Genomic DNA, 56749 nt, shown 5'->3' on the forward strand with positions numbered 1-56749 from the left:
GTTTTCGACCATGAATTGAACCGCTTGCGTCAGGCGGTTGAACGTGCCCATGAACGGGGTATAGAAGTTCATGCCGGTCACGGGATTGATTATGAGACGGTCGCCTACATCGCGCGCATTCCGCATATTCGTGAGTTGAATATCGGCCATTTCCTGATCGGGGAAGCCATCTTTATTGGATTGGAAGCCTCTCTACGTCGCATGCGTGAATTGATCGACGTGGCCCACGCCGAGGTCGTGGCGTGATTGTCGGCATTGGCGTCGATCTGTGCGATTCCCGACGGATTGAATCGTCGATGGAAAAGTTCGAAACCCGCTTTCTCAATCGGGTTTTTACGCCCGACGAACAGGCCCATGCCTTGGCGGCAGCGCGTCCGCGTCTGAGTTTTGCCAAACGCTTTGCCGCAAAGGAAGCGGTCGCCAAAGCCATGGGGACAGGGGTGCGCGGCTTCTTCTTTACCGATATTGAGGTGGTGTCAGGCCCACTCGGCAAACCGCATGTCCTAATGCATGGCGCCGCGGCGGATGTTTTGCGCGGTGTCGTTCCGGAGGGTAGGGCGGCGCATATACACCTCTCGCTCAGCGATGAGGATCCATACGCTACCGCCTATGCCGTAATAGAAGCATTGTAGAGCCCCTTGATTCTGAACAAGGTTTAATGTGGCAAGGCCCGGCGCGAGGAAAAGAGCCTTGTGCTTGCCATAATCTGTGGTTAGTTGACACTCGAAACGGGTACGTGCCCGCAGGTTACAGACGGCTTTTGGGGGCGATCCTTATGGCGAAAAGCGACGATACAGCAAACGAGGCGATTGCCGCTGCGGCCAATGCCGCCGGACGGATAGACCATCAGGCGACCACGTCTGCCGACGATGACAGCGATGACGAAGAGGTCGTCGACACGCGCGACACCAAGCAGGTCGCCATCGACGAAGCCAAGGAAATCTTCAGCGTCGTTGCCGTCGCCCTGATACTGGTCATGATTCTGCGCACCTTCCTGTTCCAGCCGTTCACCATCCCGTCGGCGTCCATGGAGCCTAATCTGTACGAAGGCGATTATATTATCGTCTCCAAGTGGGATTACGGTATTTCGAAATATTCCTTCCCGATCACCGTGCCCTTTATAAAGGGTCGGATCATGGAGCATGCGCCTAAGCGTGGCGATATCGTGGTCTTCAAGCTGCCGCGTGACAACAAGACGGACTATATCAAGCGTGTCATCGGCCTGCCGGGCGACACGGTCCAGATGCGCAAGGACCAACTCTATATCAATGGCAAGCCCGTGCCGAACACTGAGCTTGGGCCGGTTGAAGCCAAGGGCTTCTCCCCCCGATTTGCCACGGCCTATCGCGAACAATTGCCCGACGGCCGGACCCACCTGATGCAGGACATGGTCAAGGATGGCCGTGCCGACGACACAGGTGAGTTTATCGTGCCGGCCGGTCAGTATTTCATGATGGGCGATAACCGCGATAACTCGCTGGACAGCCGCTTCTCGCCGGACGATCCCTATGAGCCGGGCGTGGGCTTTGTGCCAGCTGAAAACCTCGAAGGGCGCGCGGTCCTTATTCTGATGTCATGGAAGGAAGGCTCGTCCTTGTGGAAGCCGTGGACCTGGCTGAACTTCCACTGGGATCGTTTCTTCAAATCGCTGCACTGATTCCCGATCTCATTACGGGACGCGCGTTTGCCAAAGGCCGAGGGTTGTTGTAAAGCCAGCCGATGAACGCCCGCGTGTCCCCGTCCAAAGAGTCCAATCTGCGCCTGAAGGCGATCGATGCCTTGCAACGTAATCTCGGCTATAGGTTTCAGAAGCCGGAATTGCTTGAACTGGCCCTGACACACGCCAGCGTGGCCGAAGGCGCGCGCAAGATGGCCGATAATGAGCGTCTGGAATTTCTTGGCGACCGTGTTCTCGGGCTGATGATCGCAGAAACCCTGATGGAGGTTCTACCGGAAGCGACCGAAGGTGAACTGTCGCGACGGTTTCACACCCTGGTCAGCCGCGAAACCTGCGCCGACATCGCACGTCATCTGGAACTCGGTGCGGCGATTCGCCTGGCTGCCGGCGAGACCAAGAGCGGCGGCCGTGCCAACCCCACTATTCTGGGCGACGCTTGCGAAGCGCTTATGGCGGCCGTCTATATCGATGGCGGTTACGCTGCGGTACTGACCTGTTTCAAACCCTTGTGGGCGGCCGCTATCCATGCCAGCGGCGACGTCTGGCGCTCCAATCCGAAGTCGTTTCTACAGGAGTGGGCGGTCGCCAACCGTATGGGCGCACCCGTTTACAGCCTTATTTCACGCAAGGGGCCGGACCACGCCCCTGTTTTCACCATAGAGGTCCGTATCGACGACCTTCCGCCCCAATCGGCCACCGGCAAATCCCGTCAGGAGGCCGAAAAGGCCGCCGCGCTTGGCCTTATCGAACGAGAAAAACTCAATTGACCGACACTCAAACCACCTGCGGCTTCGTTGCCATCATCGGCGCGCCCAATGCCGGCAAATCGACCCTGGTCAACCAACTGGTCGGCACCAAGGTATCCATCGTGACGCAGAAGGTGCAAACGACGCGCTTTCCGGTGCGCGGCATCGCTATCGACGATGAATGCCAGATGATTCTCGTCGACACGCCGGGCATCTTCAAGCCGCGCCGCCGTCTCGACCGCGCTATGGTCAGATCAGCCTGGTCCGGCGCTCAGGATGCGGACTGCATTGTGCTGCTGATTGATGCCGCAGCCCAACTGGCCGTCAAGCATCCGACCGGCGACATCAAGGCCACCGGTGCTGACCACAAGGCGGTCGAAGACGTCGACATGATCGTCAAGGGGCTTCAGGACAGCGGCGCCAAGGCGATCCTGGCCCTTAACAAGATCGACCTGATGAAGAGTGAAAATCTGCTGGCCATCGCCGACGAACTGTACAAGACGGGCGTCTTTGAGGACGTTATGATGATCTCGGCTGAAAAAGGCCATGGCATCAAGGATTTGCGCGTCCTGCTTAAGAAAAAGATGCCGGAAGGACCGTGGCTCTATCCGGAGGATCAAGCCGCCGACGCGCCGGTTCGCATCCTGGCTGCCGAAATCACGCGTGAGAAGCTGTTCCTGCGCGTCCACGAAGAATTGCCCTATGCGGCGGCGGTCGTGACGACGGAATTCAAAGATATGCCCGATGGGGCGGCGCGCATCGAGCAGTCGATCTTCGTCGAACGCGACGGCCAGCGCGCCATCGTCCTGGGCAAGGGTGGCCAGACGTTGAAGTGGATCGGCCAGAAGTCACGTGAGGAACTGGCGAAATTGTTGGATCGACCCGTACACCTGTTCCTGCATGTCGAGGTCAAGGAACGGTGGAGCGACGATCGCGCCCTCTATGCCCAGTTCGGACTGGAATACGATAGCTGATGCTGGAATTCGAGGATGACGCCATTGTCCTCGGTGCCCGCGCCCATGGCGAAACGGGCGCTATTGTTCATGTCCTGACCGAAAATCACGGCATATATGCCGCCCATATTGCCGGTGGTGCGTCGCGTCGCGTCAAACCGTTGCTGCAAGCTGGCGCTAAGGTCATCTTCAGCTATCGCGCGCGGCATGCCGACCAATTGGGCGCGGCGACGCTGGAAGCCGGTGGTGGATCTCCGGATCTTCTGGACGATCCGCTAGGGCTGCTTGGGCTTCAGTGCGCCTGCGTCATGACGCAGAAGGTTCTGCCTGAGCGTGATGGTCAGCCGGGGGCATATCATGCCCTGTCGGCGCTCATGGGGGTGCTGCCCTACGAAGATATATGGCCGGCGGTCTATGTGCGCTACGAAGCCGGTATGCTCGATGCCCTGGGCTACGGGCTCGATCTCAGCGCCTGCGCCGTAAGCGGTGAACGCGACGACCTGCTGTACGTCAGTCCGAAGTCGGGGCGTGCGGTCGGCCGGGCCGCCGGTGAGCCCTATAAGGACAAGCTCTTGCGGTTGCCCGGTTTCATGCTGTCGTCACAAGGCGGTGTCGGAGAGGGCGACGTGGTCAGCGGACTTGAGCTGACCGCCTTCTTCCTGGAACGTCACGTCTTCCATCCGCATAACAAGCCCTTGCCGGATATTCGTTTGCGCTTGCAGGAAATGCTATCGCGCTGATCCTTGGCGCGACTCACTCGATTCACTACAGTGCTTGCGTAGTCAAAAGCGACCAATGGTGACGCGTCGCCAATCCTTTGGTAAGAAATGTGTTATAACTCTGTTATATAGAACGAGGTTTCAGTCGCGTATGTCGCCTTACAGTGAGCAGGAAATCTTAGCCGCCAACGTCAATCCGGCCACCGGGCTGGCGACTGACTACTTGAATTTGTTCAACGAAGCGATCATGCTCTTCGAAATGGGCCTCGACATGCCTGACATGGCCGAGGAACTGGCTGACTGGAAGAAGCGCGGCTACGTCGAACATTTTGAGAAGTCCGGCTTCGAGTTGAAGGATGTCGTTATATCGGCCTATCATCATGCGCCGGCGGACCTAAGATGCGATTTTGATGACGTTTGCGAACGCGCATTGGCGAGCTTCGATTCCTCTATAAGCATTTTGATGAGCTCCAACCTGGACGATCCGGCGGCGCGGGCCGATCTGACGGATCGTTTGCGCGATATGAAGGCGCTGGTGATAGAGATGGATTCGCATATTCACGGTCGTGCGGCCATGGCCAAGAGTCTGCAAAGCGCGGTCGACGCGCTTTTCTGACGCGTCCAGGCGGGCAATCAACAGGATAAAGCGTGAACAAATGCGCGCTGAGGGCCGCCCAGGTCTTGTCTTGACTCCTTACAGGCCTTAGCTTGCGGGTATGAGTGATTTAGTGATTCCCCCGGGAAATCCCGACGACGCCGGCGGGCGTATTCTTGACGAGCCGATGGGGGATGCCCTGTCGAAACGTTACCTGGCCTATGCCTTGTCGACAATCATGCACCGGGCGCTGCCTGACGTGCGCGACGGGATGAAGCCGGTTCACCGCCGCATCATGTACGCCATGAGCAATATGCGCCTGACGCCCGAAGCGGCGGCGCGCAAGTGCGCCAAGGTTGTCGGCGAGGTCATGGGTAATTTCCACCCGCACGGTGACCAGTCGATCTATGACGCCCTGGTGCGTCTGGCCCAGGATTTTGCCCAGCGCTACCAATTGGTCGAAGGCCAGGGCAATTTCGGTAATATCGACGGCGATAACGCCGCGGCGATGCGGTATACGGAATGCCGCCTGACCATAGCGGCCATGTTGTTGATGGATGGCATCAACGAGGATGCCGTCGATTTCCGCCCGACATACGACGATCAGGATGAGGAGCCCATCGTCCTGCCTGCGGGCTTCCCGAATCTTCTGGCCAATGGCGCAACCGGTATCGCTGTCGGCATGGCGACGTCGATCCCGCCCCACAACGTTTCGGAACTGATCGATGCCTGCCGCAAGTTGCTGAGCAAGCCCGACACCACGACCGAGGAGTTGATGGAATTCATCCCCGGTCCGGACTTCCCGACCGGTGGCATCTGCGTCGAAAGCAAGGCGTCAATTCTCGAGTCCTACAAAACCGGCCGGGGCTCTATTCGGACACGGGCGCGATACGAGGTCGAAGATCTCGGGCGTGGCAATTGGCGCATCGTCGTTCGCGAAATACCCTATTACGTCCAGAAGTCGCGCCTGATTGAACAACTGGCCGATCTTATCGAGGCCAAGAAGGCGCCGTTGCTGGGCGATGTGCGCGACGAATCGGATGAACAAATCCGCCTCGTGCTTGAGCCGAAGTCGCGCAATATCGAGCCAGAAGTCCTGATGGAAAGCCTGTTCAAGGTCTCCGATCTGGAAACGCGCTTCGCCGTTAATATGAACGTCCTGGACGCGACGGGAACACCGCGGGTCATGGGGCTGAAGGAATGCCTGGTAGCCTTCCTGGATCACCGCCGCGTCGTTCTTATTCGCATGTCGAACTGGCGGCTTGATCGCATCGAGCGCCGTTTGCACCTGCTTGATGGCCTGATGATCGCCTTCCTCAATCTGGACGAAGTCATCCGGATTATCCGTGAGGAAGAAAAGCCCCGCGATGTCCTGATGGCGCGCTTCAGCCTGAGTGAACTCCAGGCCGATTATATCCTCGATACCCGTCTGCGCCAATTGGCGCGGCTCGAGGAAATGACCATCAGCGAAGAGCACAAGAAGCTGTCGGAAGAACGCGATGGCATCCGTGCCCTTCTGGACAGTGAAAAGCTGCAATGGAAGCGTATCGATCAGCAATTGGCCGAGGTGCGCAAAAAATTGCTGTCGCCGCGTCGTACGACCTACGCGGACGCGCCGGTTGGCATCGAGGTTGCGTCCATTGAATCCTACCTGCCTAAGGAACCGATTACGGTCATTCTGTCGCAACGCGGCTGGATACGTGCCGCAAAAGGCAAGGTCGAGGATCCGTCGGAACTGAAGTTCAAGGAAGGCGATGAACTAGGATATCTGGTGCCGGGCTTCACAACCGACAAGCTGCTTATCCTGACGTCCGATGGTCGCTTCCTGACTCTAGGGTGCGATAAGCTGCCGTCTGGACGGGGCAATGGTGAGCCTTTGCGCTTGATGCTCGATATCGAGGAAAGCGCCAAGATTGTCACTGTCTTCATGATGAAGGCGGGGCAAAAGCGCGTGATGGTCTCGAAAAACGGATATGGCTTCGTGATGAACGAAGAGGACGCCGTGGCCAACAAGCGTGCCGGCAAGCAGGTTCTCAACGCCGATGGGACAGAGGCCTTCGCCGCCCTGGCGGTAACCGGCGATCACGTCATGGTATTGGGCGAAAACAACAAGGTGCTGGTATATCCCGTGTCCGAACTGCCCGAAATGGCGCGTGGCAAGGGTGTGAAGCTCCAGGCTTACAAAGATGGCGGCGTGAAGGATATTGCCGTGTTTGACATGGCAACGGGTGCGCAGTGGTTTGATGGCCAGGGCAAGGCCCGCGACTTCAAGGATGTGAAAGACTATATCGGCCGTCGCGCCAGCGTGGGGCGTATAGCGCCGCGCGGCCTGCGCAAGCTGCGTCCTTAGCGCCTATTCCGGCATGATGGTTTAAGGGCTTTCCGAAGGGGGCGGATGGCCCTTTCGGAAAGTCATCTATCTGGTGATTTCAGGGGTAATGGGCTGCCAGCCCAAATCGGTCAGGGCCTCCAGCGGCTGGTAGCGCGCCTTGTAGTCCATCTTGGGGCTGTCCTTGACCCAATAGCCGAGATAAACGTAGTCATAGCCGGCGCGATGCGCCTGGTCGATGTGATCGAGTATGATAAAGCGGCCCAGGGATCGTGACATCATGTCGGGATCGTAGAAGCTGTAGACCAGCGATAATCCGTCATTCAGTGCATCGACCAGAACGCAGGCGACGAGCTGATCGCCCAACCGGTATTCGATCATGTGCGTACGCACCAATGTGTCTTCGACCATGGCGACCAGATCTGGCCAGCTCATGTCCATCATGCCGCCATCGGGATGGCGTGCCTTCAGGTATTTTTGCAGCAGATCGAACTGTTCGCGACTGGCTTCCGCCTCGACAAAAGCCTTGGTCAGGTCCGAATTGGCCCGTACGACCCGGCGGTCGGATTTCGACAGGTCGTAACGCTTTACGGGAATGCGGACACTCTGGCAGGCGCGGCAGGTCTGGCAGGCAGGGCGATAGGCGATATTCTGGGAGCGGCGGAACCCTATGGCTGACAACTGGTCGTTCACGCTGATCGCTTCGAGCGGTGGCAGATGTACGAACACCTTGCGCTCTTCCTGACCGGGCAGGTAAGGGCAGGGACCGGGGATCGTCAGATAGTATCTGAGCTTTCGACCTGGGAAATGTTCACTCATTTTACGCCAACGGAGCTTTCGGACCGTTTCCTGGAGTCACGCGCGGACGATACCGCTGCGATCAGTTGAACCCAAATTTCAACGTACCGCAAGAACCAAATCCAGACCTTGCCAAGGTTTTATTGTGGCAGGACAGGCGCTTCGCGCAACAGGACTATGGCGATCCGGCGGTTACCGGCCAGGGATGGGTCGTCGGGATAAAGGGGCTCCTTGGCCGCTTTGCCGGCGACCTGGGCGATTCTGTCCTGATCCACGCCCGCCGCCTGTAAGATAGCGCGCGATGCGTCGGCGCGCGCCGAGGACAATGACCAGTCCTTTGGGTTCTGACCGCTCTGGACGACCGTGCCTGACGTATGGCCGGTGATTGAAATCCGGTTGGGCAGTTTGTTGATGATCTTAGCCACAGCGTTGAGCAATAGGCGGGCACGGGCATTGGGCTGAGTCGAATTCTGATCGAACATTGAACGGCCTTCCTGGTCGATCAATTGAATGCGCAACCCTTCCGGCGTCTGATCCACCAGTATGTTTTTCGATAATTCAGCCAATTCCGGCATGTCCTGCAATGCCTGACGCAGGGACTCAGCCGCACTTTGGAAGGCCTGCTGTTCCCGCTGCTGGGCATCGGTCTCTTCTTGGGAGTCCGCTGTTGAGGCCTTGCCGCCTGCTTGGCTGGTGCCGTCTTTATCGGCGTTTTTGGGCGCTTCGGGGGCCATCTGTTCAATAAAGGACATGGTGCCGGCGTTCTTGTCGCCGTCGGCCCCCAGCGCCTGACCGCCCAATATGCCGCCGGAGCCGGAGGTCGACTGGGAGACGTTGGCAGGGGCGAAATAGTCAGCGACGCCTCTTTTTTGTTCGGGAGAGGTCGTGTTGATCAGCCACATCAGGAGAAAAAACGCCATCATCGCGGTCACGAAGTCGGCATAGGCGACCTTCCAGGCGCCGCCATGGTGACCGCCACCGACGACTTTCTTGACTTTCTTGATGACGACAGGGGCGTCGCGACTGGCCATGGGACACGCTCTTATTATACTCAGGCTGAACCCTAAACGCATTAACGTTAATAGCGTCTTGATAGGTCGCGTTTTTTGCCTATTTGGTTGCCATTATGGACTGGCTGAACTAGGAACGGGGCATGGATACGAAAGCCTTGCGGCACACTCTGGGTGGATTTGCCACCGGCGTCTGCGTGATCACCGCGCCTGACATGGACCATGTGGACGGCCACATCGTCGGCATGACTGCCAATTCGTTCAGTTCTGTGTCTCTAGCGCCTGCATTGGTGCAATGGTGTCTGGACCTGAAGGCGCACCGCTATGCTATATACGCCCAGGCGCCAAAGTTCGGCATCAATATACTGAGCGGTGGACAGGAAACCCTGTCGCGGCGGTTCGCCCGTGAAAACGCGCATATCATACCGGAGGAGGGGCTTATCAGCCCCTTGCACCCTTTGCGCCTCAACAATGTGGCTGCGTTTTTGGCCTGTGACCTTTATGAGTCGCGGATGCTGGGCGACCATCTCGTCATTGTCGGCGAAATCACGCAATTTGAAACCGATCCGGCTCAGGGCGGACTGACCTTTTTCCGCGGCAAGTACGGACAGATAGGAGCCTCCGCATGAAATTATGTTTCGCAGGCCTGGGTGTCATGGGCGCGCCCATGGCAGGGCATCTGGTCAAGGCGGGTCACACCGTCACAGGTTTCAATCGTACGCATCAAAAGGCAGTGGACTGGGCCAAGGCGAACGGTATGCATGCCGAAATGGCACTAGGCACCGCCTTGATCGGAGCGGAGGCACTTATCCTGTGCGTGGGACGTGATGAGGATGTTCGCGAAACGGTTTTGACGGCGCTTGCCAACCTGAAGCCGGGAGCGTCAATCATTGACCATACAACAACCTCAGCTAAGCTGGCGCGTGAACTTCATGCCGTTTGCGCTGAAAAACACATACGTTTCTATGATGCACCGGTGTCCGGTGGCCAGGCGGGGGCGGTCAATGGGCAACTGGCCATCATGGTTGGCGGCGATGAAGAGGGGTATGCGGATGTCGTTGCGCTGACCGCGCCATATACGAAGTCGATAACACGGCTTGGCGACGCCGGCGCTGGCCAGACAGCCAAGATGGCCAATCAGATCGCGATTGCCGGGGTGGTTCAGGGCGTTGCCGAAGCCCTGCATTTCAGCAAGTGTTCAGGCCTCGATCCCGAATTGGTGTTCAATGCCATTTCGGGCGGCGCGGCAGGATCGTGGCAGATGACAAATCGTTGGCCTACCATGTCGGACGGCCAGTATGAATTCGGCTTTGCTGTCGACTGGATGCGCAAGGATCTGGGAATTGCCCTCGAAGAGGCGCGCCACAACGGTGCCCATCTCGCTGTCGCCGCGCTCGTCGATCAGTTCTATAGCGAAGTTCAGGCTATGGGCGGCAACCGCTGGGATACGTCAAGCCTTCACGCCCGCCTCGAGGCCCGCCGCAAAGGTCCGAATAGCCGTAAGACCTGATCGGTTGATCTGGCCTAATGCGGCATTGACGGGTTGAGGATGGCATTCGCCTTGGCGCGGTCGTCCGGCGTCAATTCCGGCTCGATTTTGGTAGCCGCCTGCGTGGCTTTTTCCAGCCCTGACATCGACGCCAGGCGGAACCACACATAGGCCAGCATCACATCCTTTTCGCCGCCTTCGCCGCGTGACAACATGACCGCCAGATTGAACATGCCGTCCGGCTCTCCTGACTTGGCGGCCTCGATAAACCATTTGCGGGCAACCACCCAGTCCTTCCCGACGGCTTCGCCCGTATAGAAATAGGTGCCGAGCGCGGTCTGCGCCGCCGCCTGACCTTTTAGGGCTGCATCTCGGTAATAGGCCAGGGCCTTGGTGGTGTCCTGGGGCAGGGTGTCGCCCTGATCGTACATGCGCGCGACGGCGAACAGCGCGTCCGGATGTCCACCGCTGGCGGCGGCCATCAACCATTGCGCCGCAACCTTTCTATCTTCGGTCACCCCGTCTTCGCCATTGTAATAGATCAGGCCGAGTTCGTATTGCGCCGGCGTAAACCCGAGGTGCCCGGCTTTCTGGAAAAGGCTTATCGCCTTGGCGCCGTTTTTATCTCCGGCATAACCCTTCTGGTAAATTTGCCCCAGGACGTATCCGGCCGGTACGTAGCCGATCGTGTCGGCCTTGACGTACCACTTTCTGGCCTCCTTCGGATCGCGGGCCACATCCCATCCCACCATATAAATCTTGGCCAGGGTCATCGTCGCGTCCGACCGCGTGCTCATATAGTACGGATCAGCAGGATCGAAGGTTTGTTCGTCGCCAGGTGTGAACTTCGCTTCCGCGACCTGTTTCAACCAATAGATCGCTTTAGCCGTGTTCCGCGGCGCACCCAGGCCGGAGAGATACATCTTGCCTGCCATGAATGCCGCTTGTTCATAGCCAATTTTCTTGTAGGCCGTTTCAAACAGGCCAAGCGCCTTTTCATATTCACCCGCATCGAACGCCGTATAGGCATCTTTCAGCGAATGGTCCTTACGCAGGATAAAATTGCGTCCTGCGGCGAAGGCTATGTCTGCGGAGGTGCAGCCGCCAGGTTGTTCGGCGGTAAAGCGGCCGTTCGCGGTCGTGGTCGGCGTACCTTCGCTGTCCGTTGTGAGATTGCTTTGGTCCTGAGAGGCATTACCGAAGGGGCTGGTGTCGCGGATTTGCGAATTGGGAGAGGTTGGGTCGGTTTCGTCGGCGCCGGGTTCGCGGTTGCTGCTATTGTCGCCGTCGTGGAAGCTGTCCATATAGTCCTGAACGATCTGGTCGTCATAGGCGCTATAACCGCGGGCGAAACCGCATGAACTGCTGCTTTGGGTTGTGATGCGCACGGCGGCCCGATCGCGTCGCGTTTTCTGCCCCATAACGACCACGGTCGTCGCATCTGGCACCGGCGATGCCTGTGAGGCGATGCCCGGCGGTGTCGCTGGTTGTGTCTGAGCATTTACCGGAAAGCACAGCACAGCGGCGCAAAAGACGACGCGTGTTCCAAACCTGATCATTATCCACCCCCGCGTGTAATTTTTCACGGTATAATGATCTTAGGTCACAAATCGTCAAGCGAAATTGTTTGAATTTGCGCGAATTTGACTCGAAGGCGCGGTTAGTTTGTGGCGTTTTTTTCGACGTATCGCTGGAGGACGCGGCTGTAGCTATCGTCGAACTGGATCAGCGTAATGTCCTCGTACGGCCATTCCACTTCATCTTCCTGCCAGGCGCCGCCGGGATCGACACTCTTGAGCACCACGCAGTCGTCTTCGACCACATCGACCAGACCGACGTCGGCGCTGTCGGCAGCCGAAGCCACGACGAATTTTTCCTTGAACTTAAGCGACCGGAATAATTCCGGGAAGCTGCCGAGACGCACCCAGCTGTACCGTTTCGTGCGCTTCACGCTGTTGAAATCGAGAATTTTCAACTGCGCGTCAGCATAGTCTGAGACTTCGCAATTTTCGATCAGGTCAACCGGCACGACCAAGGCGCCGACATCTTGCCATTCATGGACGGCCTGTATCAGGACCAGATCTGGCCCCACGGCCAGGACAAAGCCATCGTGCCCGCCGCTGTCGAGTGTCAGGTGCACGAACGTGCCGAGATTTTGCGCCGCTTCGAGGGTTTTGCGGATATCCATAATCAGGCTTTCAACTGCTCAGCGACATATTTGGCGAAATAGGTAAGGATGCCTGAGGCGCCGGCGCGTTTGAAGGCGAGCAGGGTTTCCATGACGCCACGGTCATGGTCCATGTATCCCTTTTCCACGGCGGCCTTGATCATGGCGTATTCGCCACTGACCTGATAGACGAACGTCGGCACCTTGAAGGTGTCCGATACCCGCTGAACGATGTCGAGATAGGGCAGGCCGGGCTTTACCATCACCATGTCGGCGCCTTCCGATATGTCGATGGCCACTTCGCGCAGAGCTTCTTCCGTATTGGCCGAATCCATCTGGTATGTCTTCTTGTCGCCCTTCAGCGCCTTGACACCGATGGCGTCACGATAGGGCCCATAAAAGGCGGAAGCATATTTTGCGGCGTAGGACATGATCATCGCGTCCTGATGGCCCGCCGCCTCCAGCGCCCTGCGAATGGCGCCAATTCGTCCATCCATCATATCTGAAGGCGCCAGTATATCGGCGCCGCCAGCGGTCAGCGCCAGGGATTGCTGGACCAGCATGTCAATTGTCGCGTCATTGGCAATCTTGCCGTTGACCAGGAGGCCGTCGTGACCGTGATCCGTATAGGGGTCGAGCGCGATATCCACGAGCAGCCCGATGTCTGGAACAGCGGCCTTGATGGCGCGGCACGCCTGGACGATCAGGCCTTCGGGATCTATCGCGGCCTTGGCGTCGGGGGTGCGGATCTTTTCGTTCAGATGCGGAAAGAGCGCGATGACGCGTATCCCGAGGGCATGCGCCTCACGCGCTTCCTTAACCGCTTCTGCGATGCTCAGCCGGTCAACGCCTTGCAGGGAGGCGATCGGGTCACGTGCCTTGTCCTGATCGTGAACAAAGATGGGCCAGATCAGGTCGGACACATGCAGGCGATTTTCCGCGACCAAATCGCGTATCCAACCGTGCTGACGCAGGCGGCGGGGACGGCCAAGGGGGTAGGGAGCGAGTATCGGATTGAAGGTCATGGCGCACTCTCGATTCGTGGACAGAGCTTTAGGCGCATCAATTGATCGCATCAACCCTTTACGCCGTTACGATTTGACGCAGCCGCCTCAGGCGGACAACTCGGCCGCCATGTCGCGCAAGGTTTCGACCGTGTTGAGATTGCGCGCCGTCATGTCGGCCTTTATCGCTTTGGCGATTTTTTCCACCAGCTTCGATCGCCCGATACCGTCGGGTGCATAGAGGTACATCAATTCATCTGTAATTTCATAGGCTTCACTGTCGGCCTTGAGACTGTCCATAAGCTCGCGGTCGACATGCGACGGCGGTGCCTTGAAAAAGAAGACGTGCTGGGCCTTGCCCGTATGTTCGCGGTCCCGATACGGATTGTCCTTCAAAACCGTCTCCAGGTGCGACAAGGTCAGGAGGTGCAGATTGGAATGGTATCCGAAGGTTTTTTCCACCACGCCGTCGATCAGGCGTTCCAAGTCCTTTTCGGACAAGGCAGAGCGGAACAGGAAATTCCCGCTTTGAATATAGGTCCGGACGTCTTGTAGTCCCGCCGCCTCCAGGGCGGCAATGAGGTGTTTCATGGCCATTTTTCGTCCACCGACATTGACGCCGCGAAAAAGCCCGATCCATACTTTCGACATCCGTGCTCTCCTTGAGCCAAAAAAGGTGCGACAATCCGTCCGAAAATGTTTTGGCAAAATGGCTGGAAATTAGAACCGATTTGTCACATTGTCAGTATCAATGCAGCCGGTAGGGTTATTTTAACCGGCTGCGGACTTGTTTATAAAGCGGCGAAGCGTTATTTCGCCGGTCATGAATGTGACCTTTTGCCGGTCGCTGGAGTTTGTCATGGACTATAATGCCGCTTTCGAGGCCGCTGTTGATGCTGTTCGCGCCGAAGGGCGCTATCGAGTGTTCGCCAATCTGAAGCGTCATGCGGGCCATTTTCCGCGCGCCACCTGGGTTCGTGACGACGGATCTGAGCAGGACGTAACCGTCTGGTGTTCCAATGATTATCTCGGCCAGGGGCAAAACCCGGTTGTCATGAAGGCCATGCATGACGCCATAGACGCGGTTGGGTCTGGCTCGGGCGGCACGCGCAATATATCCGGTACGACTTGGTATCACAATGCGCTGGAAGCCGAACTGGCGGACCTGCACCATAAAGAGGCGGCGCTGGTGTTCACCTCCGGCTATGTGGCCAACGAAGCGACCCTGACGACCTTGTACAAGATTCTGCCAGGCCTGATCATCTTCTCGGATGAACTGAACCATGCGTCCATGATTCAGGGGATTCGCAACGGCCGTGGCGAACGTCATGTCTTCCGTCACAACGATCTGGACCATCTGGAAGCCTTGCTTAAGGCCGCACCGGCGAATGCACCCAAACTGGTCGCGTTTGAATCGGTCTATTCGATGGATGGGGATATTGCCGATATCCGTGGTACGGTGGCGCTGGCTAAGCAATACGGCGCCCTGACTTATATCGATGAAGTTCATGCTGTAGGCCTGTACGGCGAACGCGGGGCGGGTGTCGCCGAACGTGACGGTATCATGGGCGAAATTGACATTATCGAAGGCACGCTTGGCAAGGCATTCGGCATGATGGGCGGCTATATCGCCGGCACGTCGGCCATGGTCGACGCCATTCGCCTCTGGGCATCCGGTTTCATTTTCACGACCTCCTTGCCGCCCGCGGTCATGGCCGGAGCGGCCGCAAGCGTTCGTTACCTTAAGGAACACAACGAAAGGCGCGTCGCGCACCAGGAGCGCGCTCAAACCCTGCTGAAGCGTTTGCGCGAAAAGGGCATAGCGACCTTCCCGACGCAATCGCACATCGTGCCGGTTCTCGTTGGCAACGCCAAGCATTGCAAGATGGTGTCGGACATGCTGCTCAACGATTTCGGCATCTATGTCCAGCCGATCAATTACCCGACCGTCCCCAAGGGAACCGAGCGTTTGCGTTTCACGCCGTCGCCCGACCATACCGACGAGATGATCGACCATCTGGTCGAGTCGATGGATAAGCTGTGGACCATGTGCAACGTGGCGCGTTTGCCGGCAGTGGCGTAAGGCTTGCCGAAGTGCGCGTCGCGCGGCACACTCCGTAACGGCTGTGAGTCACGCAGCGAAACGGTGGGACGGCGAACATGTCCGAAGTCTTTATCGAAATGCAACGCAACGGCGCCTATCTAAAGGTGACCGCGATAGATTCGGCCACTGGCGAAGAAGCGTCGGCCATGGGGCCCGTGAGCGATCCGCAGGGCGTGAAACGTCTCGCCATTCTTAAGTTGCAAAACAAGTTGTCCGCAATGGCAAAGCCGTCTTCGGCGGGTCGCGGCACACTGATTTAACCTGGACATATGGCTGTACACGGAGCGAAGCCTGAATTGCCTTTCCGCTCAAGATGACGCCGCAGGCGGCGTTAAAAACCTTGCCTCACGCGGGTTGAGGGCGTAAACGCTGCCCTATCCCATTCCCTACTCCAGCACAGGATCGATCACGTGAACGCACCCGCGAACGCCGGCTCATTCATCCCTCAGGGCTATTTTCATAATGACCTGGCCACTGCCGACGCCGAAGTGATGTCGGCCATCAAGGGCGAACTGCATCGCCAGCAGGATCAGATCGAGCTGATCGCGTCCGAAAACATCGTCTCCAAGGCGGTGCTGGAAGCGCAGGGCTCCGTCCTGACCAATAAGTATGCAGAAGGCTATCCCGGTCGCCGTTACTATGGCGGCTGCGAGTACGTCGATGATGTCGAGCGTCTGGCCATCGAGCGCGCGAAGAAATTGTTCAACTGCGCTTTTGCCAATGTTCAGCCCCATTCGGGCGCCCAGGCCAACCAGGCGGTGTTCTTCTCCCTGCTTCAGCCCGGCGATACCTATATGGGCATGGATTTGGCCTGCGGTGGTCACCTGACCCACGGGTCGCCTGCCAACCAGTCGGGTAAATGGTTCAATGTTGTGCCTTACGGCGTGACGCGCGACGAAAACATCATCGACATGGAACAGGTCGCCGATCTGGCCAAGCAGCACAAGCCGAAGCTGATCATTGCCGGTGCATCCAACTACAGCCGCAAGATCGATTTCGCCCGCTTCCGTGAAATTGCCGATTCGATCGGTGCCTATCTGTTCGTCGACATGGCCCACTATGCCGGTCTGGTCGCCGGCGGCGTCTATCCCGACCCGTTGCCGCACGCGCATGTCGTCACCACCACGACCCACAAAACCCTGCGCGGCCCGCGTGGCGGCATGATCCTGTCGAATGACGAAGCGCTCGGCAAAAAGATCAATTCGGCGGTTTTCCCTGGCTTGCAGGGCGGGCCGTTGATGCACGTCATCGCCGGCAAGGCCGTAGCGTTTGGCGAAGCGTTGCAGCCGGAGTTCAAGGCCTATGCCCGTCAGGTCGTGGCCAATGCCCAGGTTTTGGCCAGCACCTTGGTTGAGCGTGGCCTGGCGATCGTTACCGGCGGTACCGACAGCCATGTCATGTCGGTTGACCTGCGGCCTAAGGGCCAGACCGGCAAGGCAACGGAACACGCGCTCGAAGCCGCCTTCATTACCTGCAACAAGAACGGCATTCCCTTCGATCCGCAACCCTTCACCATTACGTCCGGCGTTCGCCTCGGTACGCCTGCGGGCACGACGCGTGGCTTCAAGGAAGCTGAGTTCGCCAAGATCGGCAACCTGATCGCCGACGTGGTTGAAGGCATGGCGGCGAACGGTGGTGAGGCCGATCTGGCTGTACAAGAAAAGGTTCGTGCCGAAGTTCTCACGCTGACAAAGCAGTTTCCTATATATAGCTGATTTATCGAGCTAAATATTTGAGTGATGGATTAGGTTCCCGGTTGCGGCCGGGAACCTTTTTCTTTTGTCGGAGTGGCGGCGCGCTTGCAATCGCTTCAGGACCTTGGCTGGCATGGCTTTACCTTGGCGCGATTTATGCTACTGATCCTCGTGCGGAGTTGTGCGCGAGTCTTTTAATTCGCTCGCGCGTAATTATATAAAGACATTATCCCTCAAGCGGTTATCTGAAACTCATCATGCGCTGCCCATTCTGCGGAAACCTCGAGACACAGGTCAAGGATTCCCGCCCGTCGGAAGACGGCGCGGCGATCCGGCGGCGGCGGTCGTGCTCGGAATGCGGTGGCCGTTTCACAACCTTTGAACGGGTGCAGTTGCGCGATCTGATGGTGGTCAAACGGTCGGGACGGCGCACGCCTTTTGACCGGGAAAAATTGGAGCGATCCATTGCCATCGCCATGCGTAAGCGCCCGGTCGATCAGGACCGTATTGACCGCATGGTGTCCGGCATCGTGCGTCAGCTCGAAAGCATGGGTGAGACTGATATTCCGTCCGATACCGTCGGCGGTCTGGTCATGGAAGCCTTGAAGTCGCTCGATGTTGTGGCCTATGTCCGTTATGCGTCGGTGTACCGCGACTTCCGTGAAACCTCTGATTTCGCCAAGTTCCTCGGTGACGAAGGGCTTAGTAATGCGGTCCTTGAGGATCCTAAGGATATAAAGCGTGGGTTGGGCGAACAGGACATTTCCCCCTCGGACGATGCTTGACGGGCGATGAAAAGCCGGTCGTTGACCCTGTTATGTATGCGAGGCGCCATTGGCCAGGCCTGAAATTACCTTGAAGCTGGCGACGACGCTGGACGGCCGCATAGCGACGGCCGGGGGACAAAGCAAATGGATCACGGGCGAGGAGGCGCGTCGCGTCGTGCACGAATTGCGCGGTGGTCATGACGCCGTCTTGGTCGGTATCGAAACCGCACTCCAGGACGATCCGGAATTGACGGTTCGCCTGCCAAATTACGAAGGATACCAACCCGCCCGCATCGTTCTGGATTCGCGCTCACGCTTGCCGCTGACCTCAAAGCTGGTACAGACGGCACGCGTCATCCCGACCTATGTCGTGACTACTCAGGACATCAGCGGCGAAATGCAGTCCTTGGGCGTCAAGGCGCTAAAAGTGCCGTCGAAGCACCAGCGCGTCGATCTTGAAAAAGCGTTGGAAGCAATCAGCGCCACCGGGATAGAGCGGCTCTTTGTCGAAGGCGGCGGCGTGATCGCCACCGCCTTTCTGCGGGCCGGCTTTGTGGATCGACTTGAATGGTTTCGCTCGGCCACCATCTTGGGCGGAGATGCACGGCCGGTGATCGGTCATCTGAACATTGACGATTTATCGCGCATTGTACGCTTCACGCGGCTGGGCGTACAGGCGGTCGGCGACGACCTTTGGGAGACCTACGAATTGTCGTGACCGCCAAGGTGCGACAATCGTAAATGGAAAGAGATACAGGTGTTTACGGGTATTATTTCAAGCATGGGCACAGTGGGTGCCATGATCCGTTCCAATGGAGGCTTGCGCCTGACCATGGAGGTCGATTTCGATCTGGATGATGTCGACATTGGTGCCTCCATCAGCCATGCGGGCTGTTGCCTCACTGTCGTGTCGAAGCAAGGCGACAGCTATGACCTCGATGTGTCCAACGAAACCCTGTCCCTGACCAATCTCGGACACTGGCAACCGGGCAGCCGCGTCAATATTGAGCGAGCGCTCAAGATGGGCGACGAACTCGGCGGCCACGTCGTGTCCGGCCATGTCGACGGGCTGGCCAAGCTGATCGATGCGGTTCAGGACGGCGATAGCTGGCGCCTGGCCTTCGAAGCCCCGGCACCGCTGCATCGGTTTATCGCCCCCAAAGGATCGGTGGCACTCGACGGAATTTCTTTGACCGTCAATGAAGTCGAAGGCCAGACCTTTGGCGTCAACATCATTCCCCACACCTGGCTGCATACGACTTTATCAAAAACGGCTATTGGCGACAGCGTAAACCTTGAGGTTGACCGTCTGGCGCGCTATGCCGCTCGCTGGTTCGAAACCGAGTAACGCGCAATGACATTGAACAAGATCACCACAGACCTGCAATCGGCGAATTATGACAGCCCGATTTCCTCGATCGAGGACATCCTGGAGGATGCGCGCAACGGCCGGCCTTATATTCTCGTCGATGCCGAAGATCGGGAAAACGAAGGCGATGTCGTCATTCCCGCCCAGATGGCGACACCGGATATCATCAATTTCATGGCGCGTTTCGCGCGCGGACTGATCTGTCTGTCCATTACGGGCGAACGCGCGAAGACTCTGCGCCTGCCGCCGATGGTGCATGACAACGGCGCACGTAACGGCACGGCCTTCACGGTATCGATCGAAGCCAAGGACGGCATTTCCACGGGCATTTCACCCAAGGATCGCGCCCATACGATCGCGGTCGCCATCGATCCGACCAAGGATTCGCGGGATATCGTCTCGCCCGGTCACGTTTTTCCGCTGGTCGCCCGCGAAGGCGGCGTGCTGGTGCGCGCCGGCCATACCGAAGCGGCCGTCGATATTTCGCGTATGGCCGGGCTTTATCCGGCCGGCGTCATCTGCGAAATCATCAATGATGACGGCACCATGGCGCGTCTGCCGGACCTGATAAAGTTTGCTCAGACACACGGCATGAAGATCGGCACGATTGCCGACCTCATCGCCTATCGCCGTCGCACCGAACGCTTTGTTGAGCGCGTGCTGGACCGGCCGTTCGATAGTGAATGGGGCGGCCAGTTCCGTTTGATGGTCTATCGCAACCAACTGGATGAGTCTGAACATCTGGCCCTGGTTAAGCATCAGCCTTCGCCCAACAAGCCCACCCTGGTGCGCATGCACCAGTTGGATATTGCGTCGGACGTATTGGGCGGACAGGGCGATGGATTGCGCAGCGGTTATGTGCAAAAGGCGATGCAGGTTCTGGCCGACCATAACGGCCCAGCCGTGATGGTTTTGCTGCGCGATCCCGATCCGAAGGTGTTGTCCAGCCGCTTTGGCGCCGACGACAGTCAGGCGCAGAATCATCGTGGCCTGCGTGATTACGGTGTCGGCGCGCAGATATTGCTCGATCTGGGCGTGCGTGACATGATCGCCCTGTCGGCTACGCGCCCCAAGCCAGCGGCGCTGGAAGGGTACGGCCTGTCAATCATCGACTGGCAAACCCTATAGACGGATAAACCTGTTAGACTGGTAAACCTGTTAGACTGGCAAACCTTGTAAATTTCCCTTTTTCGCGCCTAGATAAAGGCGTATGAAGCCCGACTCTAGAATATACATCCGAGGACGACTCGCTTGACCATTGAAACTCCGCTTCGCATCCTGATCGTCGAAAGCCGCTTTTACGACGATATTGCCGATGAACTCCTGGCCGGTGCGAAAGGTGCCCTGAGCGCCCTTGGGGCTGAATTCGATGTGGTGACCGTTCCCGGCGCCTTCGAAATTCCGGCTGCCATCGCCATGGCCGAAGATGCCGCACATCGTCCGATGGGCCGTGCCTACGACGGATATGTCGCGCTTGGATGCGTTATTCGTGGCGATACGACGCACTATGACTATGTTTGCCAGGAATCGGCGCGTGGCTTGATGGACTTGAGCTATAAGCAGCGCCTGGCGATCGGCTATGGCATACTGACGGTTGAAGACGAAGATCAGGCCTGGGTACGTGCACGTCGCTCCGAAGGCGACAAGGGCGGTACGGTTGCCAAGGTGTGTCTGACCATGATTGGCCTGCGCAAGACCTTGATGGACGGCAGCCAATGAGTGATGCGCCTCAAAATCCCGGCACGCCGCAAAGCCTGCAAGCCGTGATCGATCAGTTGAATGCCAAGGGTAGCGAACCCAAAGGTTTGTCGAATAAGGAAAAGCGCGCCCGTACCGTGTCGCGGCTTATCCTGGTTCAGGCTCTGTATCAGCTTGAATTGACCGGAACCGGCGTAGAGACGGTAATCCGCGAATTTGCCGACCATCGCTTCGATGCCGATCTGGATGGCGAGCCTCTCGCGGCGGCTGATGAAGCCTTTTTCGCCGAGGGCGCCCGCGCCGTGGTCAAGGAGCAGTCCGTCATTGACGCGCTCATTGTCGATCGCCTGGCATCCGGCTGGCGGATTGAGCGCCTCGATACCACGGTCCGCGCCATTTTGCGCGCTGGCACCTGGGAATTGAAGTTCCGCCAGGATATAGGGCTGGAAGTGATCATCAACGAGTATGTCGAGATTGCCCGCGCCTTCTTTGGTGATACCGAAGCCCGTTTCGTCAACGGTGCCTTGGATGGCATTGCCCGGGATGTCCGTAAATAAGCGAAATTTCACGGAAACTTTTGTCGCAATTTCTCCGATTGCGTGCAAAATGCCGCGCGCTCACTGAGGCCGGACTATGCCCGAACACGACGAATTTTCCATTATCGATCAACTTTTCAAGCCCTTGGCGGGGCTAAGCCGTGAGGCGCGGGGGCTGATTGACGACGTCGCAGTGATCCCAGGCAATGAGGCCTGCGATCTTGTCGTCAATACCGACGCCTTGGTGGCGGGTATTCATTTCTTTGAGCACGATCCGCTGGATCTGGTGGCGCGCAAGCTGATGCGAGTCAATCTGTCGGACATTGTCGCCAAGGGGGCCAAGCCCTACGGTTATCAACTTATGACGGCGTGGCCGCGCGGCACGTCCTATGCGGAAAAGGCCGATTTTGTGCGCGGTCTCAAAACGGACCAGGATCGCTACGGTCTGTCCCTATTCGGCGGCGACACCGTATCGACTGAAGGGCCCTTGGTCATATCCATGACCATGTTCGGAAAGGTCGCAGCGGGGAAAGCCTTGTCGCGTCTGGGGGCTCGGACCGGTGATCGGGTTCTGATCAGTGGTTATATCGGACAGGGATATCTGGGTTTGAAGGCTCTGCAAGGGCAACTGCTTGGATTGTCGCATCAGGATGTCAACGAGGTGATCAGCGCCTATCACCTACCTGAAATTCGCACGGATCTGGTGCCTGCCATACGCGATCACGCCCGCAGCGCCATGGATATTTCCGATGGCTTGTTGGGGGACGCCGATCATCTGGCTCGCGCCAATAATCTGATGATCCGTATCGACTTGAACAAGGTGCCGACCTCGCTTTCAGCGCGCGCGGCCATTGCGTCCGGCATTAGCCCGGTTGAGCTGGTGACTGGCGGTGACGACTATCAAATCCTGTGTACGGCTGATGAGGCGGGGGCGAGGGCGCTGGTCATGGCCGGGTTTTACGATATCGGCATGTGCCTTGGGGTGTCCGAAGATACGCCCGCAGGGGCGGAGCTGTGGGCAGATAATCGACGGATCGACGTAGCGGCCAAAGGCTACACCCATCGTCTTTAGTCGTTTCTTACAAAGCGGAATATAAATCCGCCGTCCAGCCAGATTGTCGGGTGGTCACATTGCGGTTACCCAGACATCATACGCCGTGCATAAGAGCAGCACTTGCCGTGGAGGGTAACGAGATGAAATCGATTCACAAGATTGGCCTAGTTGGCTTGGCAATAGCCTTTGGCCTGCCTATGGCCGCTTCGGCCCAGCAATATGATGTCCGTCAATACGACGGCTATTGCTACGCCAAAAAGAAGGATGCTCAGCGCAACGGTACCGTTATCGGCGCTGTAATCGGTGGTCTGGTCGGCAGCCAGGTATCGAAGAATGAACGTGGTCTTGGGACCGTGGGCGGCGCGGTTATTGGCGGCGCCATCGGCAACAGCGCGGGCAAGTCCAGCGTGAAATGCTATAATGGCGAATATTATTCCTATCAGGGCGCCTATTACGATCCGGCACCGCCGCCTGCCGGTTATTCGGTTGTCTACTACAAGGAACGTCCGCCGCAGGGATATTACCAGAAGGTCTATTACGATCGGTATCACCATGAGCGTCCGGGGCCGTGGGGCTACAGCAATGATGCCTGGCGTCACGACGATCAAAACCCGAATGGTTGGCGCGACAAGGATGGTCGTTGGCATGACGGCTGGCGCGATTCTAACGGCCGGTGGCATGAACGCCGCTAGTCTTTGAGACTCACGCTTTAAGTCTGAGGATGCAAAACCCTTCGGTTCACCGGAGGGTTTTGTCTTTATCAACCATTTACGGCTAATTTCTCGAGCGGCTGCCCCTGCTTTTCGAAGGGCTATAAATGGTTTGGCTACGCCAAATCGCGTTCTGGAAATTTTGGCGGAATGACAAACCTGATCGATAAACGTGCACTCATCACCGGCCTTTGCGGTTTGGTCATCGGTTGCGCTTTGGCTCTGCCGGCACAGGCGAGCGGGGGCGGAGAGGGCAAGGAAGGCAAGGCGGCGTCTGCCCCTTCTGTCCAACTGGGAGCCATCGGCATTCCCGTCACTGTCGACGGCAAGGTGGTCAACTACATCTTTCTCAGCATCAAGATAAATCTCAGCCCCAAGGCGAACGAAGCCAAGATGCGGGATATGGAGCCCTATTTCCGCGACGCATTGGTACGTGTGTCGTCCCGGGTGTCTTTCGCCCAGACCAAGCGTGACGACCTGCTGGACGAGGCTCGCTTCAAGCAGGTGATGACCCCCGAATGGAGCAAAATAACCGGGGCAGGTATGATCACTTCGATCGATATCGTTTCTCAAAGCCCTAAACGGCATCCCAAATAACATCATGCCGCACGCGGTACAGGTTATTGCGCTGCATTACATCCTAACTTCCTGAATTTTCAAAAGATAAGTATTCGCGGCTCTGCAATGCAGCATTCGCGGTATAAAAGTCTTTGAAATATAATGGGTTGCGCGCTCATCTTCGCTTGAAACTCAGATAAACATCAGGCACTCTTTGCCCCTGTCAGAAAATAAGGCTCTGAATTTGGCCTGTTTTTTGACTCCCGGAACGGGGGTGGCAGGTTAGCGACACTCCTTACATATAAAGATACAGGGGTTACACTATGAATATTGCTTTGATGCTGGCGATTGCGGCCGGCATACTTGGCCTGCTGTATGGCGTCATTCAGACCCTCAATCTGATGAAGGCCAGCGCGGGTAATGCGCGAATGCAGGAAATCGCCGCTGCGATCCAGGAAGGGGCTGCGGCATATCTCAAGCGTCAGTATACCACCATCGCTCTTGTGGGCGTCGTTATCTTTGTCCTGGCCTTCTGGAAGCTCGGCGCCTTATCCGCTATTGGATTCGCCATCGGCGCGCTCCTATCGGGCGCAGCCGGTTATGCCGGTATGCTGATTTCGGTAAGAGCGAACGTCCGGACGGCTCAGGCCGCTTCGGAAAGCTTGCAAAAGGGGCTCAAGCTGGCCTTCAGCGCCGGTGCTGTCACCGGCCTGTTTGTCGCTGGCGGCGCACTTCTCGGCGTGTCAGGCTACTATGCCTATCTGACCGAAGTGCTGAAATTGGGCGCGCATGACCGCGAACTGATCAATGCCTTGGTCAGCCTCGGTTTCGGTGCCTCCCTGATTTCGATTTTCGCCCGCCTCGGCGGCGGCATCTTTACCAAGGGCGCGGATGTCGGCGGTGACATGGTTGGTAAGGTCGAGGCCGGTATTCCCGAAGACGATCCCCGTAATCCGGCGACCATCGCCGATAACGTAGGCGACAATGTCGGCGATTGTGCCGGCATGGCGGCCGATTTGTTCGAAACCTATGCGGTGACCACAGTCGCCACCATGGTTCTGGCGGCCATATTCTTCGGTGACACGCCGTATGTGAACACCATGATGTTGCTGCCTCTGGTCATCTGCGCCGTTTGCATATTCACCTCTATCGCCGGCACCTTCTTTGTCCGTCTCGGCAAGAGCCAGAACATTATGGGGGCGTTGTACAAGGGACTTATCGCGACCGGCCTTATGTCTGTAATCGCTGTCGGCGCCGTGATTAAATATATGGATGGCCTGGGACTCGATACGCCCTTTTCCTATACGGCGGCCGGAACGACCTTCACCTTTACCGGTATGACTCTCTTCTGGTGCGGCATGGTCGGGTTGGCGGTGACCGCGGGCTTTATCGTTGTGACCGAATACTATACCGGCACAGGCAAGCGTCCGGTCGTCTCTATTGCCCAAGCTTCGGTCACCGGACACGGGACGAATGTCATCCAAGGGCTGGCCGTTTCCATGGAATCCACGGCCATACCAGCCCTGATCATCGTTGCCGGTATCATCAGCTGCTACATGCTGGCGGGCCTCTTTGGGATCGCCATCGCCACCACCACCATGCTGGCCCTGGCGGGTATGATTGTGGCCCTCGATGCCTTTGGCCCGGTTACGGACAACGCCGGCGGCATTGCCGAAATGGCCGGCCTGGACAAGGAAGTTCGTCATACCACCGATGCGCTCGACGCAGTTGGCAACACCACTAAGGCCGTCACGAAGGGGTATGCCATCGGTTCGGCCGGTCTGGGGGCGCTTGTCCTCTTCGCCGCCTATACGTCTGACTTGAAGTACTTCGCTGCTAATGCGACGCCGGGTTCGTTCTTTGACGGTCTGGGCGATCTAACCTTCTCGCTATCGTCACCGTGGGTCGTCATCGGCCTGCTGATCGGTGGCTTGCTGCCCTATCTGTTCGGCGGCATGGGTATGACCGCCGTCGGCAAGGCCGCGCAGGCAGTGGTAGAGGAGGTGCGCAAGCAGTTCCGCGAAGACCCAGGTATCATGGCAGGCACATCGAAACCGAACTACGCCCGGGCGGTGGACATGCTAACCAAGGCGGCGATCCGCGAAATGATCGTTCCCTCCTTGTTGCCGGTTCTGTCGCCGATCGTTCTGTTCGTTGTCGTCTACAAGCTGGGCGGCGCGGTTCCGGCGTTTGAAGCGCTTGGCGCCATGCTGCTCGGCGTTATTGTTACCGGCATCTTCGTCGCCATTTCCATGACGTCTGGCGGCGGCGCCTGGGACAATGCCAAGAAGTCGTTTGAAGACGGCTTCACGGATAAGGACGGCGTGGTCCATCACAAGGGCTCGGAAGCGCATAAGGCGTCCGTAACGGGGGATACTGTTGGCGACCCGTACAAGGACACAGCCGGTCCTGCCGTCAATCCGATGATCAAGATCACGAACATCGTGGCCTTGCTCATGCTCGCGGTCATGGCTCACGGTTGATTGTCCGAGAGCCGCAGCCAAACAAAAAGGCCCGCCAGGCAACTGGCGGGCTTTCATATTGTGTATCGGTAGGACCTATTCGCGGCGGCGGTTGTTGCCGGGGTTGCGATCCTGATCGTTGCTGAGGCGTTGATGGCCGACGGTACCCAGTACCTGCTCCAGGGCGGTGAGGGACCGTCCACGAGTCGGGGTCTTGCTCGGATTCGGTGTCAGGTCGCGGCCATCCGCGAGCGAAAGCGTCTTGACCGTCGCCACCGTCTGGGTGCCGGTATCGAAATTGACCACTGTCACTGAGCGCGATGTCACGCGCGACTGTTTGTACGTCATTTTCATAGACGTCTGGTCGATATAGTACCATTCCGACGGATTGTAGATCGAGGTCTGGGACGGTGCGCCCAGCTTGTCGAGCACGACGGCCTGCGTATCGCCAACCTTGATGTCAGTGGAGGGCTTGGCGTCGTGGGACAGGTAGCCATGGTGCGTCATGGTCGGCGCGCACGCCTGGGCCATAAGGGCCAGGGCCGAAACGCCAGCGATTACCAGACTGGTCTTAAGAGTAGGCAGGCGCATGAATATCCTGTTTAGTAAACGAACGCATTTGACCTATAGGGAATTTAGGCTTACGGCAAGCTTAAGGCCTAAACATGGCCATGAATAGTGAAATTTTTTGCCCCGGCCGTAACCCGGATGCGCCTGTTTTCAAGGCGGCTTTTGCGACGGCGAGGATGAGATATGCAACCCCTTTTGGATAAACTCAAATCCGTCTTCAAACCGCGACCGGTTAAGCTGATTGGCGATCGCCTGTATGCCGCCTGCGTGACGCAGGCGCGACTGCCGATCTTCTATATCGATTACGGCATTGATGACGCCATCGGCGCGCGTTTCGAGCTTCTGACGTTTCACGTCGGTCTGGTTGTGACGCGGCTGAAATCTTTGCCCGCCGATGACCCGAGGACGGAGCAGGCGCGCGATACGGCCCAGTATCTGTTCGACGCGTTTTTGTTGGCGCTTGATTCGACGCTTCGCGAACAAGGTGTCGGTGATCTGGCCGTGCCGAAGCGGATGAAAAAGCTGGGTTTGGTGATCTACACCCGTATGAAGCGCTGGGACGATCTGTGGCGCGACGCAGCAGGATTGGGCGCCGAGGCCGACTATGCTGCCCGAACGATCTTTGCGGGCAGCGACTATTCCGGCGAGACGGATGGCGAAGGCACCCAGGACGCTATATCCGCTGCCGTCCTTGAACGCGCCCAGGCCTTTGCCATCTATGCTCAGAACGCCTATGACGCCTTCCGCGTGGATGACGCGCTGGCGGGGCGCATAAGCTGGCCTGCGCCAGCGGCGCTTGAAATTGCCGAGGACTCGGCCGAGACCATAATGACCAGTGGAGATGCGTAAATGGACCAGCATGATATCGAAGAAAATCTGTGGGAGCATCGCGTGCGCTTCGATCAGGCACTCAAGGGAATGAAAATCGAACTGGTGGCGGATGATGCGCGTCGGGCCGCGATTGCCAAGGGTTTCGGCATGGTATCGCTTGACAGCCTAAAGGCTGAGATTGAAACCCGATCTGCCCCAAGCGATAAGCCGATGGTGCAAGTCACCCTGAAACTGACGGGCGCCGTCACTCAGGAGTGCGGCGTCTCCCTTGAGCCGTTCAGCCATCCGATAGCCGCTGACCTGACTATCGATTGTATTGAAAAGGGCCGGGTCACCGACGAAGTCGCAGAGATCGGCGCGCACGAATTCACGTTGGACGATCTCGATGAGCCGGACGTCATCGAGAACGGCCAAATCGACCTGGGGCAATATGTTATCGAGGCATTGGGCGAGGCTTACGACCCGTTCGCTCGCAAGCCGGGTGTGGTATTCCAAGAGCCGGAAGTTGAGAAAGAGCCGTCGCCGTTTGCCGTTCTCGCCAAACTCAAACGTGATGAATAGCCTTATGCGCGCTTATGATAGGGCTTGCATAGTTGCGAACTCGCGCTATCGTCCGGCGCTCGCGCCTGCGTCTTGTGAGAAGTTTAAGTGAGGTCAGATAAGTCCGTGACGACAACCGAGGAACCTCTCATTTCTCCTGTACCCAAAGATGCGCTGGTGATTGCGATTGACGCCATGGGCGGCGATCATGGTCCGGCTGTAACCGTTTGCGGCGCCGGGCTCGTCCTGGACGAGCGACCGGATTTATTCTTTCAGCTGCATGGTGATGAGGCGCGCATCAATGCCGAACTGGCGCGCCTTCCTAAACTTAAGGCACGTTCCGTGGTCGTGCATACGGACCAGTGTGTCGCCATGGACGAAAAGCCCGCCCAGGCGATTCGACGCCGCAACACCAGTCTGGCCAATGCCATTAATGCGGTGAAATCCGGTGAGGCGAGGGCGGTCATATCGGCGGGCAATACCGGTGCCTTGATGGCCTTGTCAAAAATGATCCTCAAAATGATGACTGACGATTTGGAACGTCCAGCCATCGGTTGTTCTTGGCCCAATAAAAAGGGTTTTGGAACTGTGCTTGATGTGGGCGCCAATGTAACCTCGGATGCCCGCCAGTTGATCGAATTTGCCCTGATGGGCGCGGCCTTCCACCGAGCCGTGCGCGGCGTTGAAAAGCCGTCCATAGGCCTTTTGAATGTAGGTTCAGAGGACGTAAAAGGGCACGAAGAGGTGCGAGAAGCCCACAAGCTGTTGCGCGAAAACGCCCTGGGTTTGAACTATCACGGTTTCGTCGAAGGCACTGATCTGTGCGCCGGTACGGTGGACGTGGTTGTCACAGATGGTTTTACCGGAAATGTGGCGCTTAAGACGGCCGAAGGCACGGCGCGATTTATCAAAGATCTGCTTAAAGAGGCTTTTAAATCCTCGCCCCTGGCAATGTTGGGCGCCTTGGTGGCGGGCCCTGCGCTGAAGGCCATGGCCCAGCGGATCGATCCGGCGGCTGGCAACGGTGGGCCCTTGCTGGGACTTAAGGGGATTGTCATCAAGAGTCATGGCGGTGCCGATGTCCGTGCCTTCTCCAACGCGATCAAGGTCGGTCTGTCACTCGCCGCCAGTGGGTATGAACGTGACATTATCGAATCTCTGAAGCAATTCTCGCAGAGCATCGATGAGGCGGAACAGGCGGCGATTGCCGCAGCCGCCGCGGGTACAAGTGTAGAGGATAAGCCGGCCGCCAGCCAATTGGAAGCCGCGGGCAATAAGGTAAACTAGATGGGTGTGTTAAGATCGGCGGTCACCGGGGTCGGCGGATTCCTGCCTGAAACGGTGGTTTCCAACGACGATTTCGCCAAGACGGTAGACACGTCTGACGCATGGATCGTTGAGCGCACCGGCATACGCCAGCGTCACAAGGTCGATGCCGGAATGAAGACGTCCGATATGGCCGTGGAAGCCGCCAAGGTGGCTCTGGAGGCGGCTGGCAAGAGTGTCGCGGATGTCGATCTGATCATCGTTGCGACGACAACGCCTGACATGCCGTTTCCCTCTACCGCATCCATAGTGCAGCATAAGCTGGGCGCGCCAACCTGTCCGGCATTCGATGTCCAGGCGGTCTGTTCGGGCTTTGTCTATGCCTTAAGCGTTGCGGATGGCTTCGTGGCGCGCGGTCTGTCGAAATGCGTGCTGGTCATCGGCGCCGAAGCCATGAGCCAGTTGCTGGACTACTCCGATCGCGGGACCTGTATTCTGTTCGGCGATGGTGCTGGGGCGGTGGTGCTTGAGCCCGTCGAAGGCGAGGGCGGTAAGGCCGACAGGGGCATACTGGGTTTCGATCTGCGCTGCGACGGATCGAAGGTTGATCTGCTTTATGTTGATGGCGGGACTTTCGAAGCGGAAAACCGTATTGGAAAGATCCGGATGCAGGGTAACCAGGTATTTAAGCAGGCCGTACAGAAGATATCTCAAGCGGTTGAAGCGGCGGTGGAAAAATCCAATCTGGAGATTTCCGATATTGACTGGTTCATTCCGCATCAGGCCAATCAACGCATTTTGAACGGTGTTGCGGAGCGGCTCGGTCTGGATGAGACGAAGGTCATATCGACCGTGGCGCAGCATGCCAACACCTCGGCAGCGTCCATTCCGCTCGCCTGGTATGTCGGTGTTCAGGACGGCCGCGTCAAGCCCGGCGACTTGGTTCTGATTGAAGCGCTTGGCGGTGGTCTGACCTGGGGCGCGGCGGCGATTCGGCTGTAGGCGCCATTTGATCTGTCGGATTCAGGTTTTTTATCATCACTTCGCTATAACCCTTTGACGCAAACGGTAATTTGCGGCATGCTTCTATCTGTAATTGGTGCAACCATTCAACGGACGGGGCATAAACACCATGAAAACGCAGACCTTGACGCGGGCTGAACTCTTCGAAGACGTGCACAACGAACTCGGTTTGCCACGTCAGGAATGCGCCGCGATTGTCGAACGCACGCTTGATCTCGTCGTTGAAGCGCTGGAGCGAGGCGATACGGTCAAGCTCTCGGGCTTTGGCGTCTTTCAGGTGCGCGAAAAAAATGCGCGTGTCGGCCGTAACCCCAAGACGGGCAAACCGGCCGCAATCGATCCGCGGAAGGTGATTTCGTTCCGCGCCTCTCAGATTGTCAAGGCCCGCGTCGATGCCGGCACCCATGAGTAACCCCCATGAGTAATCACGGAGTAGCGTACCGGTGAATAAGGGGCCTTTAGCCTTACGGACCATTTCTGAAGCCGCCGACGCATTGGGCGTGCCTCAACATGTGCTGCGTTTCTGGGAAACCAAGTTTACCTTCATCCGTCCGACCAAGCGGGCTGGCGGTCGCCGGTTTTACCGACCTCAGGATATCGACCTGCTGCAAGGTATAAAAACCCTGCTCTACGACCGTGGCTATACGATTCGCGGCGTCCAGAAGCTGTTCAAGGAAGATGGCCAAAAGGCTATTCTGAATCCCACGGGCGTGGGCGATGCGGTTGCCACGGAACAGGGGCTAGTGTCGCGCGAAGAGATCGCTGTCGAAGACGCCGCTGGCGTTGGCCAGCCGGTTTTTGTGCGACCGGATACCGTCCCGACAACGGGTCTTTCAACTGAAATGCGTGAAAGCTTCCTCAACATCGCCAAGGCGTTGGAAGACGCGCAGGCAACTCTTGGGCGTCAGATTGGCAAGGCTGGCCGTCGATCCTGACGTGGGTATGCGTCGGTTTCGTGGATACGCCGACGCTTTTGTAAACAGCCTCAAGATTTCTTTGGAAATGTGCCTTTTGGGGATTGCGGGGGGGCGGTTTCGCCTCTATAAGCCGCCCTCTCCAAGGGGCGGTTTTGCCGTTACTTGCGAAATTGGACGGAGCGTGGCGCAGCCTGGTAGCGCACTTGACTGGGGGTCAAGGGGTCGCAGGTTCGAATCCTGTCGCTCCGACCATTTAACCAAAACAGCGTGGGCTTGTTGAGCTCACGCTGTTTTTGTTTGTCGCAAAAGTGTTATATGCAAATGATACCATCTCCTTGCTGGAATACAGCGAATTGAAAACATAATGAGGAGACTGAATGGTATTAAATACGGCCCTTTGGCAGGCCATAAACGCCTACGAACTGGACAACGCAGATGCAGCGTTTCCATTTAGCCGCCGGTTGGCGCGAGACAATGGCTGGTCCCTTGCTTTTGCCCTGTCGGCCATCGCTGAATATAAGCGATTTATATATCTGATTTGCGTCTCCGGTACGGTGCTTACGCCCTCGGAAGAGATCGACGCGGTCTGGCACCTCCACCTTCTCTATACGCGTGACTACTGGAGCCGTTTCTGCGCGCAGACGCTGGGACGTGATATCCATCATGGTCCGACGCGGGGCGGCAGCGAAGAGGCCGAGAAATACCTGGGATGTTACCGTGATACCCTCATCTACTATGAGCAGGAATTCGGCGTGCCGCCACCTCGGTTTTGGCCAGATGAGGCGACGCGGTTTACGGCGCCGCCGCCCATACTCTTAAATCCTGACGACCACATCATCCTGCCCAAACGGCAGGTTTTTTTATACCTGTCTCTTGCCGGACCGCTCGTCCTGGCAGGGTGCGAGATGGCCATACCTGTCTCGAAAATGCAGGGACCGATCGTATGGGCCGTCTTTGCGGCTATAGGTCTCGTCGTCTGTATGCTTAATATCGCTAAGATCCGGAAGCATGGTTTTGTTGGCTTTATCATCCTCGCGACCTTCATGATCGCTTTTGGCGAGTTTTGGTTGAGCCCAAAACTTCAGGCTTTGCTCAGTCAATTGTCTGGCGGCGCCGTCGATGCCAGTGTCAGTCAGGGACTGATCGCACTGCTGGCCATGATGTTGGCCATCCAACTCCAGTCCAACGACCGTCGCGGAGGCTCAGGCTCAGGCTGCGGTGGCGGAAGCTGCGGGGGCAGTGGCGATATTGGACACGGTGGATGCGGGGGCGCCTCCGGTTGCGGGTCGGGGTGTGGTGGCGGATGTGGCGGTGGCGACTAGTCGTGCTCTATCCGCCGGTCGGGCACCAGCCAGATCAGAGCCACGGCGACATAGCAAGCCAGGCCGGCAAAGCTATTCCAGAAGGTGAGGGCGATACCCGCGATATACAGGCCCGTCGAAATCATCCCCTTTACGTCCTTGCCGATGGCCGTAGTGAGAAGGCTGTTCTGGCCGTTGCAGGCAATTAGGACCCGCACCAGAATATAATAGGCTATGCTGGGCATGAGCAGGGTAAAGCCATAGAAGGCGGTAGGGATGGTCGCGAAGTCGCTTTCGCCCATCCAGCGTGTGCTGAACGGCACCAGGGACAGCCAGAAGAGCAGGTGGGAATTGGCCCACAAGGTCGCGCCATTGATCCGCTGAGTGGCGTGAAGCAGATGGTGGTGGTTGTTCCAGTAAATGCCGACATAGATGAAGCTCAGCGCATAGAGCAAAAACGTCGGCAGTATATGCAGCAGTGCCTCGACGGACACGCTGTCGGGGGTATGAAGTTCCAGCACCATGATGGTGATGATGATGGCTATGACGCCATCGCTGAACGCTTCCAGCCGGGTTTTGGTCATGGGCTTGGCCACGGGCTTGGCCATGGGGGGCGGCGCATCAGGTGTCATGGGCGAAGCAAGGGGCGTATCGCTCATTTGGATTTTTTCTTTCCCTTGTAATTTTCGGACCACGAAATCAGCGGGATAATGGGCACGCCCCACAGTGTGCCGGCCAGTGCGTAGAAGATCAGGGCGGTTATCTTACCGCCATGAAGCACGCCCGCCAGAGAGGTAATTGCTACGACATAGACAAATAGAAAGACGATAATGCCGACGCAGGCGATCGCGCGGCGTTGCGGCAGGCTCAGGCCTTTGGGCGGATTGTCTCCCATCACCGGCGCTCAAGCATGCGGGTCAGGTGGAAGAGACCAAGGAGCACGGAACTACCCACAAGAGAAACCATCAAGATCGAGAAAAAGTGATCATCGAGCTTTTCGGACGTTTGGACAAAAAAGTTGAGCAAAATCGCGCCGAAAATGGCGATGAACACGTTGATGGGAAAGCTGAAACGGCTTTTGCTCATGGCATTGGCGATCCATCCAATCAGGAAGCCAGCCAATGTCGCCAGGATGTAGTTCTCGGCCGTCATAGCTTTGGTAGTCCTTTCTTTGGCCTTTTTTCTTAGGCAAAGCGCTTGAATTGATAGGGCCCCTGTGGGCAAATCACGACGCGGGCGAAGCGGCGGATGACCTTTAGTTATCGTGTCTTGCACGGTACGGCAAGGATTTGCGTCGGCCATAGCCTGAAGGTTAGATTGAGAATGAGGCGTAAAGTGCGACTTCCCCTTCGGTCGCCGCTGGTAGCGGTATGGTTGTTCGTTGCGGCATTTATGGTTGTCGCCATGGTGTTTGTCGGCGGCGCGACGCGTCTGACCGAGTCCGGGTTGTCAATTACCGAATGGAAGCCGATTTCCGGTGTAATTCCGCCTATGAACGACCAGGCCTGGCAGGCTGAATTCGCCGGCTACAAGAAAATTCCGCAGTTCAGCCAGATTAACCCGAATATGAAACTGGAGCAGTTCAAAGGGATTTACTGGTGGGAATGGGCGCATCGGCTGATTGCCCGTCTGCTGGGCGTGGTTTACCTGCTGGGCTTCGTTATTTTGTTGGCCATGCGGGAAATCCCCAAGCGTCTGATATGGCGTAGCGCGGGGCTTATCGCGTTGATTGGATTACAAGGGGCCGTCGGCTGGTGGATGGTGTCAAGCGGCCTGTCTAAGCGTGTCGAGGTCGCGCCGGAACGGTTGATGACCCATCTGTCGCTTGCCCTGCTTTTGCTGGGCGCCACCATTTGGACGGCACTTGAGGCGTTGAACGGCGAAAAACGCGGTCGCGGTGCGCCGGCTGGATGGAAGGTCGCCACGGGCCTTTTGCTGGCCGTTGTGTTCATCCAATGCATGTTGGGGGCGCTTGTCGCGGGCAACAATGCCGGCCTGATCTATAACGACTGGCCTCTGATGAATGGTCATCTCTTTCCGTCAGTCGATTGGTCCAAGGGTATCGGTTACAGCTTCCTGCATGACCAGGGGCTTGTCCAGTTCGTGCACCGCATGAACGCCTATCTGCTGCTCATCTTCGTCACGGCCTTTGCTTTGGTGATTACCCGGAAGACCAATGACGACGGTCTGAAGACGTCATCGGCCGTTCTGGCGACCGGGGTATGGATACAGGCGGCTCTGGGGATCACCACCCTGGTTACCGTCGTTTCCCTCGGTTTTGCTCTGGCGCACCAACTTGTGGCGGCGTGTCTGGTGGCGTTGGCGGTCGGTCTGATGTGGATGATCGCCCGCGCCGATCGCGTTTTCAGATAACCTGCGTCGAAAACGATTTCCACGGGCCGGTAATCGCGACCGTTACGCCATTGGTCTGGATATTCGCGAAGAGGGTAGAGCCGTCGGGCGAGAAGGTCACACCCGCCCATTCCGAATGCTGGCCTTCGATATTGCGGGCAAAGGTCGATACCTTGCCGTCTGGCGTCACGATGCGTAGATGGTTGTACAGGATGTCTGAGTACCTGTCTTCGCACACATAGAGGTGTCCCCACGGCGCCACGGTCAGGTTGTCGGCGTAATCGAGCACGGACAGGTCGCTGGATTCGACGAACAATTCGATTTGGCCGGGCGCATCACCTTCTCGGTCCGTGCCTTCGTATGGGCTGGGGACGTACCGCATGAGCTGGCCAAAGGCTTTTTCGCCGCCCGAGGTGCAGGCGAAATAGAGTTCACCGTCGCCGAAATGAATGCCTTCCCCGCGGGAGAAGCGTGCGGCGCCGGCCAGATAGGCTTGGGTGCGCAGGCTGTCATCCGGGCTTTCGACATCCTTCAGATCAATCCAGCGCACGGCGAAGCTCTGGCCTTGACGCCACAGTTTCGAATATTTGTTGCTGGTGGCCGCACGTGGGACGTCCCGGATCATTAGGGCCTGAAGACGGCCGCCCTTGTGCAGGTCGCGTGTATCGGCGGGCAAGTATCGATAAAAGGCGCCGTCCGACATATCCTCCGTCATGTAGACGATGCCGGTGCGTGGATCGATTGCCACCGCTTCGTGGTTGAACCGGCCCATGGCCTTGATGGGCTGGGGTTCGATCAGGCCCTTGTGACCGGAAGGCACTTCGAAGACATAGCCGTGGTCCTTTTCAACGCCGTCGCCCGCCGTCTGGGTGGTTTCCTCGCACGAAAGCCAGGAACCCCATGGCGTTGAGCCGCCGGCGCAATTAGTGGACGTACCGGTCAGCGACAGGTGATGGCTTTCCAATTGTTGCGTCTTGATATTGTAGACGAGGGTGGTGGTGCCGCCGCTAAGCGGCTTTCCGCCCTTGTCAAAATCGTAGATGCGGGATCTGTCGACCTTGTCGAGCAGGTGGTAGGTCTCCCCCAGTGGCCCAATGCCGTAAACGGTGTGTTTAATTTCGTGGTTGCGAACCAGAACGACCTTGTCCGCGTCGGCATGCGGGAAAGCCGACATGCCGTCGTGCAGCCCCGGCACCAGCAGGCCATCGCTCATGGTGTCGCCGACCGCGGAAAAGAGGCGATAGGAAAAACCGACCGGCAGTTCGATAAAGCCCTTTGGATCTGGCTGAAGCGGGCCATATCCCTGTATCTCGCTGCGATAGCCCGGATCGCGTGTCGGTTCGGCGCGCACGGCGGCGTCAGCGCGGCGCCCCAGACCGGTAAAGGCGAGTGAGGTCGCCAGGGCGCCATTGAGCAGGAGTCGGCGGGACAGTTGCATTGTTTGCCTCACGATTGGGTTGTAACTACGCCATGGCATGGCAGTGTCACGTTTTTATGACATAAAATAATACGGTAATTTAATACCAAGTGATATTTTGTCAATAAAATCAATGATCTTGGTGCATATTTCGAAATAAATGTACATTGACACGCGGTATCCCCTCATGTACATGACGCCCCTCTTCGTCTGGCGAAGCTTGTTTTCGCCGGAAATCAAAGGATTTTATCATGTTGACCTCCACGACAGCGGCGCTGAAGCCCGCGGATGTCGAGAAGAAGTGGATTGTGATCGACGCCGAGGACGCCGTGCTCGGCCGTCTGGCCTCGTACATCGCCATGCGTCTTCGCGGCAAGCACCTGCCTACCTACACGCCGCACGTTGACTCGGGCGACTATATCATTGTCATCAATGCCGAAAAGGTTCACCTGACCGGCAAGAAGGAAAATGAGATCTTCTACTGGCACACCGGCCACCCCGGCGGCGTCAAGCAGCGTACCCTCGGTCAACTGCTGAACGGCAAGTATCCGGAACGCGTCCTGACCAAGGCTGTCGAGCGCATGATGCCTAAGGAAAGCCCGCTGGCCCGTGGTCAAATGACCAACCTGCGTATCTACGCCGGCGCCGCCCATCCCCACGAAGCTCAACAGCCGGAAGTCATCGACTTCAAGGCGTTGAACCGCAAGAACGTCCGGAGCGCATAATCATGGCCGAACAAGCTCAAGGTCTCGAAGCCCTCGCTTCGCTGTCGTCGAACCCGGTTGAGGCGCCTGCCGCCCGCGTCCAGCAACTCGACAAGTATGGCCGCGCCTATGCCACCGGCAAGCGCAAGAACGCCATCGCCCGTGTCTGGATCAAGCCAGGCTCCGGCAAGTGGATCATCAATGACCGCGAACAGGAAGTGTATTTCGCACGTCCCGTTCTGCGCATGATGATCGCTCAGCCGCTCAACCTGACGGAGCGTGCATCGCAATTCGACGTTTTCGTTTCGGTTCAGGGTTCGGGTCTGTCCGGCCAAGCCGGTGCGATCCGTCACGGCCTGTCCAAGGCGCTGACCTACTATGAACCCGGCCTGCGTGGCGTCCTGAAAGCCGCTGGCTTCCTGACCCGCGATAGCCGTGTCGTTGAACGTAAGAAGTATGGCCGCGCTAAGGCTCGTAAATCCTTCCAGTTCTCGAAGCGTTAATCCGCACGGGTTTCATACTCATGCAAGAAGCGCTTCGGGAAACCGGAGCGCTTTTTCTTTTGTTCCCCGTCCCTGATATTCCCCATCCTGATATTCCTTGCCCCTGATATTCCTTGCCCATGAGGGAGTTCGATATGTCCCATAAAGTTTTCATAGATGGCGAAGCCGGCACAACGGGCCTGCAGATCCGCGAGCGTCTGGAAAAGCGTTCGGATATCGAACTGATCCGTCTCAGTGACGACAAGCGCAAGGACGCCGATGCGCGCAAAGGCGCGCTGAATTCCGCCGACGCCGTCATTCTGTGCCTGCCGGATGACGCGGCGCGCGAAGCCGTATCGCTCATCGAAAATCCGGACGTGCGCGTCATCGACGCGTCGACGGCGCACCGCACCGACGAAGATTGGACCTATGGCTTCGCTGAAATGGCCAAGGGACAACGCGATGCGATACGGGCGTCGAAGCGCATCACCAATCCCGGTTGTTATGCGACGGGCTTCATCGCGCTTGTCCGGCCCTTGGCCGAAGCGGGGATCATTCCGCCGTTCTGGCCGCTGACCTGTAATGCGGTGTCCGGCTATTCCGGTGGCGGCAAGGCCATGATCGCCGAGTTTGAGCAAAACACGACGGCGGATAATTACCGCATTTACAAGACCGACTTGAATCATAAGCATCTGCCGGAAATGACCTTCTACGGCGGTCTGGAATCGCCGCCCGTCTTTATGCCGGCCGTCGGGCGCTACGCCCAGGGCATGATCGTCGAAGTGCCGTTGCAGATGTGGGCGCTGCCCGATGAGCCGGAGCTTACGAAATTGCATGAGGTGCTGAGCGCTGCCTACGAAGGAGAACGTTTCGTTACGGTCGCGCCGCTCGCCGAATCCAAGGCCACCAAGCACCTTCAGCCCGAAATGCTGAACGATACCAATCAGCTTCTGATTCATGTCTTCGGTGACGAAATCGGCCAACAAGCCCGCCTGGTCGCTGTCCTCGACAACCTGGGCAAGGGGGCGTCCGGCGCCGCTGTACAAAACCTCAATCTCGTATTAGGGGTGGAGGAAGGTCTAGGCCTCAAATAAGTCGGCACAGGGATACTATGGCGGAAACACGGTCGAACACATTTCAGGTTCTGGCGGTTGTTGCCATCATCCTGGTCGTCGCCATTACCTGCGCCGTGGCTTGGCTGGCGCTGCGCGTTGACCGGCAAGGCGCGGGCGGTTTTCCATGGTACGCGTTGACGCCCGTCTATATCGCTCCGGTATGGATTGCTGTGATCGCCCGCCGTCACCGGAAAAAGAACAACGAGGAACGCCGATGAACCCGATTACCTGGGCTGCCATCTATCTGATGATCTGGTGGGTGACGTTTTTCGCCATTCTTCCGCTGTGGAACCGGACGCCGACCGAAGAAGGAACGCTGACGGAGCGCGGGCATGACCCCGGTGCGCCGATCACGCATAACCTTTGGAAGAAGGTCAAGATCAACAGCCTTGTCGCGCTGGTGGTGTGGATCGTGGTGATGCTGTTCATGTTTGTCTTCCGTTTGCCCTTACCCAATATACCAAACGCCTGACGATAGACCTTGCGGCAGGTGTCGCGAATCCGCCGCATTTTTTGTCCATTAGGTCTTCACTCGCAGACGCCTGCGTGCCCGTCGCGGCGGCGCATCCAATCTAAAAAGTGCCTTTCCCTTTTGGGTTCAAGGCATTAGAGCGGTGATAGATGAGGTCGAGTCGACCATTGCTCTAAATTTTGTTTGGCGCGCATTTTAACCGATAAAGGGCTTACACTTTGCCGGAATGCGCTCTAGGGTGCGCAGCCTTTCGCTTTCAGATAACGGATTCTTGTCATGCGCCTGTCGCGCTTCTTCCTGCCCCTTCTCAAAGAAAACCCTGCCGAGGCGCAGATCGTCTCGCACCGTCTGATGCTCCGGACTGGCATGATCCGCCAGGAAGCCGCCGGCATCTATGCATGGCTGCCGTTGGGCCTGAAGGTACTCAAGAAGATCGAGAAGATCGTCGAAGAGGAAATGACGCGCGCTGGCGCCATCCAACTGCTGATGCCGACCCTGCAACTGGCCGACCTGTGGCGTGAATCCGGCCGTTACGAGGATTACGGCCAAGAAATGCTGCGCATCAAGGACCGTCACGACCGGGAGATGCTATATGGGCCGACCAACGAGGAAATGATCACGGAAATTTTCCGCGGCACGGTGCGCTCCTACAAGGACCTGCCGCTGAACCTGTTCCACATCCAATGGAAGTTCCGCGACGAGCAGCGTCCCCGTTTCGGCGTCATGCGCGGGCGTGAGTTCCTGATGAAGGATGCTTATTCGTTCGACATCGATGAGGCGTCGGCACGCAAGGCCTATAACCGCATGTTTGCGGCCTACCTGAACACCTTCTCCCGGATGGGGCTGAAGGCCGTGCCCATGCGCGCGGATACCGGTCCGATCGGCGGCGATCTTAGCCACGAATTTATTATCCTGGCGGAAACCGGTGAAAGCGCTGTCTTCTGTCACAAGGATCTGGTCGACATGCCCGCTCCGGGCAACGATGTCGATTGGGATAACCTGGAAGGCGTGTTCGAGGAACGGACGGCTTTGTACGCCGCCACCGAGGAAATGCACGATCCGGAAGCCTTCGCCAAGATCCCCGAAGACAAGCAGTTGTCGGCACGCGGTATCGAGGTCGGCCATATCTTCTACTTCGGCGAAAAATACTCCAGGCCGATGCGTGCCGTGGTCAATGGACCCGACGGCGAGATTACCGTGCACATGGGCTCTTATGGCGTCGGCGTATCGCGTCTGTTGGGTGCGATCATCGAAGCGTCGCATGACGAGGCGGGGATCATCTGGCCGGAAAGTGTCGCGCCGTTCGAGGTCGCCATTATCAACCTGCGTCAGGGCGACGCTGCCTGCGATGCCGCATGTGAAAAGGCTTATAAGGCTCTGACCGGTGCTGGGCGCGATGTCCTTTATCACGACAGCGATGAACGCGCGGGCGCCAAGTTTGCGGCGATGGACCTTGTCGGCGTGCCGTGGCAACTGATCATAGGGCCAAAGGGGCTGGCTGACGGTCAGGTGGAAATAAAGAACCGCGCCACCGGAGAACGTCATACCGTGCCCTTCGATGAGGCCCTGGCACAACTGTCGAAGGCGTAGTGCATGGGGGCGCTGTTCGGCTTCAAGGCCTGGGAATTCGATCTCGCCTTCAAATATTTGCGTACCAAACGTAAGGACGGCGGTATCGCCGCCATCGCCATCATATCCTTCATCGGGATCATGCTGGCAGTGACGGCCCTTATCAGCGTCCTGTCGGTGATGAACGGGTTTCGCGATGAGATGGTGTCCCGGCTTCTCGGCTTTGGCGGTGACGTCTATGTCGCGGGCGCGCCGCTGAACGATTTCGCCCATCGTGACGACATGTTGAAGCGGATCGCTGCCGTTCCGGGCGTGACGCAGGTGACGCCCCATATCGACTCTCCGGGGCTTGTACAAAGCGCCCACGGCGATGCCATGCCGACATTGATGCGGGGCGTTATTCCCTCGGCCATCAAGGCGACGCCGATTATCCGTGACAATATCAAGGGCGGTTCGTTGGCCAATTTCGGCGTAGGCGACTACGGCGGCGACACAATCCTCATGGGGGACGATCTGGCGCAAAATCTGGGCGTCAACCCGGGCGATGAAGTCACCCTGATCTCACCGGGCGGTTCGACGGCCTTTGGCGCCGCGCCGCGCCGTAAGGTCTATACGGTAGGTGGACTGTTCAATAGTGGCGTCAGCGATATCGATCGTCTCTTCATCTACTTGCCGATTACGCAGGCACAACTGTTCTTCGATCGCGAAGACGAGTGGGACCAGGTCGAGATCAAGGTCAAGAAGCCTTACGAGGTTGAATCCTATCAACCGGCCATCCGCAACGCCGTGGGCGGGCAGGGGGCCTTGGTCTACAACTGGAAAGAACAGAATGCATCTATGTGGGGGGCTCTGAAGATCGAGCGCACCGCCATGCGTTTCATACTGTTCTTCATCGTCATTATCGCCATGCTCAATATCATTTCCGGCATTGTCATGCTGGTGAAAAACAAGACGCGCGACGTGGCCATCTTGCGTACAATGGGCGCAGACCGGGCGGCTATTTTACGCATCTTCTTTATAGCCGGGACGACGATTGGCGCTTTGGGTACCGCGTGCGGGCTTATCATCGGCGCGCTGTTCTGTACCTTTATCGGCCCGATCCAACATTTTCTCGAATGGGTCTTTCACACCAAACTGTTTGACCCGAGCGTCTATTATCTCGACGCGGTCCCAGCCAAGATGGAGCCGACCGAAGTGGCTTTCGTTGTGATCGCCTCCTTCCTGGCCGCCTGTGTCTCAACCTTCTTCCCGGCGCTCTGGGCATCGAAACTCGAACCTGTGGAGGCCTTGCGCTATGAATAAGCCCGTCCTGTCGCTGAAAGGTTTGCACCGGGAGTATGCCCTGGGCGATGGTCGCACTCTGGCCGTTCTGAAAGGTGTGGACCTTGAGGTTCAGCCGGGAGAGTTGGTTGGGCTGGTCGGCCCGTCCGGCTCGGGAAAGTCGTCGCTGCTGCACGCCGTTGGCTTGCTGGAGGCTGCACCGAATGCCCGGCTTGTTATTGACGGCGAGGATTTTCATTCCACCGATGAGCGAAAACGGACGGCCGCGCGCCTGCAAAAAATCGGCTTCGTGTATCAGTTCCACCACCTTCTGCCGGAATATACAGCCTTGGGAAACGTGGCACTGCCGCAACGGATTCTGGGGCGTCCGGTGAAAGAAGCCGAAGCGCGGGCGCGTCACTTGCTCGAAGCGCTGGGACTGGGCCAACGCCTTGACCACTTGCCTGCACAGCTGTCGGGTGGCGAACAGCAGCGTGTCGCCGTAGCGCGGGCTCTGGCGAATAAGCCGCGTCTGCTGCTTGCGGACGAACCGACCGGCAACCTGGATCCGGCCACCTCTCAGCAGGTGTTCGACGCCCTGAAAGCCATCATAAAAGAGCAGGGCGTGGGGGCGTTGATCGCCACCCACAACCTGGAATTGGCGCGTCACATGGATCGGGTGGTGCGTTTGTCGGATGGCCAATTAGTGCCGATGGACTTCGCGGCGGAATAAATCCACAAAACTCTCAACAGCTTATAACTTTGTTCCGCTGTGGACAAGATTCCAGCTTGCGCGTGGAACAAAAGGGGAATATAGAACAAATCAAGAATTGAGAACATTCGAAGAACTTATAGCTTCAGAACGAGGATGTGGAAAAATGGTCAGCGCCCTGCATAACCTGTTGTCTTTCGTAGCCGTTACGGGCTTTGTCGTTATCATGTGCCATGTGCTGTCGCTTGCGGCCTGAGTCGCGACTGAGTCGCCGGAGCAGATGGCCATAGCCTTTTAACAGGAGCGGGCCTTGAGCGAAGCATTTGTCCATCTTAGGGTGAAATCGGCTTATTCGCTCCTGGAAGGCGCCATCAAGGCCTATGACATGGGCAAGCTGGCGCACAAGCAGAATATGCCAGCCGTCGGAATCGCCGACCGTTGCAATCTTTTTGGCGCTCTTGAATTTTCCCAGTCCTGTAAGGACTCCGGCGTTCAGCCCATTATCGGATGCTCCCTGCCTGTCCTCGGCATAGGTGGTATGCCTGCCGAGCGTTGGGGCAAAATTCCAACCGTGGTTTTGTTCGTACAGAATGAAGCCGGATATCTTAATCTCACAAAACTTTCCTCCATTGCCTATGTCGACGCCGATGCGTCCGAAGAGCCGCATGTCCGCTGGGATCAAGTGGTTCAACATAATGAAGGTCTGATCCTGCTTTCGGGCGGTTTTGACGGTCCCGTTGACGTCATGTTCCGCCAGAACAAGGCCGATGAGGCAAAGGCCGCGTTGCGGGCCATGCAGGATGCGTTTGGCGACCGGTTTTACATCGAGTTACAGCGTCACGACGGCAGCCCACATGGCGGCATCAAAGGGAGCGCAACGGAATTCGGCCTTGTCGAATTTGCCTATGCGAACGATGTGGCTTTGGTAGCGACCAATGATGTGCAGTTCGCGACCCGCGATCTAGCTTCGGCACATGAAGCGCTGCTATGTATTTCCGACGGCGCCTATATGGGCCAGGATGACCGCCGCAAGGTGACCAAGGAGCATTGGTTCAAGCCGGCTTCGGCTATGCGGGACTTGTTCGAGGATTTGCCCGAAGCGTGTGACAATACCCTTGAAATCGCCCGCCGCTGTGCCTTCCTTGTCAATAAGCGCGATCCGATCCTGCCGCGTTTCGATACAGGCGCCGGTCGGAATGAGGCCGAAGAACTGGCTTATCAGGCGCGTGAGGGGCTGAAGGATCGCCTCAAGCAAATCAAGCTGGCCGTGCCCGAAGAAGACTATTGGGCGCGCCTCGAGCGGGAAATCGGCATCATTCAACAGATGGGATTTCCGGGTTACTTCCTGATCGTTTCCGACTTCATTAAGTGGGGCAAAAACCACGATATTCCCGTCGGACCAGGCCGGGGGTCTGGGGCCGGGTCCGTTGTCGCCTGGGCATTGACCATTACCGATCTCGACCCCTTGCGGTTCGGGTTGCTGTTTGAGCGTTTTTTGAATCCGGAACGGGTCTCCATGCCCGACTTCGACGTCGACTTCTGTCAGGAACGGCGCGAAGAGGTTATCAGCTACGTCCAGGAAAAATATGGCCGCGACCGTGTGGCCCAGATTATCACCTTCGGTACCCTGCAAGCGCGCGCGGTGCTGAGGGACACCGGCCGTGTTATGCAATTGCCGCTCGGCCAGGTCGATCGTCTGTGCAAGATGGTGCCAAACAATCCGGCCAACCCGACGACCCTGGCCCAGGCCATTGAAATCGAGCCGCGTCTGAAGGAGGCGCGTGACGACGATGAGGCGGTCAAGCGGCTGCTGGACACGGCGTTGAAACTGGAAGGTCTGTACCGCAACGCGTCGACCCACGCCGCAGGTATCGTCATCGGCGATCGTCCTCTGACAGAATTGGTGCCCCTTTATCGCGACCCGCGGTCGGATATTCCCGCGACCCAATTCAATATGAAGTGGGTGGAAAGCGCGGGACTCGTTAAATTCGACTTCCTTGGTCTAAAGACCTTAACCACGCTCAAGCGTGCGCAAAACTATCTGCGCAAGCGTGGAATCGATATCAATTATACCACCTTGCCGCTCGACGATGCGGCTACCTATGAGTTACTTGCATCAGGCCAGTCAATTGGCGTGTTCCAGTTGGAAAGTCAGGGTATGCGCGATACCCTGCGCAAGATGCGCTGTGGCTCCCTGGAAGAAATCACCGCCTTGATTTCTCTCTATCGCCCGGGACCGATGGATAATATCGATACCTATGTCGACCGTAAGTTCGGGCGCATGGAAATCGATATGTTGCACCCCAGCCTTGAGCCTGTGCTCAAGGAAACCTACGGGGTCATCATCTATCAGGAACAGGTGATGCAGATTGCGCAGATCCTGTCCGGATATAGCCTGGGTGAAGCCGACCTTTTGCGTCGCGCCATGGGTAAGAAGAAGAAGGAAGAAATGGACTTGCAAAAGGCAAGGTTCATTTCGGGCGCCAAGGAAAAGGGTGTTGATGAGCGCCAGTCCGATAGTATCTTCGAACTGGTGAACAAGTTCGCGGGCTACGGTTTCAACAAGTCGCACGCGGCGGCCTATGCCTTTATTTCCTATCAGACTGGCTACTTGAAAGCGAATTATCCGGTCGAATTCTTTGCGGCCTCGTTCAGCCTCGATATCACCAATACCGACAAACTGGCTGTTTTTTACCAGGACGCGCGGCGCTTCAACGTCACGGTGCGACCGCCGGATATCAACCGGTCCATGGCCGATTTCGACGTCGAGGATGGCGAAGTCCTGTATGCGCTGGGCGCCATCCGCAATGTGGGCTTCGAGGCCATGTTGAGTGTTGTTCAGGCACGTGAGGAGGGGGGGCGGTTTACCGATCTCTTTGATTTCCTAGAACGTATCGATCCCAAGGCGGTGAATAAACGCGCGCTGGAAAACCTGGCCAAGGCGGGAGCTTTCGATTCTATCCATCCCAATCGCGCCCAGATCGTCGCCGCAGCGGACATTTTGATTGCCTACGCCCAGAGCATGGCGGCAGACCGGGCGGCCTCCCAGGTCAGCCTGTTTGGCTCTAATGAATCGTCTCGGCCGCGCTTGCCGAAGGTCGCTATGACGTCGGGCCCTGCGCGCCTGGACGAAGAACTGGCGGCGATAGGCTTTTATCTGTCGGGCCATCCGCTTCAAGATATGCTTGATGTCTTTAAGCGCCGTAACGTTACCCTATATGCCGACGCCTTGTCTTTGGCCGCCGAGGGGCGTGAGGCATTCCGCATGGCTGGTATCATTCGTCGCAAACAGGAGCGCGCGGCGGCGGGATCGGGCGACAAGTTCGCCTTTGTTACGCTTTCGGACCCGAGTGGTGAATATGAGGTCCTATTCCCACCCGAATCCTTGCGTAAAAACCGCGATCACTTAGAGGTCGGGGCGTCGATTGTCCTGAAGGTGCGTAGCAAGGGGCGCGACGGAGAGGTGCGCTTCTTCGGCGATGATGCGCAACCGATGTCAGCCGTCCTTAATACCGGGGAGATGGGACTGAAGGTCCGTGTTCTGGCCAACGTCATCGACCTGGCGGAGTTGCGCGAGAAGGTCGAGGCTTCCAAGGCGACGAAGGGGGGCGAAATAAGCGTTTCAGCGGATTTGGGCGGCGAGGGGGAGATCGAGTTCAAGCTGCCGCATCGCTATAGCCTGGATGCCCACTTGCGCGGCGCTTTGAAACATATGTCCGGCATTCTGGAAATCGAAGACGCCTGATCGGAATTTTTATGCGTCGCAAGGCTTGATTTTTCTTACAATTGTGACTAGGTGCACGCCATCTCACACGCAGATGCGCGCCGTCTTTCTTTTGAAGACAGCGTTCCGAGGCTAAAACGGGCATGGGCCCGCCAGGCTTTTCTATCTGCGGAGGATTATCGGAAGAAGGATACAACATTATGGCTATGCCTGAAATCTCCATGCGTCTGCTGCTCGAAGCCGGCGCCCACTTCGGCCACCAGACGCACCGCTGGAACCCGAAAATGGAACGCTACCTCTTCGGTTCGCGCTCCAACATCCACATCATCGACCTGTCGCAGTCTCTGCCGCTGTTCCACCAAGCCCTGCTGAAGGTACGTGAAGTGGCTGCTGCCGGTGGCCGCGTCCTGTTCGTCGGCACCAAGCGTCAGGCGCAAGGCCCGGTCGCGGCGTCCGCCAAGCGTTCGGCCCAATACTATGTCAACCACCGCTGGCTCGGCGGCACCTTGACCAACTGGCGCACCATTTCGGGTTCGATCGCTCGCCTGCGCGAACTGGAACAGGTTCTCGACAACAATCCGGCCGGCCGTTCCAAGAAGGAACTGCTGACCCTGACCCGCGAACGCGAAAAGCTGGAGCTGTCGCTGGGTGGTATCAAGGACATGGGCGGTATCCCCGACCTGATGTTCGTGATCGACACCAACAAGGAAGGCATCGCCATCCAGGAAGCGCGCAAGCTGAACATTCCGGTGATCGCGATCCTCGACTCGAACTCCGATCCGGACGGCATCACCTATCCGGTTCCGGGTAACGACGACGCCGCACGCGCCCTGCAACTGTATTGCGACCTGGTCGCCGACGCGGTTCTGGACGGTCTGGCTGCCGGTCAAGTGGCTTCTGGCCGCGATCTGGGCGCCTCGATCGATCCGGTCGAGCCGGCTCTGGTTGCCGAGGATGCCGCTGAGGCTTCCACCGAGGCCTAAGGCTTCCTATATGGGGGCCAACGTCGATAGTTGGCCCTATCGAGACTTGCAGCAGCTTAAGGCCCCCACGTTGTTTTTTGGGTGGCTTTAAGCTGTTGCTGAATTGACATGTACCGCGGCTAAGACGCTGCGAGAACTTAAACACTAAACTTTGGAGGATTTCATGGCTGAAATCACTGCTGCCCTGGTTAAGGAACTGCGCGAAAAGTCGGGCGTGGGTATGATGGACTGCAAGAAGGCGTTGGCCGAGAACAACGGCGACATCGACGCATCCATGGATTGGCTGCGCGCCAAGGGCCTTTCGAAGGCCGCCAAGAAGGCTGACCGCGTCGCCGCCGAAGGTCTTGTCGCCATCGCCACCAAGGTCGAAGGCAAGGGCATGACCGCCGCCGCCGTCGAAGTGAACGCCGAAACCGACTTCGTGTCGCGTAACGACCTGTTCCAGGCCCTGGCCCGCAACGCCAGCAAGGCCGCGCTCGATGTCGATACCGTCGAAGCCACGGCGGCTGCGGTGAACGACGAAATCACCAACCTGATCGCCACCATTGGCGAAAACATGGTTGTGCGTCGTTTCGCCAAGTTCAGCGTTTCGGAAGGCGTTGTCGCCACCTACATCCATAACGCCATCGCGCCGGACCTCGGCCGTATCGGCGTTCTGGTTGCCATCGAGTCGGCCGGTGACCCGGAAGCGCTGAAGGACATGGGCCGCAAGGTCGCCATGCACATCGCCGCGACCCAGCCCTTGTCGCTGAACGTCGAAGACCTGAACCAAGAACACGTCGAACGCGAAAAGGCGGTTCTGACGGAACAGGCCAAGGAATCCGGCAAGCCGCTGCAGGTTATCGAAAAGATGATCGAAGGCCGCATCCGCAAGTTCTACGAAGAAGTCGTGCTGCATAAGCAAGCCTTCGTCATGAACCCGGATCAGACCGTCGAGCAACTGGTCGAAGAAACCGCCAAGACGCTCGGAACTCCGGTGAAGATCGTCGGCTTCAACCGTCTCGCCCTCGGCGAAGGCGTCGAGAAGAAGACCGAAGACTTCGCTGCCGAAGTCGCATCGATGATGGGCGGCCAATAAGCCATTTCCATTACGGCAATCGGGGCGTCGGCATTTGACATGCCGGCGCCCCTTTTTTATGACAAAACGGCGCTAAAGCGCTAAAGCCTTCTTACCCTGACGCCTGACTGATTCCGGAGCCTGCCAAATGACCATCCCATCTTCGGAGCCGCTCGCCTATAAACGCGTTTTGCTCAAGGTCTCCGGCGAAGTGCTGATGGGAGACCAGGGCTTCGGTATCGATATGAAAACGGTCCAGGCCGTCGCCGAGGAAGTCGCCGCTGTGGCGCGTCTGGGCGTGGAATTGTGTCTCGTTATCGGCGGGGGCAATATTTTCCGTGGTTTGTCGAAAGCCGCGGGTGACATGGAACGCTCCAGCGCCGATTACATGGGTATGCTGGCCACGGTCATGAATGCCCTGGCCATGCAAAACGCGCTGGAACGTCAAGGGATTGATACGCGCGTCCAATCGGCGATCCAGATGAATGCCGTGTGCGAGCCCTTCGTACGCCGCCGCGCCATTCGCCACCTTGAGAAGGGCCGGGTCGTCATTTTCGCCGCTGGAACGGGCGCACCATATTTTACGACCGATACGGCGGCTGCCTTGCGTGCAGCAGAAATGAATTGCGACGCCCTGTTCAAAGGGACCTCGGTCGACGGTGTCTACACGGCGGACCCTAAGAAGGATGCGACCGCCGAACGTTATGACAATCTGAGCTATCTCGAAGTCTTGTCCCGCGATCTGAGGGTGATGGACGCGTCGGCCGTATCGCTGATGCGGGAAAACCATATTCCGATCGTCGTTTTTTCCATCCGTACGCCGGGTGCGCTGAATGAGGTCATTCACGGCCGCGGCACCTATACCGTCATCAAGAAATAAGGAGGGCCCCATGGCCAAGCCCGAACTCACCCACTACAGGGACCGCATGGACAAGGCGGTCGACGCGCTGAAAGAAGATTTTTCCGGCCTGCGCACTGGCCGTGCCTCGGCCTCACTGCTCGATCAGATCGTTGTTGACGCCTACGGTTCGACCATGCCGCTCAATGCCTGCGCCGCCATATCCGTGCCGGAACCGCGCATGATCAGCGTCAATGTGTACGACAAGGGTACGGTTATCGCTGTGGAAAAGGCCATACGTAATTCTGGCCTGGGCCTAAATCCCATCACGGACGGCACGACTCTGCGCATCCCCATTCCGCCGCTGACCGAAGAACGCCGCAAGGAATTGGTCAAGATTGCAGGCAAATACGCCGAAAGCCAGAAGGTAGCGGTCCGCAACGTACGTCGCGAAGCCATGGATGATCTCAAAAAGGCCGAAAAGGCTTCTGAGATTTCCGAGGACGAAGAGAAGAAGGGCGGCACCGAAGTCCAGGGCTTTACGGATGCAGCTATCAAGCGTATCGACGAATTGCTGAAGGTCAAAGAAGCCGAAATCATGCAGGTTTAGGCCTGTCCGCCGGAAAGTTGCGTTTTATGCCGTTAGGCCCCACGGATGCTCTGACTGTCACCTCTCGCACGGGAGTGACAGCCCATGACCTGACGGCGTGCGACACCCGCACCGCCTTGCACGTCGCCATCATAATGGATGGCAATGGACGCTGGGCTAAGGCGAAAAACCAAATACGTACTATGGGCCATAAGGCCGGCGTGGATGCCTTGAAGCGCACTATAACGGCGGCCGTCGATCTGGGTGTGACACACCTGACGGTCTTTGCGTTTTCAACGGAAAACTGGCGGCGTCCAGAGTCAGAAGTCAACGACCTGATGGGGCTATTGCGGGCCTTTATCAAATCGGACCTTGAGCGCTTGCGCCGAGAAGGTGTTTGCGTGCGCATTGTGGGCCAGGAAGCGGGCCTGCCGGCCGATATCGTTGGCATGGTCAATGACGCGCATGAAAAAACCAAGGATAATTCGCGTTTTTTCCTTCAGGTCGCTCTGAATTACGGCGCCCAGGCGGATATCGTGGAAGCGGTGAAAACCATCGCCGCCCGCGTCAAGTCGGGCGCCATCGACCTGGACGATATCACCCCGGAAACCTTTGGCGGTTACCTGTCGACCCGCGGCCTGCCGCCGCTCGACCTGCTTATCCGGACAAGTGGTGAACACCGGCTATCGAATTTCCTTCTGTGGGAAGCGGCTTACGCTGAGTTCGTGTTTCAGGACATCCTGTGGCCGGATTACGGTCGCGAACATTTAAAGGCCGCGCTGGACATATTTTCCCGCCGGGATCGCCGGTTCGGCGCCGTGGAAACGGGACATGTCCAAAAGCCCTGAAGACGCCTTGAAAGCCGTTGCGAAAACAAGCAGCAAAGGGCGTGAGCTGGCGATTCGAATCGTGTCGGCGCTTGTCCTGATTGCGGTTGTTCTCGTCATCACTATGCTGCCGGATCATCGCCCGTTCCTGGTGATGCTCAGCGTCGGCGTGGCGCTTCTGTGCATCGAATGGGGTCTGATGATGGCCCCGAATATTTCCGGTCGAATATCGGTAGCCGTCGCCCTGGCGGCCATCAGCGCGTTGTTCGTCGGGTTTCTCGGGCATCCGATCCTGTCGATTTTAGTGCTGACTTTCGGGGCCTTATGTGCGGGGCTCTATGCCTACCGGCTCCATGTCGGGTGGTTGGATGCCGCCTATGGCGCCATGTATATTGGCTGGCCGGCGATTGTGATCATGTGGCTGCACCAAAGCAACAATGGCACCTTATGGGTATTGTTTGCCTTTCTTATCGCCTGGGCAGCCGATAGCGCTGCCTTTCTGGTCGGCCGCATGGTGGGCGGCCCCAAGCTATGGCCGCGCTACTCGCCGAACAAGACGTGGTCAGGTTTCGCTGGCGGTTTGATTGCCGGCATGCTGACCGCGGGTGCCTTGTCGGACCTGACCGGGTTATTCAAGCACGATATTTCGGCGTCGATGGTTGGTCTTTTGACAGCCTTGGCCACCATGGGCGGTGATCTGTGGGAGTCTGCGCTAAAGCGCCGGTTCGGCGTCAAGGATGCCGGCACGCTTATCCCCGGCCACGGCGGGTTGCTTGATCGTGTCGATGGTTTAATGTTTGCTATCGTGGCCATCGGCGGCATTCGCCTATTGGTTTTGTTGGGGACCGAGATATGAGACGCATATCCATTCTCGGTTCGACGGGGTCGATCGGCGTTTCCACCCTGCGTCTGCTCGATGAAACGGGCAGGCTGGGCGAAGACTATGTCATCGAAGCCTTGATCGGTGGGCGAAACGTCGAGTTGCTGGTCGAACAGGCGCTGAAATACCGCCCAGCCATCACGGTTCTTGGCGATGCCGCCCAATGGAGCCGTTTCCGGGAGCTTATCGGTAACGCTGGGCTGGCGATTGCCTGCGGCGAAGAGGCTGTCTGCGCTGCCGCCGGGCGTAAGGCCGACTGGGTTATGGCGGCGATTGTCGGGATTGCGGGGCTCAAGCCGACCTGGGCTGCGGCGGGGACCGGTGCCGTTTTGGCACTGGCGAACAAGGAAAGCCTGGTGTGCTGCGGACGAGCGCTGATAGAACGCGTCGAAGCGCACGGCGGTCGCGTCTTGCCGGTCGATTCCGAACACAACGCCATCTATCAGGTGCTCGATCCATCGCAACGCGACCGCGTGTCTCGGCTTATCCTGACCGCCTCAGGCGGGCCGTTTCTGGGACGGACGCGTGAGGACCTGAAATCGGTGACGGTGGAACAGGCTCTGAAGCATCCGAACTGGTCCATGGGCGCCAAGATCACCATCGATTCGGCCACGCTGGCGAACAAGGGGCTCGAATTTATCGAAGCGGCCTATCTGTTTGATGTCCCCGCTGACAAAATTTCGGTGCTGGTTCACCCTCAGTCAGTCATCCATTCCATGGTCGAATACAAGGATGGCTCGTCGCTTGCGCAACTCGGCTCACCTGACATGCGCGTGCCCATTTCCTACTGCCTGGCCTGGCCGAATCGCATCGATTGGCAGGCACCGCGCCTGGATCTGGCGGCACGCGGCACGCTGACGTTTGCCGAACCGGATCTCGATGCCTTTCCGATGCTGAGGTTGGCGCGTCAGGCGCTGGAAGCTGGGCAGGGGATGCCCACGGTTTTCAACGCTGCCAACGAGGTCTGTGTACAGGCCTTTCTGGACCGCAAAATCGCCTTTTTGCAGATCGCCGAATTTGTGGAATCTGCCATGATGCGGGCTCAATTGCCGTCTATCCCTTCCAAAGATCACGTTAATCGTGATACGAACGATGGCATGATGATATCTGCGCTGGACATCGACCGCGATATCCGGCGTCTGATGGGCGAACTTTTCGCCGAGTCGCGCTTGCGGGCGTAGGGTAGGGGAGACGGCTTTTGTTGAATTTGATCGCGGGCGTCGTGCCCTTCCTGATCATGATCTCGGTTATCGTGTCCTTTCACGAATACGGACACTATGGGGTCGCACGCCTGTTCCGGACCCGTGTCGAGCGATTTTCGGTCGGATTCGGCAAGGTACTTCTGCGGCACAAGGACAAGAACGGCGTCGAATGGTGTCTGAGCGCCATACCTCTCGGCGGTTACGTTAAGTTTGCCGGCGATGAGAACATCACCTCTATGATGCCGTCTAAGGAAGATCTGGAGGCATCACGCGCTGCGATCACAGCGCGCGAAGGCGCCGATGCCGTCAACGACTATTTCCATTTCAAGCCGCTATGGCAACGTTTCCTGATTATCCTGGCGGGGCCTGCGGCCAATTTCGTGCTGGCCATCTTCCTGCTCAGCATCGTCAGTTTCGCCGTTGGCGAGCAATACCGCAAGCCAACCGTGATGGGGTTTGTTCCCGGCAATGTCGCCGAGGCGGCAGGGTTGAAGGTGGGCGATACCTTCCTGTCGATCGACGGACATAAGGTTGCCTCCGATGACGAGGCTCGCGTGATGATCGCTTTGCGCGCCGAAACGCCTACGCCGGTAGAGGTTCAGCGTGGCCAGCAGGTCGTACGGCTTGTGTTGACGCCGAAGCGTGCCCTGCTCGACCTAGGCAAGCCGAACGATACGGTGACCGGTGGTGTGCTGGGGATTTCACTGGGGGGAGAGGTTGTCAGCCGCCCGGTCAATCCCTGGGAAGCTCTCGTCATGGGCAATGCCAAGACGTGGCGCGCGCTTGATACAAATCTGACCTATATAAGCCGTATTTTCACCGGAAAAGAAAACGGTGACCAGATCAGTGGTATTTTGGGGATGACCAAGGCGACGGGCGATGTGACCGTTGCGATGGCCAAATCTCAGCTTACCGTCTATGAGAAGAGCGTCAATATGGCGCTGCTGTTCCTGCAATTCACCGCGATGATTTCCATCGGCGTCGGCTTTCTTAACCTGTTGCCGGTACCTGCGCTGGATGGTGGTCATCTCGCCTTTTACGCCTACCAGAGTGTGGCCAAAAAGCCCATTCCGGCAGGAATCCAAAACGCCGCCTTCCGCATTGCTATAGTGCTGGTATTAGGCTTAATGTTATTCGCATTCTGGAACGATATGAACCACATGGGTCTGAGCAAGTTCATCGGGGGGCTTTTCTCGTGATCGCCGTTCCCAATTTCTTTTTCGGATCAAAGGCGCGCGCCGCCCAGTCCATGGTTACAAGAGGCCAAATGACCTTTACACGCTCACTTACCCTCAGCGTCAGCGTACTGGCCCTGATGAACCTGGGTCTTTTGGCTTCGGGCGCTCACGCGGCCACTTTGATGCAGGACGCTCCCGCCGGACAAGATCCCGCCGCTTCCGCGCCGCCGCCACAAGCTGCGTCACCGCAGGCGGCGCCAGCCCCGGTGGAACAGACGGCTTACGTGAATCATATCGTTGTAAAGGGAAATGAACGGATCGATTCGGCGACCATCATTTCCTACCTGCCGTTCCAGCCCGGCGTAACGGTCGACGCGCAATTGATCGATTTGGGCGTCAAGACCCTGTATCGCACCGATCTCTTCTCGGACGTTCAGATTGCCATGAATGGCAATGAGATGGTGGTGACCGTGGTCGAAAGCCCGATCATCAACCAGGTGGTGTTCGAGGGCAACCACGCCATGACCAAGGACAAGCTGCGCGATGAAGTGCAGATCCGTCCCCGTGGCGTCTTCACCAAGGCCAAGGTTCAGGAAGACGTTCAGCGCATCGTCGAATTGTACCGTAAAGGCGGCCGCATCTCGGCGACTGTCACGCCCAAGATCGTCGAACTGCCGCAAAAGCGCGTCGACCTGATCTTCGAAATCGTCGAAGGTCCGAAGACGGGCGTCTCCAACGTCAACTTCATTGGTAACCATGCCTTTTCGGATAACGATCTGAAAAGCGTTGTCGTTACGCAAAAATCCTTGTGGTGGAAGTTCTTCTCGTCGAACGACAACTACGACCCCGATCGTATGGATTACGACCGCGAACAGTTGCGCAAGTTCTATACGAACCGTGGTTATTACGATTTCCGTGTCATCTCGGCAGTTGCCGAATTGACACCGGATCGCCGTAACTTCGCGATTTCCTACACCATCGATGAAGGCCAGAAGTATAATTTCGGCCGCATCACGATCAAGACTGACAATGACAAGCTGAAGGCCGAAAATCTTCAGCACGCCATCTCCATCCGTCCCGGGCAGCTGTACGAAAGTGACCGCGTTGAAAAAGCGGTGGATGACCTGACGTTCGCGGCTGGCGCGGCGGGTTACGCCTTTGTCGACATTCGGCCGTCGGAAGAAGCCGACCCGAACACCAAGAACGTCGACCTGGTTTTCAACGTCCATGAAGGCGCGCGCGTCTATATCGACAAGATCAACATCGTCGGCAATACCCAGACTCTGGACCGTGTCATTCGCCGCCAGGTTTTGGTGTCGGAAGGTGATGCCTATAACAAGGCTCTGCTTGAGCGTTCCAAGATGTATGTCCGCGGCCTGGGCTTCTTCAAGGATGTCAACGTCACTGAAAAGCCGTCGTCCGTGCCCGGCAAGACCAATATCGAAGTGGCCGTTCAGGAGCAGCCCACCGGTGAATTGTCATTCGGTGCGGGCTTCTCGTCGATCCAAAAGTTTATCCTCGATATCGGTATCACGCAGTCGAACTTCCGCGGTACTGGCCAACAAATCCGCGCCCGTGTGTCCACGGGGTCGATATCAAAACAGATCGATTTCTCGTTTACAGAGCCGCGCTTCATGGGCCGCGACATACAGGCCGGTTTCGACCTGTTCCAAAGCTCTTACCACTATGATGGTGTCGACTACTCGACCGATACGATCGGTGGCGGCCTGCGCCTGGGCTACAATCTGAACGGCTTCTCGGTTCTGCGCCTGCGGTACAACTACCAAAGCGACAATATCCAGTACACGTCGGCGTCAAGCTGTGACGGACTGCTGTACAATTGCGGCCAAGGCATTACGTCGTCGGTGGGGTATTCGCTGTCGTTCGATCTGCGTAACGATTATATTCTGCCGACACGCGGCTGGACCGCGACCCTGCGTCAGGATTTTGCCGGCTTGGGTGGCGACGTCAAATACGTAAAATCAGAAATCGAAGGCCATTGGTATTACGGCTTCAAGAAGGACATGGTCCTGCATATTTCCGCCAATGCCGGCTCGATCGTGCCTTGGCGCGGCGATGCCGTCCGCATCAACGACCGCTACTACAAGGGTGGCGACTCAATGCGCGGGTTCCAATACGCAGGCATGGGGCCGCGTGATACCTCGACGGGTTATGCCATCGGCGGCCAAACCTTCGCTATCAGTTCTACCGAACTCGGCATTCCTAACGGCTTACCAGATCAGTACGGCCTTAAAACGGCTCTATTTGTCGATTTAGGTACGCTAGGAACTGTAGATAATCGCCTGAAGATTGATTCGACTGGTGCCCGTCGCACTAACATTGTCGATGATCTGTCTTTGCGTGCGTCCGCCGGCGTTACCATTCGCTGGAAGTCGCCGATGGGCCCGGTTCAGTTCGACCTGAGCCAGGTTCTGTCCAAGCAGTCCTACGATAAAGTCGAGTCCTTCCGCTTCTCCCAATCCACGCAGTTCTAACCTAA

60 protein-coding genes and 1 tRNA gene (1 of these 61 only partly in view) are annotated in these 56749 nt (G+C 57.6%); 50 read left to right on the top strand and 11 right to left on the bottom strand.

Annotated features, from left to right (window positions below; genetic code table 11):
• The 8 genes from RCJ00_RS00270 to parC all read left to right on the top strand — a co-directional run.
• Nucleotides 1-246, top strand: partial view of a pyridoxine 5'-phosphate synthase gene (locus RCJ00_RS00270; protein WP_316219591.1) — the end only. It extends 519 nt beyond the left edge of the window; only the last 246 of its 765 coding nucleotides appear in the window; its start codon lies off the left edge, out of view; the stop codon is at nucleotides 244-246.
• Nucleotides 243-632, top strand: coding sequence for a holo-ACP synthase (gene acpS / locus RCJ00_RS00275; RefSeq protein WP_316219592.1), 390 nt, complete (start codon nucleotides 243-245; stop codon nucleotides 630-632). Before RCJ00_RS00270 ends, acpS begins: the two co-directional genes overlap by 4 nt.
• A 143-nt stretch (nucleotides 633-775) precedes the next feature.
• Nucleotides 776-1657: a signal peptidase I gene (gene lepB / locus RCJ00_RS00280; RefSeq protein ID WP_316219593.1), complete on the top strand. Its 882-nt coding sequence runs from the start codon at nucleotides 776-778 to the stop codon at nucleotides 1655-1657.
• 62 nt (nucleotides 1658-1719) lie between these two features.
• The gene (gene rnc / locus RCJ00_RS00285) at nucleotides 1720-2445 is read left to right on the top strand and encodes a ribonuclease III (protein WP_316219594.1); all 726 of its coding nucleotides are present in this window, start codon (nucleotides 1720-1722) and stop codon (nucleotides 2443-2445) included.
• A complete protein-coding gene (era, locus tag RCJ00_RS00290; RefSeq protein WP_023459046.1) occupies nucleotides 2442-3398 on the top strand; it encodes a GTPase Era in 957 nt (318 codons plus the stop codon). The genes rnc and era overlap by 4 nt, the downstream gene beginning before the upstream one ends.
• Nucleotides 3399-3400: 2 nt before the next feature.
• Entirely contained in the window at nucleotides 3401-4117 is a 717-nt protein-coding gene (gene recO, locus RCJ00_RS00295) for a DNA repair protein RecO (RefSeq protein WP_316221067.1), read from the top strand.
• 130 nt (nucleotides 4118-4247) lie between these two features.
• On the top strand, nucleotides 4248-4712 hold the full coding sequence (locus RCJ00_RS00300) for a hypothetical protein (protein WP_316219595.1): 465 nt from the start codon (nucleotides 4248-4250) through the stop codon (nucleotides 4710-4712).
• Between the two features lie 100 nt (nucleotides 4713-4812).
• The gene (gene parC / locus RCJ00_RS00305; protein WP_316219596.1) at nucleotides 4813-7041 is read left to right on the top strand and encodes a DNA topoisomerase IV subunit A; all 2229 of its coding nucleotides are present in this window, start codon (nucleotides 4813-4815) and stop codon (nucleotides 7039-7041) included.
• Nucleotides 7042-7107: 66 nt separating this feature from the next.
• Here the strand turns inward: parC and RCJ00_RS00310 are convergent, their stop codons facing one another.
• A complete protein-coding gene (locus tag RCJ00_RS00310; protein WP_316219597.1) occupies nucleotides 7108-7839 on the bottom strand; it encodes an arginyltransferase in 732 nt (243 codons plus the stop codon).
• A gap of 119 nt (nucleotides 7840-7958) precedes the next feature.
• Nucleotides 7959-8849, bottom strand: a complete 891-nt coding sequence (locus RCJ00_RS00315; protein ID WP_316219598.1) for a flagellar motor protein MotB — start codon at nucleotides 8847-8849, stop codon at nucleotides 7959-7961.
• A 122-nt stretch (nucleotides 8850-8971) separates the two neighbouring features.
• Here RCJ00_RS00315 and RCJ00_RS00320 point away from each other — a divergent pair, with 122 nt between their 5' ends.
• Together RCJ00_RS00320 and RCJ00_RS00325 are read left to right on the top strand one after the other, a co-directional pair.
• Nucleotides 8972-9457, top strand: a complete 486-nt coding sequence (locus tag RCJ00_RS00320) for a flavin reductase family protein (protein WP_316219599.1) — start codon at nucleotides 8972-8974, stop codon at nucleotides 9455-9457.
• On the top strand, nucleotides 9454-10338 hold the full coding sequence (locus RCJ00_RS00325) for an NAD(P)-dependent oxidoreductase (RefSeq protein WP_316219600.1): 885 nt from the start codon (nucleotides 9454-9456) through the stop codon (nucleotides 10336-10338). Before RCJ00_RS00320 ends, RCJ00_RS00325 begins: the two co-directional genes overlap by 4 nt.
• 14 nt (nucleotides 10339-10352) lie before the next feature.
• Here RCJ00_RS00325 and RCJ00_RS00330 read toward each other — a convergent pair whose 3' ends face one another.
• The 4 genes from RCJ00_RS00330 to RCJ00_RS00345 form a co-directional block, all read right to left on the bottom strand.
• Nucleotides 10353-11876, bottom strand: a complete 1524-nt coding sequence (locus RCJ00_RS00330; RefSeq protein WP_316219601.1) for an SEL1-like repeat protein — start codon at nucleotides 11874-11876, stop codon at nucleotides 10353-10355.
• A gap of 101 nt (nucleotides 11877-11977) precedes the next feature.
• Nucleotides 11978-12505 (bottom strand): hypothetical protein, encoded by a 528-nt coding sequence (locus RCJ00_RS00335; protein ID WP_316219602.1) that lies wholly within the window; start codon nucleotides 12503-12505, stop codon nucleotides 11978-11980.
• Nucleotides 12506-12507: 2 nt separating this feature from the next.
• Nucleotides 12508-13509 (bottom strand): porphobilinogen synthase, encoded by a 1002-nt coding sequence (gene hemB / locus RCJ00_RS00340; RefSeq protein WP_316219603.1) that lies wholly within the window; start codon nucleotides 13507-13509, stop codon nucleotides 12508-12510.
• Nucleotides 13510-13596: 87 nt separating this feature from the next.
• Nucleotides 13597-14139 (bottom strand): DUF1697 domain-containing protein, encoded by a 543-nt coding sequence (locus RCJ00_RS00345; protein ID WP_316219604.1) that lies wholly within the window; start codon nucleotides 14137-14139, stop codon nucleotides 13597-13599.
• Between the two features lie 208 nt (nucleotides 14140-14347).
• Here RCJ00_RS00345 and hemA point away from each other — a divergent pair, with 208 nt between their 5' ends.
• The 13 genes from hemA (at nucleotide 14348) to RCJ00_RS00410 (ending at nucleotide 26461) form a co-directional block, all read left to right on the top strand.
• Entirely contained in the window at nucleotides 14348-15571 is a 1224-nt protein-coding gene (gene hemA / locus RCJ00_RS00350; protein ID WP_316219605.1) for a 5-aminolevulinate synthase, read from the top strand.
• A gap of 77 nt (nucleotides 15572-15648) precedes the next feature.
• Nucleotides 15649-15852: a DUF6898 family protein gene (locus tag RCJ00_RS00355; protein WP_316219606.1), complete on the top strand. Its 204-nt coding sequence runs from the start codon at nucleotides 15649-15651 to the stop codon at nucleotides 15850-15852.
• 150 nt (nucleotides 15853-16002) lie between these two features.
• Entirely contained in the window at nucleotides 16003-17307 is a 1305-nt protein-coding gene (glyA, locus tag RCJ00_RS00360) for a serine hydroxymethyltransferase (protein ID WP_316219607.1), read from the top strand.
• Between the two features lie 236 nt (nucleotides 17308-17543).
• On the top strand, nucleotides 17544-18071 hold the full coding sequence (gene nrdR, locus RCJ00_RS00365) for a transcriptional regulator NrdR (RefSeq protein ID WP_316219608.1): 528 nt from the start codon (nucleotides 17544-17546) through the stop codon (nucleotides 18069-18071).
• A 49-nt stretch (nucleotides 18072-18120) separates the two neighbouring features.
• Nucleotides 18121-18771: a RibD family protein gene (locus tag RCJ00_RS00370; protein WP_031239107.1), complete on the top strand. Its 651-nt coding sequence runs from the start codon at nucleotides 18121-18123 to the stop codon at nucleotides 18769-18771.
• Nucleotides 18772-18810: 39 nt separating this feature from the next.
• Nucleotides 18811-19401 (top strand): riboflavin synthase, encoded by a 591-nt coding sequence (locus RCJ00_RS00375; RefSeq protein WP_316219609.1) that lies wholly within the window; start codon nucleotides 18811-18813, stop codon nucleotides 19399-19401.
• Between the two features lie 6 nt (nucleotides 19402-19407).
• Entirely contained in the window at nucleotides 19408-20550 is a 1143-nt protein-coding gene (gene ribB / locus RCJ00_RS00380; RefSeq protein WP_316219610.1) for a 3,4-dihydroxy-2-butanone-4-phosphate synthase, read from the top strand.
• Nucleotides 20551-20673: 123 nt separating this feature from the next.
• Nucleotides 20674-21141 (top strand): 6,7-dimethyl-8-ribityllumazine synthase, encoded by a 468-nt coding sequence (locus tag RCJ00_RS00385; protein ID WP_023459065.1) that lies wholly within the window; start codon nucleotides 20674-20676, stop codon nucleotides 21139-21141.
• Nucleotides 21138-21677: a transcription antitermination factor NusB gene (gene nusB / locus RCJ00_RS00390; RefSeq protein WP_316219611.1), complete on the top strand. Its 540-nt coding sequence runs from the start codon at nucleotides 21138-21140 to the stop codon at nucleotides 21675-21677. Before RCJ00_RS00385 ends, nusB begins: the two co-directional genes overlap by 4 nt.
• Before the next feature lie 76 nt (nucleotides 21678-21753).
• Nucleotides 21754-22728: a thiamine-phosphate kinase gene (thiL, locus tag RCJ00_RS00395; protein WP_316219612.1), complete on the top strand. Its 975-nt coding sequence runs from the start codon at nucleotides 21754-21756 to the stop codon at nucleotides 22726-22728.
• 122 nt (nucleotides 22729-22850) lie between these two features.
• Nucleotides 22851-23402, top strand: coding sequence for a glycine zipper 2TM domain-containing protein (locus tag RCJ00_RS00400; RefSeq protein ID WP_316219613.1), 552 nt, complete (start codon nucleotides 22851-22853; stop codon nucleotides 23400-23402).
• A 168-nt stretch (nucleotides 23403-23570) separates the two neighbouring features.
• Nucleotides 23571-24017: a hypothetical protein gene (locus RCJ00_RS00405; protein ID WP_316219614.1), complete on the top strand. Its 447-nt coding sequence runs from the start codon at nucleotides 23571-23573 to the stop codon at nucleotides 24015-24017.
• A gap of 284 nt (nucleotides 24018-24301) precedes the next feature.
• A complete protein-coding gene (locus RCJ00_RS00410; RefSeq protein WP_316219615.1) occupies nucleotides 24302-26461 on the top strand; it encodes a sodium-translocating pyrophosphatase in 2160 nt (719 codons plus the stop codon).
• Nucleotides 26462-26536: 75 nt separating this feature from the next.
• Here RCJ00_RS00410 and bamE read toward each other — a convergent pair whose 3' ends face one another.
• Complete coding sequence (gene bamE / locus RCJ00_RS00415; protein WP_316219616.1) at nucleotides 26537-27031, bottom strand: outer membrane protein assembly factor BamE domain-containing protein; 495 nt, start codon at nucleotides 27029-27031, stop codon at nucleotides 26537-26539.
• Between the two features lie 162 nt (nucleotides 27032-27193).
• On the opposite strand from bamE, the gene RCJ00_RS00420 reads away from it, so the two are divergent.
• The 8 genes from RCJ00_RS00420 to RCJ00_RS00455 all read left to right on the top strand — a co-directional run bounded on the left by RCJ00_RS00420 (nucleotide 27194) and on the right by RCJ00_RS00455 (nucleotide 32909).
• Nucleotides 27194-27859, top strand: coding sequence for a ubiquinol-cytochrome C chaperone family protein (locus RCJ00_RS00420; RefSeq protein ID WP_316219617.1), 666 nt, complete (start codon nucleotides 27194-27196; stop codon nucleotides 27857-27859).
• Entirely contained in the window at nucleotides 27860-28402 is a 543-nt protein-coding gene (locus tag RCJ00_RS00425) for a YceD family protein (protein WP_316219618.1), read from the top strand.
• A 156-nt stretch (nucleotides 28403-28558) separates the two neighbouring features.
• The gene (gene plsX / locus RCJ00_RS00430; protein ID WP_316219619.1) at nucleotides 28559-29668 is read left to right on the top strand and encodes a phosphate acyltransferase PlsX; all 1110 of its coding nucleotides are present in this window, start codon (nucleotides 28559-28561) and stop codon (nucleotides 29666-29668) included.
• Nucleotides 29669-30649, top strand: a complete 981-nt coding sequence (locus tag RCJ00_RS00435; RefSeq protein ID WP_316219620.1) for a beta-ketoacyl-ACP synthase III — start codon at nucleotides 29669-29671, stop codon at nucleotides 30647-30649.
• Between the two features lie 130 nt (nucleotides 30650-30779).
• Nucleotides 30780-31082: an integration host factor subunit alpha gene (locus RCJ00_RS00440; RefSeq protein WP_023459076.1), complete on the top strand. Its 303-nt coding sequence runs from the start codon at nucleotides 30780-30782 to the stop codon at nucleotides 31080-31082.
• Nucleotides 31083-31113: 31 nt separating this feature from the next.
• Nucleotides 31114-31605 (top strand): MerR family transcriptional regulator, encoded by a 492-nt coding sequence (locus RCJ00_RS00445; RefSeq protein ID WP_316219621.1) that lies wholly within the window; start codon nucleotides 31114-31116, stop codon nucleotides 31603-31605.
• A 157-nt stretch (nucleotides 31606-31762) separates the two neighbouring features.
• Nucleotides 31763-31839, top strand: a tRNA-Pro gene (locus RCJ00_RS00450).
• Nucleotides 31840-31964: 125 nt separating this feature from the next.
• Nucleotides 31965-32909, top strand: coding sequence for a glycine-rich domain-containing protein (locus tag RCJ00_RS00455; protein WP_316219622.1), 945 nt, complete (start codon nucleotides 31965-31967; stop codon nucleotides 32907-32909).
• Here RCJ00_RS00455 and RCJ00_RS00460 read toward each other — a convergent pair.
• The 3 genes from RCJ00_RS00460 to RCJ00_RS00470 are packed head-to-tail and all read right to left on the bottom strand — an operon-like array spanning nucleotide 32906 to nucleotide 34040.
• Nucleotides 32906-33547, bottom strand: coding sequence for a TMEM175 family protein (locus RCJ00_RS00460; protein WP_316219623.1), 642 nt, complete (start codon nucleotides 33545-33547; stop codon nucleotides 32906-32908). The genes RCJ00_RS00455 and RCJ00_RS00460 overlap by 4 nt on opposite strands.
• Nucleotides 33544-33783, bottom strand: a complete 240-nt coding sequence (locus RCJ00_RS00465; RefSeq protein ID WP_316219624.1) for a DUF2842 domain-containing protein — start codon at nucleotides 33781-33783, stop codon at nucleotides 33544-33546. The genes RCJ00_RS00460 and RCJ00_RS00465 overlap by 4 nt, the downstream gene beginning before the upstream one ends.
• Nucleotides 33783-34040, bottom strand: a complete 258-nt coding sequence (locus tag RCJ00_RS00470) for a hypothetical protein (RefSeq protein ID WP_023459081.1) — start codon at nucleotides 34038-34040, stop codon at nucleotides 33783-33785. The genes RCJ00_RS00465 and RCJ00_RS00470 overlap by 1 nt, the downstream gene beginning before the upstream one ends.
• A 183-nt stretch (nucleotides 34041-34223) precedes the next feature.
• Between RCJ00_RS00470 and RCJ00_RS00475 the strand changes: the two genes are divergently transcribed.
• Nucleotides 34224-35261, top strand: coding sequence for a COX15/CtaA family protein (locus tag RCJ00_RS00475; protein WP_411267511.1), 1038 nt, complete (start codon nucleotides 34224-34226; stop codon nucleotides 35259-35261).
• On the opposite strand, the gene RCJ00_RS00480 is transcribed toward RCJ00_RS00475, so the two are convergent.
• Nucleotides 35254-36678, bottom strand: coding sequence for an alkaline phosphatase PhoX (locus RCJ00_RS00480; protein WP_316219626.1), 1425 nt, complete (start codon nucleotides 36676-36678; stop codon nucleotides 35254-35256). The two genes, RCJ00_RS00475 and RCJ00_RS00480, sit on opposite strands and share 8 nt — an antisense overlap.
• A gap of 230 nt (nucleotides 36679-36908) precedes the next feature.
• On the opposite strand from RCJ00_RS00480, the gene rplM reads away from it, so the two are divergent.
• The 18 genes from rplM to bamA all read left to right on the top strand — a co-directional run bounded on the left by rplM (nucleotide 36909) and on the right by bamA (nucleotide 56744).
• Nucleotides 36909-37382 (top strand): 50S ribosomal protein L13, encoded by a 474-nt coding sequence (gene rplM, locus RCJ00_RS00485; protein WP_023459084.1) that lies wholly within the window; start codon nucleotides 36909-36911, stop codon nucleotides 37380-37382.
• 2 nt (nucleotides 37383-37384) lie between these two features.
• A complete protein-coding gene (rpsI, locus tag RCJ00_RS00490) occupies nucleotides 37385-37864 on the top strand; it encodes a 30S ribosomal protein S9 (protein ID WP_316219627.1) in 480 nt (159 codons plus the stop codon).
• A 134-nt stretch (nucleotides 37865-37998) separates the two neighbouring features.
• Complete coding sequence (argC, locus tag RCJ00_RS00495) at nucleotides 37999-38937, top strand: N-acetyl-gamma-glutamyl-phosphate reductase (RefSeq protein ID WP_316219628.1); 939 nt, start codon at nucleotides 37999-38001, stop codon at nucleotides 38935-38937.
• A 17-nt stretch (nucleotides 38938-38954) separates the two neighbouring features.
• The gene (locus tag RCJ00_RS00500) at nucleotides 38955-39176 is read left to right on the top strand and encodes a hypothetical protein (protein WP_316219629.1); all 222 of its coding nucleotides are present in this window, start codon (nucleotides 38955-38957) and stop codon (nucleotides 39174-39176) included.
• The gene (locus RCJ00_RS00505; protein WP_316219630.1) at nucleotides 39173-39430 is read left to right on the top strand and encodes a DUF1467 family protein; all 258 of its coding nucleotides are present in this window, start codon (nucleotides 39173-39175) and stop codon (nucleotides 39428-39430) included. The genes RCJ00_RS00500 and RCJ00_RS00505 overlap by 4 nt, the downstream gene beginning before the upstream one ends.
• 276 nt (nucleotides 39431-39706) lie before the next feature.
• The gene (gene proS, locus RCJ00_RS00510) at nucleotides 39707-41020 is read left to right on the top strand and encodes a proline--tRNA ligase (RefSeq protein ID WP_316219631.1); all 1314 of its coding nucleotides are present in this window, start codon (nucleotides 39707-39709) and stop codon (nucleotides 41018-41020) included.
• Nucleotides 41021-41023: 3 nt separating this feature from the next.
• Nucleotides 41024-42301 carry a lipoprotein-releasing ABC transporter permease subunit gene (locus RCJ00_RS00515; protein WP_316219632.1) on the top strand — a complete coding sequence of 426 codons (1278 nt, stop codon included), beginning with the start codon at nucleotides 41024-41026 and terminating at the stop codon, nucleotides 42299-42301.
• Entirely contained in the window at nucleotides 42294-42992 is a 699-nt protein-coding gene (locus RCJ00_RS00520; RefSeq protein ID WP_316219633.1) for an ABC transporter ATP-binding protein, read from the top strand. The genes RCJ00_RS00515 and RCJ00_RS00520 overlap by 8 nt, the downstream gene beginning before the upstream one ends.
• A gap of 289 nt (nucleotides 42993-43281) precedes the next feature.
• On the top strand, nucleotides 43282-46716 hold the full coding sequence (gene dnaE / locus RCJ00_RS00525; RefSeq protein WP_316219634.1) for a DNA polymerase III subunit alpha: 3435 nt from the start codon (nucleotides 43282-43284) through the stop codon (nucleotides 46714-46716).
• Between the two features lie 179 nt (nucleotides 46717-46895).
• Nucleotides 46896-47678, top strand: a complete 783-nt coding sequence (gene rpsB / locus RCJ00_RS00530) for a 30S ribosomal protein S2 (RefSeq protein WP_316219635.1) — start codon at nucleotides 46896-46898, stop codon at nucleotides 47676-47678.
• 163 nt (nucleotides 47679-47841) lie between these two features.
• Nucleotides 47842-48756: a translation elongation factor Ts gene (tsf, locus tag RCJ00_RS00535; RefSeq protein ID WP_031239117.1), complete on the top strand. Its 915-nt coding sequence runs from the start codon at nucleotides 47842-47844 to the stop codon at nucleotides 48754-48756.
• 127 nt (nucleotides 48757-48883) lie between these two features.
• A complete protein-coding gene (gene pyrH / locus RCJ00_RS00540; RefSeq protein ID WP_023459097.1) occupies nucleotides 48884-49615 on the top strand; it encodes a UMP kinase in 732 nt (243 codons plus the stop codon).
• Nucleotides 49616-49625: 10 nt separating this feature from the next.
• On the top strand, nucleotides 49626-50183 hold the full coding sequence (gene frr, locus RCJ00_RS00545) for a ribosome recycling factor (RefSeq protein WP_316219636.1): 558 nt from the start codon (nucleotides 49626-49628) through the stop codon (nucleotides 50181-50183).
• 26 nt (nucleotides 50184-50209) lie between these two features.
• A complete protein-coding gene (gene uppS / locus RCJ00_RS00550; protein ID WP_316219637.1) occupies nucleotides 50210-51010 on the top strand; it encodes a polyprenyl diphosphate synthase in 801 nt (266 codons plus the stop codon).
• Entirely contained in the window at nucleotides 50994-51845 is an 852-nt protein-coding gene (locus tag RCJ00_RS00555; RefSeq protein WP_316219638.1) for a phosphatidate cytidylyltransferase, read from the top strand. Before uppS ends, RCJ00_RS00555 begins: the two co-directional genes overlap by 17 nt.
• Entirely contained in the window at nucleotides 51842-53050 is a 1209-nt protein-coding gene (gene dxr, locus RCJ00_RS00560; protein ID WP_316219639.1) for a 1-deoxy-D-xylulose-5-phosphate reductoisomerase, read from the top strand. Before RCJ00_RS00555 ends, dxr begins: the two co-directional genes overlap by 4 nt.
• Before the next feature lie 17 nt (nucleotides 53051-53067).
• Nucleotides 53068-54270 carry a M50 family metallopeptidase gene (locus RCJ00_RS00565; RefSeq protein WP_316219640.1) on the top strand — a complete coding sequence of 401 codons (1203 nt, stop codon included), beginning with the start codon at nucleotides 53068-53070 and terminating at the stop codon, nucleotides 54268-54270.
• Nucleotides 54271-54338: 68 nt separating this feature from the next.
• Nucleotides 54339-56744, top strand: a complete 2406-nt coding sequence (bamA, locus tag RCJ00_RS00570; RefSeq protein ID WP_316219641.1) for an outer membrane protein assembly factor BamA — start codon at nucleotides 54339-54341, stop codon at nucleotides 56742-56744.
• The last annotated feature ends 5 nt before the right edge of the window (nucleotides 56745-56749 follow it).

It is taken from the genome of Asticcacaulis aquihabitans (assembly GCF_032490435.1).
GTDB lineage: Bacteria > Pseudomonadota > Alphaproteobacteria > Caulobacterales > Caulobacteraceae > Asticcacaulis.

Excerpts from the sequence above, each read along its gene's own strand:
- RCJ00_RS00315 (WP_316219598.1), bottom strand. The coding sequence starts at position 8,849 with ATGGCCAGTCGCGACGCCCCTGTCGTCATCAAGAAAGTCAAGAAAGTC.
- RCJ00_RS00455 (WP_316219622.1), top strand. The coding sequence starts at position 31,965 with ATGGTATTAAATACGGCCCTTTGGCAGGCCATAAACGCCTACGAACTG.
- parC (WP_316219596.1), top strand. The coding sequence starts at position 4,813 with ATGAGTGATTTAGTGATTCCCCCGGGAAATCCCGACGACGCCGGCGGG.
- RCJ00_RS00335 (WP_316219602.1), bottom strand. The coding sequence starts at position 12,505 with ATGGATATCCGCAAAACCCTCGAAGCGGCGCAAAATCTCGGCACGTTC.
- nrdR (WP_316219608.1), top strand. The coding sequence starts at position 17,544 with ATGCGCTGCCCATTCTGCGGAAACCTCGAGACACAGGTCAAGGATTCC.
- bamE (WP_316219616.1), bottom strand. The coding sequence starts at position 27,031 with ATGCGCCTGCCTACTCTTAAGACCAGTCTGGTAATCGCTGGCGTTTCG.
- RCJ00_RS00355 (WP_316219606.1), top strand. The coding sequence starts at position 15,649 with ATGTCCGAAGTCTTTATCGAAATGCAACGCAACGGCGCCTATCTAAAG.
- RCJ00_RS00440 (WP_023459076.1), top strand. The coding sequence starts at position 30,780 with ATGAAAACGCAGACCTTGACGCGGGCTGAACTCTTCGAAGACGTGCAC.
- lepB (WP_316219593.1), top strand. The coding sequence starts at position 776 with ATGGCGAAAAGCGACGATACAGCAAACGAGGCGATTGCCGCTGCGGCC.
- RCJ00_RS00425 (WP_316219618.1), top strand. The coding sequence starts at position 27,860 with ATGGACCAGCATGATATCGAAGAAAATCTGTGGGAGCATCGCGTGCGC.
- RCJ00_RS00420 (WP_316219617.1), top strand. The coding sequence starts at position 27,194 with ATGCAACCCCTTTTGGATAAACTCAAATCCGTCTTCAAACCGCGACCG.
- RCJ00_RS00345 (WP_316219604.1), bottom strand. The coding sequence starts at position 14,139 with ATGTCGAAAGTATGGATCGGGCTTTTTCGCGGCGTCAATGTCGGTGGA.
- RCJ00_RS00480 (WP_316219626.1), bottom strand. The coding sequence starts at position 36,678 with ATGCAACTGTCCCGCCGACTCCTGCTCAATGGCGCCCTGGCGACCTCA.
- RCJ00_RS00330 (WP_316219601.1), bottom strand. The coding sequence starts at position 11,876 with ATGATCAGGTTTGGAACACGCGTCGTCTTTTGCGCCGCTGTGCTGTGC.
- nusB (WP_316219611.1), top strand. The coding sequence starts at position 21,138 with ATGAGTGATGCGCCTCAAAATCCCGGCACGCCGCAAAGCCTGCAAGCC.
- RCJ00_RS00520 (WP_316219633.1), top strand. The coding sequence starts at position 42,294 with ATGAATAAGCCCGTCCTGTCGCTGAAAGGTTTGCACCGGGAGTATGCC.
- RCJ00_RS00515 (WP_316219632.1), top strand. The coding sequence starts at position 41,024 with ATGGGGGCGCTGTTCGGCTTCAAGGCCTGGGAATTCGATCTCGCCTTC.
- pyrH (WP_023459097.1), top strand. The coding sequence starts at position 48,884 with ATGACCATCCCATCTTCGGAGCCGCTCGCCTATAAACGCGTTTTGCTC.
- rpsI (WP_316219627.1), top strand. The coding sequence starts at position 37,385 with ATGGCCGAACAAGCTCAAGGTCTCGAAGCCCTCGCTTCGCTGTCGTCG.
- bamA (WP_316219641.1), top strand. The coding sequence starts at position 54,339 with ATGACCTTTACACGCTCACTTACCCTCAGCGTCAGCGTACTGGCCCTG.
- uppS (WP_316219637.1), top strand. The coding sequence starts at position 50,210 with ATGCCGTTAGGCCCCACGGATGCTCTGACTGTCACCTCTCGCACGGGA.
- rnc (WP_316219594.1), top strand. The coding sequence starts at position 1,720 with ATGAACGCCCGCGTGTCCCCGTCCAAAGAGTCCAATCTGCGCCTGAAG.
- RCJ00_RS00320 (WP_316219599.1), top strand. The coding sequence starts at position 8,972 with ATGGATACGAAAGCCTTGCGGCACACTCTGGGTGGATTTGCCACCGGC.
- dxr (WP_316219639.1), top strand. The coding sequence starts at position 51,842 with ATGAGACGCATATCCATTCTCGGTTCGACGGGGTCGATCGGCGTTTCC.
- proS (WP_316219631.1), top strand. The coding sequence starts at position 39,707 with ATGCGCCTGTCGCGCTTCTTCCTGCCCCTTCTCAAAGAAAACCCTGCC.
- hemB (WP_316219603.1), bottom strand. The coding sequence starts at position 13,509 with ATGACCTTCAATCCGATACTCGCTCCCTACCCCCTTGGCCGTCCCCGC.
- RCJ00_RS00410 (WP_316219615.1), top strand. The coding sequence starts at position 24,302 with ATGAATATTGCTTTGATGCTGGCGATTGCGGCCGGCATACTTGGCCTG.
- RCJ00_RS00500 (WP_316219629.1), top strand. The coding sequence starts at position 38,955 with ATGGCGGAAACACGGTCGAACACATTTCAGGTTCTGGCGGTTGTTGCC.
- RCJ00_RS00405 (WP_316219614.1), top strand. The coding sequence starts at position 23,571 with ATGACAAACCTGATCGATAAACGTGCACTCATCACCGGCCTTTGCGGT.
- thiL (WP_316219612.1), top strand. The coding sequence starts at position 21,754 with ATGCCCGAACACGACGAATTTTCCATTATCGATCAACTTTTCAAGCCC.
- RCJ00_RS00310 (WP_316219597.1), bottom strand. The coding sequence starts at position 7,839 with ATGAGTGAACATTTCCCAGGTCGAAAGCTCAGATACTATCTGACGATC.
- RCJ00_RS00555 (WP_316219638.1), top strand. The coding sequence starts at position 50,994 with ATGTCCAAAAGCCCTGAAGACGCCTTGAAAGCCGTTGCGAAAACAAGC.
- tsf (WP_031239117.1), top strand. The coding sequence starts at position 47,842 with ATGGCTGAAATCACTGCTGCCCTGGTTAAGGAACTGCGCGAAAAGTCG.
- RCJ00_RS00325 (WP_316219600.1), top strand. The coding sequence starts at position 9,454 with ATGAAATTATGTTTCGCAGGCCTGGGTGTCATGGGCGCGCCCATGGCA.
- RCJ00_RS00460 (WP_316219623.1), bottom strand. The coding sequence starts at position 33,547 with ATGAGCGATACGCCCCTTGCTTCGCCCATGACACCTGATGCGCCGCCC.
- rpsB (WP_316219635.1), top strand. The coding sequence starts at position 46,896 with ATGGCTATGCCTGAAATCTCCATGCGTCTGCTGCTCGAAGCCGGCGCC.
- RCJ00_RS00435 (WP_316219620.1), top strand. The coding sequence starts at position 29,669 with ATGGGTGTGTTAAGATCGGCGGTCACCGGGGTCGGCGGATTCCTGCCT.
- RCJ00_RS00300 (WP_316219595.1), top strand. The coding sequence starts at position 4,248 with ATGTCGCCTTACAGTGAGCAGGAAATCTTAGCCGCCAACGTCAATCCG.
- argC (WP_316219628.1), top strand. The coding sequence starts at position 37,999 with ATGTCCCATAAAGTTTTCATAGATGGCGAAGCCGGCACAACGGGCCTG.
- RCJ00_RS00470 (WP_023459081.1), bottom strand. The coding sequence starts at position 34,040 with ATGACGGCCGAGAACTACATCCTGGCGACATTGGCTGGCTTCCTGATT.
- RCJ00_RS00465 (WP_316219624.1), bottom strand. The coding sequence starts at position 33,783 with ATGGGAGACAATCCGCCCAAAGGCCTGAGCCTGCCGCAACGCCGCGCG.
- ribB (WP_316219610.1), top strand. The coding sequence starts at position 19,408 with ATGACATTGAACAAGATCACCACAGACCTGCAATCGGCGAATTATGAC.
- RCJ00_RS00400 (WP_316219613.1), top strand. The coding sequence starts at position 22,851 with ATGAAATCGATTCACAAGATTGGCCTAGTTGGCTTGGCAATAGCCTTT.
- frr (WP_316219636.1), top strand. The coding sequence starts at position 49,626 with ATGGCCAAGCCCGAACTCACCCACTACAGGGACCGCATGGACAAGGCG.
- hemA (WP_316219605.1), top strand. The coding sequence starts at position 14,348 with ATGGACTATAATGCCGCTTTCGAGGCCGCTGTTGATGCTGTTCGCGCC.
- RCJ00_RS00505 (WP_316219630.1), top strand. The coding sequence starts at position 39,173 with ATGAACCCGATTACCTGGGCTGCCATCTATCTGATGATCTGGTGGGTG.
- rplM (WP_023459084.1), top strand. The coding sequence starts at position 36,909 with ATGTTGACCTCCACGACAGCGGCGCTGAAGCCCGCGGATGTCGAGAAG.